The following is a 53,338-nucleotide window of genomic DNA, read 5'->3' as shown; positions in this document are numbered from 1 at the left end:
TCGGCGCGAGAGCGTCGGCCGGTCGCATGGTGCCGAAGGGATTCCCGCGGACCGGGAAATTTGGTTGAAGCTGCTGATCTCCCCCCAAGTGGGGGAGATGGCCGGCAGGCCAGAGGGGGGCGCTGTCCCGCCAGCGCATCAAATGGTCATGGCTCGCCACTCGGTCGCAACTCTTGGGTCTTCAATGTCGGGTGCCAGGCTGGCGATCCTTCGCGACCCCCTCAGGCCTGCCGGACATCTCCCCCACAAGGGGGGAGATTGGCAGCTTCACCAACCATTTGGACTATCGTCACGATTGCGGCACTATAACAGTGCATAAACGCTGTTAGGCCGGGGAGAATTGACCGTTTGAAGGAAGCGAAGATCCAGAAGCCTGAGCGTCAGCAGCGCCTGTTCGGCCTGTCGACTCCGTTGCGATCAGCTGTCATTCCTCCGCTGTCGGCGGCGCGCTGGCTGTTGGTGCTGATCGTCGCCGCCGGCGTTTATTTCTTCCACGGGTTCCTGTTTCCCGTGCTGGCAGCCCTCGTCATTGCTTTTGCCAGCTGGCCGCTCTACCGCCGGCTGCTTGCCGGTGTCGGCGGTAACCGCACCGTCGCCGCGACGCTCGCCATCCTGTTCATCCTCGCCTTCCTGGTGGTGCCGATAGCGCTCGCCGGCACCTACGCCATCAACGAGGTCCGCGAATGGGTCGGCTGGGCGATCGAGACCAACAGGCACGGCGCGGTCACACCGCACTGGATCACCTCGCTGCCTGTCGTCGGCGAGTGGCTGAACGAACAGTGGATCGACAATTTCGGCCATCCCGGCGGCATCGGCGAGCTGATCCAGCTGGTCAGCGGCGCTAATATCGGCAGCATCTATCGCGGCGTGCTGGCTGCCGGCGGCAGCGCCTTCGGCCTGTTGCTGACGCTGCTGTTCATGATGATCGCGCTGTTCTTCGCCTACCGCGACGGCGAACACTTTGCCAGCCAGATCGACCGGCTCGGCGAACGCATCCTGCCGACGCGCTGGGAGCGGATTTCGCGCGTCGTGCCGGCGACCATTTCCTCGACCGTTACCGGCATGACCGTGATCGCCATCGGCGAGGGGCTGGTGCTCGGCATCGCCTACTGGCTGGCCGGGGTGCCGTCGCCGGTGACGCTGGGCGCATTGACCGGCGTGATGGCGCTGATCCCCGGTGGCGCGCCGCTGTCGTTTACGCTTGTGTCGATCTACCTCGCCGCCAGCGGCTCGCCGATGGCGGGTCTGGCGCTGTTCATCTGGGGCGCAGTGGAACTGTTCATCGTCGACAAGACCTTGCGCCCGAAGCTGGTCGGCGGGCCGATCAAGCTGCCCTTCCTGCCGACCTTTTTCGGCCTGATCGGCGGCGTCAAGACGATGGGCTTTCTCGGCCTGTTCATCGGCCCGGTGCTGATGGCGCTGCTCGTCGCGATCTGGCGCGAATGGCTGCGCGAGGTGGAACTGGCCGAAGACACCGTTCCCGACGCGGCGGCCGAGCTCGAAGGCGGGCCGCCGCAGATCGAGATTGTCGCCGGCCCGGCGAAGAAAAGTCAGGCTGGGTAAGCGACGGCGAGCGCTGCCCGGCGCTTGCGCCCTTCATGCAACTGCCACAGGGAATGGGCAACCAGCGTGACGATCAGGATCACGCCGCCGATCAAGCTGTTGCGCGACGGCGTCTCGGCAAAGATCATCCATATCCAGACCGGCGCCAAAACCGTTTCCAGGAGATAGAACATCGCCACTTCCGGGCCTGAAATGTATTTCGGCCCGTTGGCTAGGCAGAAGAAGGCGAACGGCATGATGACGGCGCCGTTGAAAACGATCCACCATGGCGCCTCCACCTGAAAACCGGTCCTGGAGACCATGAGCGCCGCCAGCCCGAACGGCAGCAGGACGCCGGTCAGCGCGGTGAATCCCATATCCCTGCCGCTGGCGCGTGAAACGGTGATGGCGCAGGCAATCGCCAAGGCCGAACACAGCGCCATCACATCGCCGAACAGATTTCCCGTGCCGACGGAATCGCCGACGATGATCGCGATGCCGACGATCATCAGCGCCATTGCCGCAAGCGTCAGCGGCTGCGGTCGCTCCTTCAGGAACAGCCACGACAGCAGCGCCGAGAACATGGTGGAGAAGGCCAGGATGAAAACCAGATTGGCGGTCGAGGTGTTGTAGACGGCAGTGATGAAGGCGATTGCGCCGAGCCCGTAGAGGGTGGCGACGACGAGCCCCGACCAGCCGGGTATCAGCTGCGGAGCATTCTTGCTGAACGAGCGCCAGATGGCCCATACGATCAGCCCTGCCACGAAGGTGCAGCCGGTGCGCAGCAAAAGGATCGTCCAGGCTTCGCCATGGGCGAGCCGGATCAGGGGAATGTCGATGGTCAGCGCCAGCCCGCCAAGCGCGGTGAGCAGAAGTCCTTTGGTGTGGGCATTGTGAGAGGACATGCAACGGCTTTCGCAATGATTTGAGCAGATGCCAGTCGGCGCAATCGCCCCGCCAACGGGCGGAAAGACCAGCATCGTCTCGGCTGAAAATGTTTAGATCAGGATCTGGTAAGAAGAAAAATCAGCGCGTGACCGCTTCGTGGTCGTAGCGTTCCCAGCCCTTCGGGCCGAGATGCTCCTGCGGCATGAAGCGCATCTTATAGTTCATCTTGCGCGAGCCGTTGACCCAGTAGCCGAGATAGACGTGGGGCAAGCCCATGGCCCGGGCGCGGGCGATATGGTCGAGGATCATGAAGGTGCCGAGCGAGCGGTCCTCGAACTCGGGATTGAAGTAGGAATAGACCATCGACAGGCCATCGGCCATCTTGTCGGTCAGCGCCACGGCGATCAGCTCGCCCTGGCCCTTGCCGGTGATGAATGTGTCGGGGCCGCGGCGCCGGTATTCGATCACCTTGGTGTCGACATGGGTATCTTCGACCATCATGGCGTAGTCGAGCACCGTCATGTCGGACATGCCGCCGCGGCGATGGCGAGCGTCGAGATAGCCGCGAAACAGCGAATACTGCTCGGTCGACGGCTGCGCGTCGTGCATGGCGCCGATCAGATCGGAATTGCGCTGGATCACCCGCTTCATGTTGCGGCTGGCGGTGAACTCCTGCGCCAGGATACGCACCGAGACGCAGGCGCGGCAGGTCTCGCAGGCGGGACGGTAAGCGATGTTCTGCGAGCGCCGGAAACCGCCTTGCGTCAACAGGTCGTTCATCTCCGGCGCCTTGTCGCCGACCAGATGCGTGAACACCTTGCGTTCGAACTGGCCCTCGAGATACGGGCACGGCGATGGCGCGGTCAGGAAGAACTGCGGCGACTGGGTCGGATGGTGCGTCATCGAACCTTGGGAACACTCCTGCGAATCGCTCTACCTTTGGCTTGGCTGGCGAAAAATTCAACAGGATTGTGAAGGCGGGGTTGAACGGACCCCTTCACATTTGCGCACAAATGCCTGTTGGCGTCGGTTGGACGCCGGTTCAACGGTCGCTGCGGCTGACGACCGTGCCAAGCAGCAGGTCGTGCAGTGTGCGCTTGCGATCGGAAAACAGCGTCACCAGGAGGACGAGCGGCGTCAGGATGACCGTGCTCGCCCAGAACAGCACCGAATGGACAACGGCGGTGAGGCCGTCGATACGGCTGCCGTCGAGACGATCGAGCCGAATGCCCATCATCTTCATGCCTGATGTGGCCTGGTTGCGACCGCCCAGCGTGTTCCAGATGTAGAGAATGGCGACCGCCGGCACGAGGATGGAATACAGCGCCCAGCCAAGACCGAATGTCAAAAGGCCAAGCACGGCCACCAGGATCGCGAACGGAATGGTGAGCAGCGCCACGATGCAATAGTCGATGATGAAGGCCAGGATCCGCCGCGTGCGCACACCGTCATAGGCCCTGACGTCGTCGAGCCTGCTGGTGATGATTTCGCCGTCAAGTACGCGCGCGTTCATGTCATGTCCTCGCAACAGGCGCCACGCTAGGGTGCGCCGCCACTGAAATGGTGAAGACCGCGGGCGGAATCAAGATCGGTTCGTCCATCGGTCCTGCTCGGCAGTGTGACGCGGTTGAGCCGATTGAATTTGGTGGACGGATGGCGTTAGCTTGCTGCGGCGCAACAAGACGCCGAGGGGACGGGGTTACATGGATTACGACATGCTGGTCATCGGCAGCGGCCCTTCCGGGCGCCGCGCCGCGGTGCAATCGGCCAAGCTCGGCAAATCGGTGCTGGTGGTCGACAGGGGCCGGCGCCTCGGCGGCGTCTCGGTGCACACCGGCACCATCCCGTCGAAGACGCTGCGCGAGACGGTGCTGAACCTGTCCGGCTGGCGCGAGCGGGGCTTTTACGGCCGCGGCTACCGGGTCAAGCAGGACATCTCCATCGCCGACCTGGTCGAGCGGCTGCACAAGACGCTCGACCACGAGGTCGAGGTGCTGCAGCACCAGTTTATGCGCAACGCCGTCAAAAGCGTGCGCGCCATGGCGAAATTCGTCGGCCCAAACAAGGTCAGCCTGACGGCAGACAATGGCGACTACTCGGAGGTTGGTTTCACCAATGCGCTGATCGCGGTCGGCACCAGGCCGCACCGGCCGCGCGACGTGCCTTTCGACAAGATCCGCGTCTTCGACAGCGATGAGATGCTGGAACTCGACCATCTGCCGCGCACGCTGACGGTGATCGGCGCCGGCGTCATCGGCGTTGAATATGCGACGATCTTTTCGGCGCTCGACGTGCCGGTGACGCTGGTGGAGCCGCGCAACACCATCCTCGATTTCGTCGACCGCGAGATCGTCGACGACTTCATCCACCAGATGCGCGACCGCGGCATGACCATTCGCCTCGGCAGTACGGTCAAGGAAATCGTCTCAAAACCCGACTATGCCGAAGTGACGCTCGCCGATGGCCGCACCATCCGCTCCGAGATCGTGCTTTACGCCGCCGGCCGCAGCGGCAATCTCGGCAGCCTCGGCCTCGACGTGGTCGGCATCGAGGCCGATTCCCGGGGCCGCATCAAGGTCGATCCGCAGACCTTCCAGACCAGTGCGCCCAACATCTATGCCACCGGCGACGTCATCGGTTTCCCCAGCCTTGCCTCGACATCGATGGAGCAAGGCAGGGTGGCCGCCTGCCACGCCTTCGGCGTGCAACTGCCACCGCCGCCGGAAACCTTCCCCTATGGCATCTACGCCGTGCCGGAAATCTCCACCGTTGGTCAGTCGGAGGAGCAGGTGCGCGAGAGCGGCGCTGCTTATGAAGTCGGTCTGGCGCGGTTCCGCGAAACCTCGCGCGGCCACATCATGGGCGTCAACTCCGGCTTTCTGAAGCTGCTGTTCTCGGTCGAAACGCGCCGCCTGCTCGGCGCCCACATCGTCGGCGAAGGCGCCACCGAACTGATCCATATCGGCCAGGCGGTGATCAACCTCGGCGGCACGGTTGATTTCTTCGTCAACAACACCTTCAACTATCCGACGCTGGCCGAAGCCTACAAGATCGCCGGGCTCGATGCTTGGAACCGGATGGGACAGGGCTAGGCGACGAGCATCTGCTCAGCCGTTCCGCCGGGCGCCGATGCGGTCTACCAAGGTCTCTTAGCCTGCCTGGCGTGCGACCAATGCTGGTCCCGCCAGCCATTGCCGGACGATGGCGGCATCCGGGTCGCCGATTTCGTGACCTGAAGGCACGATGCGCGCATCGACCTCGGCGCCATGTTTGTTGAGCAGCCTCACCAGTGGCGGCGCAAACGGCCCGTAGGTCTCGTCCGCGGCACCAGCGACAATCAGGACGCGCCTTCCTGTCAGATCGGTTGCCGGCGCATCGTCAAGCACGGGCATTGCTCTCAGCAACGCCGCTTTTCGGACGAGGCCGGAGTTGAGCAGCATCAGGCTGGAAACCAGATTGGCGCCGTTGGAATAGCCGAGGAAAGTCGCCCGGGCGAGGTCGAGCCCGTGGCGCTTTGCGGCCTCGCTTGCGAAGGCGGCAAAGTACGATGTTTCGGCACGGATGCTCGCCTGTTCGAAACTGGTCGGCGTGATCCGCTCGAACCAGCGGAAGCCGTCTTCTTGGCGGATGCGGCCACGCACCGCGACCAGCGTGGCGTTAGGGGCGATCTGCCTCGCAATCGGGACCATCGTCGTTTCGTCGACACCCGATCCGTGCAGTAAAAACAGGCTCTCGCCGCCGGCATTCTCCGGCTTGAGGAGGCGGTAGGGAAAGGCCAGATCCTGGTGCAGAAAGGCGTTCTCGTCGCTATATCGATCCACGCTCATATCTCGTTGTTTTCACGGAGACATTGGTCCTTTGCCAGCTTCAAAACGGAATATTTTCACGCTCCGCCAAATGTGATTGCAACAGGCTCATTTCAGACCGTTTCTGCGCCGATATGCTCCCTGCGGGAGGAATCGAAGCGGTGTGCGCCGATGGTCGCATCCCGGCATGAACAACGCGAGCATCCTTGCTCTCCTTTGAGGCCTTTTGTCGATGACCCTGCCAGTCCCGCCCGATCGCGCCCCGCCTATCGCCGATCGCGCTCCGCGTATCGCCGATCGCGCTCCGCGTATCCCCGATCGCGACACGCGCATTGACGTGTTCCGTGCGCTCGCACTCCTGACCATCTATATCGACCACGTGCCGGGCACCGTCTTCGAAACGCTGACCTACAAGAATTTCGGATTCTCGGACGCGGCGGAAGCCTTCGTGCTGATTTCCGGCATGTCGGTCGCACTCGCATATGGCACCAAGTTCCAGCCGGGCGGCCGGCTGCTGGCGATGTTGAAGATGTGGCGCCGGGCCGGCGTGCTTTACAGCGCCCACATCGTCACCACCATGGTTGTGATGGCGTTGTTCTGCGCCGCGGCGGTGTTCGGCCGGCGGCCGGAACTGCTCAAGCTGATCAACATCGAGCCGCTGATGAAGAACACGCCGGAGGTCATGATCGGCATTGTCACGCTCGGCCACCAGCTTGGCTACAACAACATCCTGCCGGTCTATGCGGCGCTGCTGTTGATGGCGCCGCTCTTCCTGCTCTTCGTCAGCTACCGGCCGCTGCCGGCGCTGGTCTTTTCCGGCGCGCTGTGGCTCGTCGCCGGCCTCTGGCAGATCGCGCCGCCGAACTATCCCGAGCCCGGCTTCTGGTTCCTCAACCCGCTGTCCTGGCAATTCCTGTTCAACATCGGCCTTGCCGGCATGCTGCATGTCAGGCGCGGCGGCACAATTCCCGTCAATCGTTGGCTGGTGGGCGCCGCGGCGACCTATGTCGCGGCAGCGGCGGTCTGGGTGCACAGCCCGCTCTGGGGCGAGATAACGTGGTTTAACCTGCCCGTGGTGATCGGCGGCTTCGACAAGACGTTCCTGTCGCTGCCGCGGCTCCTGCACATATTGGCGGTGAGCTATCTGATCGTCGCCCTGCCGGCTTTCTCGAACCTGTTCCGTCTCAGCCCGGACCATCCGCTTGCCCTGCTCGGCAAGCGCTCCTTGCCGGTGTTCCTCGCCGGCACGCTGATCGCCATGGCGGCGCAGGTGATGAAGCTGATCAATCCGGGCGGCTTTGCCTATGACGTCTTGCTGATTTCGGCCGGCATCGCCATGCAATTCGCGCTCGCCTTCTATCTTGAGTGGCTGTCCGGCATCGGCTTGGGCAAAAAGCCGGTTCGCAAAGAAGCGCCAGCCGTTCACCAGACCTTCGGCATGCCCGCGATGCCAAGGCTAAGCCGATGATCCCACATCAGCCGCCTAGCTAGCAGGCGAGGGGCCGGACGACCCCCGCACCACAAGATCGACCGGCAGCAATTGCCGGTGCTGCGAGCCGTCATTTTCGAGGATCGCCTTGACGGCCAGCCGGCCCATCTCGGCGATCGGCTGGGCGACAGTGGTTAGTGGCGGCTCGGAGTCGGCGCCTTCCGGCACGCCGTCGAAGCCGACGATTGACACATCGCCCGGCACGGCAATGTTACGCTCGCGCAGCCAGTCGAGCGCATGCAGCGCGATCTTGTCCGACATGGCCAGGATTGCCGTCGGCGTCTGCGGCAGCGCGAAAATATGATCGAGGCCGGCCCGAACGCTCGCCTCGTCATTGAGGGTTTCGTAGATTGGCACTTGCGAGACGTCGATGCCGAAGCGGGAGAGCTCGCCGAAATAGCCACGCAGACGGTCGCGTGTGCCCGAGTAGAGGGATGTCGTCTCGACTTGCTCCTGCGTGACGGGACCAAAGCCAGCGTCGGCAGATTCCAGGGCGAGTACGGCAAAGCTGCGATGGCCGAACTCGGCCAGATGGCGCGCCGCCAGACCCGCGCCGGCGACGTTGTCGACGCCGATCGCAGCGACCGCCTCATTTTCCGAATCGAGATCAAGCGCCACGAAAGGCAGTTTGCGTTCGCGCGCCAGTTCGACCAGCCGCGACCCACCCTCGATGCAGAACACGATGAAGCCGTCGACCAGGGCGCTCTGGATGTTCCAGGCGAGCTGCTCGCTGTTGGCGGCCGAGACCAGCGAAATTCCGGCGCCGGTGGCGTCGCAGGCCTGCGAAATGCTGGCCATCATGACGCGGGCAAAGGGATCGTCGAAGAAATAGGACAATGGTTCCGCCGTTGCCACGCCGATGGCGTTGACCTTGCCGGCGCGCAGCAGCCGGCCCTTGGGATCCGGGCCGGCATAGCCCATCGCTTCCGCCGCCGCCTTGACCCGCTCACGGACCTCTTCGCGCACGATTTCCGGGCGAGCGAACACGTTGGACGCGGTACCGTGCGAGACCCCGGCCGCCTTGGCGATGTCGGCAAGCCGCACTGGTCTCGTCTTGCCGGAGGTCAATGCCGTCATTTTCGTCTCCTGAACCGGAGCCTGTTTAGCACTTTCGTTGGATCGGTTCAAATTTTCCCTTGATCGGACGGCGGAGAGGGTCTATATTTGAATCGATCCAAGGGATTCACCAAGTATAACTTGGATCGATTCAAGAGGAGGGTGCCGTGCATCCCGTGAATTATCTGTTCGAAGACATCTACGGCAATGATTGGGGCATAGTCTCCGACGCCGCCACCCGCAGGCGCCGCGACAAGGTCGGGCCGTGGAGGCGTGACCTGCAATACCTTGTGAAACGCAAGCGCAGCTGATCGGCCCCGGCATTTTCGTGCCAGCTGATTGGATCGATTCAAGTTCTTGAAGAGGAGACGAACATGCATCCCGTGAAGCATCTGTTCGAAGACATTTATCGCAATTACTGGGGTATCTCGCCTGCCACGGAGCAGCCGGAAAGGCGGCGGCCGACCAAGTCTGCCAAGCGCAACCGCGACCTGCTGCCGCAAAACCGGCAGGATTAAGCCTCGTGTGATATCTGATGGGACAGGGTTCTTGGCTCGTCAGGACCGTTGCCGCACGAGCGCCGAGGCCGCGATCACCAGCCAGCCCGCGATGAGCAAGGTGCCGCCGATCGGCGCCGACATCGGGAACAGCCGCGATCCCACGAAATCCCGTGCCAGCAGATCGCCGCAGAACAGAACAAGCCCGACGAGCAGCACCAGGCTGCCGATCCGCAAGATCCGGTTTGCGCCGGCGAGGCCGACGGCCAAAAACACCGGCGCATGCATGAGCAGGAAGGATGCGGCCGTGCCGACGAAGGCGCCGCCGAGATGCGCTGATGCCGCCGACAGCGCCACGCCCGCCGCGCCGGCAATGCCGCCGGCGAAAACGAGGATGCGCGCGCTGTTTGCTGGTGCTGACTCGGCGATGCTCATGTCTCGGGCTCCGTGATTGACGATAGGCGGCGCGACCTGTCTGTCAGGATTTTTCCGATATCGCCAGCATGTCGCGCGTGCGGCGCGCCTGGGCCAGCCAATTATACGCGGCACCGCCCGCCATCAGCAACGACGTGCCGAGAAACACCGCGCGCATGCCGAAATGGCCGCCGACGAAGCCGCCCAGCAGCGGCCCCGCAACCTGGCCGACATATTGCGCCGAGATTGCCAGGCCCAGCACATTGCCGCCGACCCCATCGGGAACATTGTGGCGGATGACGCTGGTGATGCAGGGCAACAGCCCGCCCAGCACCAGACCCATAAGGAACCGCAGCCCGACCAACTGCCAGCTCTCGGTGACGAAGGCCTGCGGTATCAACAGCAGCGCCGAGACGGCCAGCGATGCGACGATGACGTTCCAGTGGCCGATGCGGTCGGCGAGTTTGCCCAGCCGTGACGCCGACAGGATGGCGCCCAGCGCCGCCGCCGACATGACGACACCTGAGACCAGGGCCACCCGGCTTGCCTCCGCGACCAGTTGCTGGACGTAAACGGTGATGATCGGCTCGATCGACATGTTGGCGAAGGTGAACAGCATGCCGGTCGCCAGCATGGCCACGACAGGGCGTTTGTCGGGGATCTGCGCCCAACTTCCCTTTGGTTTCTCCTCGCGTTTTGCCTGTACTGGCGGGCGAGGCATCTCCTTTATCAGGAACGTCGTCGCCAGCGCCGCCAGGAAAATGACGCCGCCCGCGATGAGGAAGGTGGCGCGAATACCGATCAATGGCGGCAGCGCGCCGCCAAGCAACGGGCCGACCAGGGAGCCTGCGGTGATGCCGGCCGACAGCACGCCAAGCGCCCAGCCGGAGCGCTCCTTCGGCGTCTGCATGGCGACAAGGATCGTCGAGCCTGAGGAATAACCGCCGGCAAAGCCGATCAACAGGCGCAAAAGCACCAATTGCCAGACGGTCTGCACCATGCCGGTCAGCGACATGCAGATCGCCATGCCGAAACTGGCACGCACCAGCATCACCTTGCGGCCATAACGGTCACCCAGCCGTCCCCACAGTGGCGCGACAAGGGCGGCGGCAAGGAAGGTGGCGCCGAAAGCGATGCCGGACCATTGCACGATCGCCGCGTGGCCCACGGCGCCCAGCTGTTCGACATAGAGCGGCAGGAACGGCAGCAGCAACGTCATCGCCACAAGCGTGCTGAACGATCCGGCAAAGCACACGAACAGGTTGCGCCGCCAATGAATGTTGTAGGTGGAAGGCGCTTCGGCGGCCCGCGCTGCACTGTCCTGCGGCATGTCCTGTCCTGTCCGCTTGCTGCGGATACCATTTTGGGATACCAATTTGGCACCCTCATGGACGCAAAGCCCGGCTGCTGTCAATCAGGCGCCCTCAATGTGATCGGCAAGACCAATGGGCAAGGCCGATCGCCAGCAATGGAAGCAACTATGTCGCAGATGCAGATCGTCGAAAAAGCGCTTCGCGAGATGATCCTTGGCCTCGAGGTCGGTCCTGGCGAGCGGCTGACGGAGCGCTGGATCGAGAGCCGCTTCGGCGCCTCGCGCACGCCGGTCAGGGCAGCCCTGCTGCGGCTGGAGACGGAAGGGCTGATCTGCCGCGACGGGCGCGGTTGGACCGTGTCGCCGATCAACCTTGCCGAACTGGAACAGATCGCGGTGTACCGCGAAGCCGTCGAGGTCGCGGCGGTCAGGCTGACTTCGGCGCTGGCCGACAGGAGCGCAGCCGATGTCATCAAGGCGATGCTGGACTCCTGCGACACTGCCACGCCGCGCGAGGAATGGCACCGCGTCGGCATGGATTTCCATATCGAACTGGCGCGGCTCTCCGGCAACGAGTTCCTGTTCCGGGCCGTGCGCGATGCCATGACGCGCCTGTCGCGGGCGCGCTGGCTGGAGGTGCGCGACGAGGCAGCGCTCGGCCGCGCCTGGAGCGAGCATCACGCCATTCTGGCAGCGGTGCGGGCCGGCGATGCCGATGCGGCGGCGGCGCGACTTTCCGCCCATATCGCCGGCAGCCGCGCCCGCCTGGTGACGTCGTTGCACAATGACCGGCGCGGCCTGCGCGCCAGGGGTTTTGCCGTCGTCGCCGCTTGATACCGGTCACGAAAACGAAAGAACGCCGTCGCGATCCGCTTTCGGCCTCGCTTCGCGGACGCCGATGGCGTAAGAGGCGGCCATGGAAAACAACCGATTTGAAACACCCGTGACCGTTAAGTCGGGCACGGAGGGAAGCACTCAGCTCTTACGTACGGTGCGCGAGGCTTCCGATTACCTGCTCAACAGCTGGCCCGGCAAGCGCAGCCCCAAGCACCGCGAAGCGCTGCAGGCCTGCCATGACGCGCTGGCCGGCGACAAGCCGGCGATGATTGCAAGACGCGCCTTCATCGCCGCCGCGCGCGAGGTCAACGTCTTCGTCAGCGACAAGGCCCCGGCCTGATCACATCGGCCTGATCAGACCGGCATTTTGCCAGGATCCGGCCCGTTTCGCGGGCCGGTGATCCTGTCTTGCCTATTTTTCTGTCTCGGTGTCGGTTTTGGAACTTGCCTCGTTCTCAGGCTCGGCGCGCTCCTTGGCCGCGACCTTGGCGGCGAGCTTCTCCGCCTTCTTGGCGGCCTTCTGCCGGTCGCGCTCTTTGCGTTCCTGACCGTAATTCGGTGGTCGAGCCATATCGTTTCCTTTCGCTGTGCCTGATCCTGCCTAGAAGCATTGGCCGGCAAACACAACAGCGCCGCGAGGGCAGATGCCAGCGGTTGTGGACTTGCGTGATGGCGAACACAATGGTTTAGAAAAGGCTGCGGGACAGTTGCTGGAGCCGCCGCCGACCGATTTCGAATCAAAACGACCGATGGCCACGCTTCAAAGAAACGCACAGAAGCTGATCTACTATGCGCGCAACGCCATGCGCGACATCGCGCCGCCGGTTCTTTTCCGGCGCCGGCTCGGCCGGCTGCTCGATCAGGCCAGGCTTTCCGACGCATCGGTCCGCCAGCGGCTCAATTACTACAACACGCTGCGGGAGCCTTTTAGCCCCAGCCCCGAGGCCGTGCCGGTCAGCCGGCTGCCGTCGGACCGCAGCATGTACTATTACGATCTGAAGGAGTTCACCCGTTATTTCGACCCAGATCTGCGCATCGACCTGGAATTCGGCGACGTCATCGAAGTGCCGAAGATGCCGTCGATCGTCAAGGACCGGCCGATAGCGGGCGACAACGGCAACGGCGTCCTGTTCAAGCTGAACAAGTTCCGTCATTTCTACATGCCGGCCGACGATGTCGCCTTCGCCGACAAGCATCCGCTCGTCGTTTGGCGCGGCGAACTCAACAATCCGATCCGCACCTTGTTGCTGGATGCAGCCCGCAATCTGCCGTTCTGCGATGTCGGCACGCCGAGGGCGACAGCACCTGCGGAATACCGCAAGCCCTATCTCAGCATCGATCAGCAGCGCCGCTACCGCTATATCATCTCGCTCGAAGGCAATGATGTCGCGACCAATCTGAAATGGATCATGAGCTCGAACTCGCTCTGCCTGATGCCGCCGCCGACCTATGAGACCTGGTTCGCGGAAGGGCAGCTCGAGCCCGATGTCCATTATGTGCCGCTGGCGCCCGACTTCAGCGATCTGGCCGAGCGCGTGCACCATCTCGAGAAACATCCGGCCGAGGCCCAGCGCATCGTTGCGGCGGCCAACGCCTATTGCCGCAAATTCGCCGACGAGCGGGCCGAGCAGGCGATCTGCCTGCTCGTGCTCTACAAATATTTCGTGCTCAGCGGCCAGATCGAGCCCGATCCGCAGGTCTGGCGGTTTATCGCGGGCTAGCGGCCTCCGGCGCCCTTAAGTCAGATGACGCTGCGGTCCATAACCAGATCGGCCGGGCCGAAGCGGTCCTTCGCCGTAAACTGCTGGTGCCAGTAGGGATAGAGCACCGGCGGCCGGCTGACGGCATCGAGACGCTGGCGTTCATCAAAGGACAGCGTCAGGCTCGCCGCGGCGAGATTGTCTTTCAACTGGGCTTCGTTGCGCGCCCCGATCACCAGCGAGCTGACGGCCGGCCGGCCAAGCAGCCAGGCCAGCGCCACCTGGGCCGCCGAAACGCCGCGTGCCGCACCGATGTCGACCAGCACATCGACGATCCGCCACAGCCGGTCCTCGTCGCGGATCGGCGGTTCCGACCAGCCGCCGATCTGGCGCGCCGTCGGGCTGTCGCGGCGGTATTTTCCCGACAGCAGGCCGCCGGCGAGCGGGCTCCACACCAGCACGCCAAGGCCCTGGTCGACCGAGATCGGCAAGAGCTCATACTCGGCCTCGCGTGCTTCCAGCGTGTAGTGGATCTGCTGGGTGACGAAGCGCGGCTGGTGCTGGCTGTCGCTGATGCCCAGCGCCTTCATGACCTGCCAGCCGGAATAGTTGGAGCAGCCGACATAGCGGATCTTGCCCTGGGCAACCAGCGTGTCGAGCGCGGCGATGGTTTCCTCGAGCGGCGTCGCGCCGTCCCATTCGTGAAGGAAATAGATGTCGATGACATCGGTCCTGAGGCGCTTCAGGCTCTTCTCGCATTCGCGGATCAGATGATGGCGCGACAGGCCTTCGTCATTGGGGCCCTTGCCGATCCGCATGCGCGCTTTGGAGGCGATCAGCACGTCGTTCTTGCGCTTGCCGCCGAGCGCCTCGCCGATGATCTCTTCCGACAGACCGTTGGAATAGACATTGGCGGTGTCGATGAGATTGATGCCGGCATCGATGCAAGTGTCGATGATGCGCGAGGCCTCCGCGAGATCGGAATTGCCGACGGCAGCGAACGGCCCGCTGCCGCCGAAGGTCATGGTTCCCAAGGTCAGCGCCGAAACTTTCAAGCCGGAACGGCCAAGCGTGCGGTATTCCATCTCAGATCCTCGTAGTTTTTGTGGGGAGGCGGTTTTATCAGGAAGGGGCGGGGAAGCCCGAACCGGTCCGCCATTTGTAGGACAATTTGAGCGGCTTGTCGCCATGCCAGGGCGCTGGATCGGCAATGCTCGCTGCTTTGCAGTGATGACCGGCTGGCCGGCGGCTTGCAATAAAACCGTCATTCCCGGCCTATATCAAGTCGGCTCAGGGTTTCATGTCAGCCGGCAAGCGGAGCAGTGGAAATGACCGAGTTAAAGCAGAATTCTCCGGCCAGGGATTGGCTGGAAGCCGAACTCGCCGACACGCTCGACGAGGACTATGAGCTTGAAATGTCGGAGCCGGCGCTGTCGCTGGAGATCGCCAAGATCTACAAGAACGCGCATCCGCCGTCGATCGACCGCATGCAGTATTTCCGCGACCTGATCGGCTTGCAGTCGGAACTGATCAAGCTGCAGTCCTGGGTTGCCTACCACAAGAAGAAGCTAGTGGTGGTTTTCGAGGGCCGTGATTCCGCCGGCAAGGGCGGCGTCATCAAGCGCATCACCCAGCGCCTCAACCCGCGCATCTGCCGCGTCGTGGCGCTGCCGGCGCCGACCGAGCGCGAAAAATCGCAATGGTATTTCCAGCGCTACGTGCCGCATCTGCCGGCCGGCGGCGAGATCGTGCTGTTCGACCGCTCCTGGTACAACCGCTCCGGCGTCGAGCGGGTGATGGGCTTTGCCGAACCCGATCAGGTCGAAGAGTTCTTCCGCGACGTGCCGGAGTTCGAGCGCATGCTGGTCCGCTCCGGCGTCACGCTGGTCAAATACTGGTTCTCGATCACCGACGAGGAACAGCAGATGCGCTTCATGATGCGCATCCACGATCCGATGAAGCAGTGGAAGCTGTCGCCGATGGACCTGCAGTCGCGCGCGCTGGGAGCAGTACACCAAGGCCAAGGAAGAGACGTTTGCCCGCACCAACATCCCAGAGGCACCGTGGTACATCGTCGAAGGCAACGACAAGAAGCGGGCGCGGCTGAACTGCATCGACCATCTCCTCAAACAGCTGCCCTATGAGGACGTGCCGCACGAAGAAATCACGCTGCCCGAGCGGGTGTTCAACCCGGAGTACGAGCGCCAGGTCCTGCCGCGCGAGCTTTACGTGCCGGAGAAGTATTGAGCACTTTTCCTTCTCCCCGTTTCACGGGAGAAGGTGCCCGAAGGGCGGATGAGGGGCAGCGCCGGCATCGGCGAATTCACAGTCGTCGGACGCTGCTAACCTCCAAAAGCAGCGCTGCCCCTCATTGCCTGCCGGGCATTTCTCCCCGTAGAACGGGGAGAAAGAAGCCTGCGCCTATCACTTCGCCACTACACCCGCTTGATCGTCACATGCGTGGCGAGCGCTGTCGCCACCTGCTCGGTGCACTGGTAACCCAGCTTCAGCATATCCAGCCCGGCAAACAGGCTCTCGCCCCTCCCGAGCAACACCGGCGACACAGCCAGATGCAACTCGTCGATGAGCTTCTCCTTGAGATATTGCCGGATAGTGGAAACGCCGCCGCCGACGCGGACATCCTTGCCGCCGGCCGCAGCCTTTGCTTGTTCGAGCGCGGCGTGGATGCCGCCGGCAACGAAGCGGAAAATGGTGCCGCCTTCCATCACAATGGGGTCGCGCTTGTGATGGGTCAGCACGAAGGTCGGCACGTGATAGGGCGGGTTGTTGCCCCACCAGCCCTTCCAGTTCTCATCCGGCCATGCGCCGCGGATCGGGCCGAACATGTTGCGGCCGAGGATCCAGGCGCCGACATTGTCGAAGCTGCGGACGGTGAACCGGTCGTCCACGTCGGTGCTGCCGCCATCCTTGCCGACCATCTCGTGGAAGGTGCGGGTGCCGGTCATCCATTTGTGCAGATCTTCGCCACCAACGCCGAGCGGATTTTGCAGGTCCTGGTCAGGACCGGCGCCGAAACCGTCGAGCGACAAGGTGAAGGCATTGACGCGCAGTTTGGACATGGAAGACTCCCTTTGGTGACCAGTTGTGATTTGCAATCAGTATTCAAACTGATTGCATTTTGCAACTAGTATTTTTAGAGGCAAGCCGATCTGTGGAATGCGCAGGGACCTCAAGCCGCCACGCGCTTCGGCATCACCGCAAACGGGCTGAGCCCAAGCCAGATCTGCATCTTGCCGGCGACGTCGAGATCGCCGGTCAGGCTGATCTTGTCGCGTTCCTTGTGAACTGTCGTCAGCCCCATCCAGATCGAGGTCATGGTGCACAGATCGGTCGAGACGTAGAGATCGACGTCGAAGCCCGGATCGTACCAGCAAAGATCGACCTCGCCCTGCTTTTCGACGATCAGCCACCACGATCGTTTTGACGCCGGCAGGTCATGGTACAGGAATTGTATCACGGTGCGCCCGTCCGGCAGCGGACTGGGGTTCAGATTGCGCCGCATGTCCCACATCAGCAGCGACGGATCGAGGTTTTTGAGCGACAGCCTGGCCTCGACCCATTTCTGGCCCCAAAACCCCATCGCCTCGACAACCGGGCGCAAATCCCGGCCCGCCTCGGTCAGCCGGTATTCGAACACGCCCTTCTCGGTCGCGATCTCGGTCCGCTCGACGATGCCGCCGGCCTCGAGGTCCTTGAGCCGTTGCGACAGAAGGGTTGGCGACATTTTCGGCACGCCGCGGCGCAAATCGTTGAAGCGGGTCGATCCCGCCACCAGTTCGCGCAGCAGCACCATGGTCCAGCGTGTGCAGAGCAGCTCGGCGGCCATGGAGAGCGGGCAGAATTGCTTGTAACCGGCTTGTGTCATGTGGTGAGCTCCAAAAGATGTTGCCGGACCTTATTCAGAAAACCTGAGTTCAGCCAGTACAGAAGCTGTACTGGCACCCCCGGTACAGTTCTGTGACTGGAGCGGTCCGGCGCTGCCATGCGAGGCAGCGGTACGTCGCCGGGCAGTCCGGTGCCGATCCATGAGGAGTTTTGAAATGACCGCTTACGTGATCGCAGACATCAAGGTGAAGGACGACAAATGGGTGCCGGCCTATGCCGCTTCGGTGCACGACCTCGTGCACAAGCATGGCGGCAAATACCTCGCCCGCAGCGGCAACGTGAAGACGCTCGAGGGCAAGCCGCTCGACACCAGCCTGATCGCCATCATGGCGTTTCCGTCGGCAAAGGCAGCCGAGGCCTTCACCAACGATCCGCAATACGCCCCGTTTGTGGCGGAGCGCCGGAAGGGCAGCGACAGCCGCTTCCAGCTGATCGACGATACCGATCTCGCCGGAACGATTCCTTATTTGCCAAAGGCGTGAGGAAAAGCCGGAACCCGGAGCATCCAGGTTCCGGCTAACCCTTCAGCATCTGCGCCACTTCCGGCGCGAAGTAAGTCAGGATGCCGTCGCAGCCGGCGCGCTTGAAGGCGAGCAGCGATTCCAGCATCGCTTTCTCGCCGTCGATCCAGCCATTGGCGGCCGCCGCCTTGATCATCGAATATTCGCCCGAAACCTGGTAGGCGAAGGTCGGCATCTGGAACTCGTCCTTCAGCCGGCGGATGATGTCGAGATAGGGCATGCCGGGCTTGACCATCAGCATGTCGGCGCCCTCGGCGATATCCTGCTCGGCCTCGCGCACCGCTTCGTCGGAATTGGCGTGGTCGAGATAGTAGGTCTTCTTGTCGCCCTTGAGCAGGCCGGCGGTGCCGACCGCCTCGCGGTAGGGGCCGTAGAAGGCGGAGGCGAATTTCGTCGCATAGGACATGATCGCCACATCCGAAAAACCGTTGGCGTCGAGTGCGTCGCGGATGGCGCCGATGCGGCCGTCCATCATGTCGGACGGCGCGATGATGTCGGCGCCGGCCGCTGCCTGGATGACGGCCGCGGCGGTCACCTGTTCCACTGTCTCATCATTGACGATGATGCCGTCGCGCAAGATGCCGTCATGGCCGTGCGAGGTGAACGGATCGAGCGCGGCATCGGTGATGATGCCGATCTCGGGCACTGCGTCCTTGATGGCGCGGGTGGCGCGGTTGATTATGTTTTCCGGGTCGAGGATGTGCGATCCCGTCTGGTCGCGCAGGCTGAGTTCAACATTGGGGAAGGTGGCGATCGCCGGAATGCCGAGCTTAGCGGCCCGCTCGGCCTCCTTGACGGCGAGGTCCAGCGACAGGCGGAAGACGCCGGGCATGGCGGCGATCGGCTCGCGCGTGTTCTTGCCGTCGATCACGAAGATCGGCCAGATCAGATCGTTCACCGTAAGCCGGTTTTCCTGCACCAGGCGGCGCGACCAGTCGGCCTTGCGCATGCGCCGCAAGCGGCGGCTGCCGGTGATCTCGTCGACGCTGCGCGCACCGGCGGGCTTTGCCGGTGCGAATTTGTTGCTCGTCGCGGGGGTGAATTTGTTCATCGCAAAAACTCCGGGTCGGGGCGGCTTTTACCACGAGGCCTTGCCGCTGACCAATGCGACACGATTGTGCCAGTCGATAACGCGCTGCTTACGGCTTCGGCGGCCACGCCAGTTCTGGGCCGGTTTTGAAGAACGACACATTGTTGGTGAAGGTGCTCTCCGGGGCGAGCCGGATCAGGCGCCCGTCCGGATGGCCGATGTCGGCGACATTGTCGATGAACCAGCGGTTCCAGGTCGCCTCCGGGCCGAGATATTTGTGCAGCAGCCGTTTGAAGCGGTTCGGCGCCATCGCTTCTATGGTGGCGACGCCGCGCAGGCCGAGATGCAGCAGGATGCCGGCCTCATTGTCGAAATGGACGATCTCCACGGCGCAGCGCGGGTCACGTTCGAGGTGTTTGACAGCACTTGCGCCGGTCGAGCCGAGTAGCCAGATCGCAGCGTCCTCCCAGATGAACCACATCGGCGCGTTGCGCGGCGCGCCGTCAGCGGTCACGGTCGCCAGATTGGCCATCAGCGGGCGGCTGAGAACATCATCCGGGTCGAACTTTTTCGGCATCTCCCAGCCATGGCTCGGCGCTGCGGTTTCAAGCGTCATGCGTTTGTCCCTGCATCAGAAGAAAGGCTGTTTTGCCCGGCAATTTTGCGCGCATTTCTGTCGGGGGCAAAGCACGGTCGCGTTGCCTTGCGAAAATCCAAACCGCGCCCGCCGGTTGACGCACCCATGCGCCACCTTTAGCACTTCAGTCCCGCAGGCGCGGGGAGGGATTCTCTGACGATGGACTTTGGCGGCGGCGACGAGATCCGCTTCGAACGGTTGGGCAAGGCAGGCGTCGTCACGCTGACGCGGCCGCAGGCGCTCAATGCGCTGACACATCGCATGATCAAGGCGCTGGACAAGGCGCTCGACGCTTTTGAACGCGATACCGGCGTCGATGTCGTCGTCGTCAAGGCCGAGGGCAGAGCGTTTTGCGCCGGCGGCGACATCATGCACGTCTACGAGGCCCGCGCCGGGAAGCCGCCGGTCGAGTTCTTCGCCGACGAATACCGGCTCAACGCCCGCATCAACAGTTACAAAAAGCCCTATGTCGCGCTGATCGACGGGATCGTGATGGGCGGGGGCGTCGGCATCTCTTTCCACGGCTCGCAGCGCGTGCTGACCGAGAACGCCCAGTTCGCCATGCCCGAAGTCGGCATCGGTTTCTTCCCCGACGTGGGCGGCAGCCATCTGCTGCCCGACCTTGGCGGCAGCTTCGGCATGTATCTGGCGCTGACCGGCAACCGCATTCGCTATGGCGATGCGCTGTGGTCGGGCCTGGCCACCCACACCATCAAGGCCGCCGACCAGGCTGCCTTTCTCGACCGGCTCTGCGCCAATGGCGATCCGGAATCGGTGCTGCGCGGCTTCTTCGTGCCGGCCCGGCGCGAAACCGCCCAGCCGGTGCTGGAAGCCATCGCCCGGCATTTTTCCCAACCGTCGCTCGCCGAAATCCTCGAGAGCCTGGAGCGGGCGGCAGGCGCCGACGAGTTTGCCGCCAAGACGCTGGCCAACATCCGCACCCGCTCGCCGACCAGCCTCAATGTCGCGTGGCGCCAGATCAGCGCCGGGCTGACGCTGTCGATGGAAGCCTGCATGAAGATGGAGTTCCGCATCCTCAACCGCATGCTGGCCGGGCACGACTTCTATGAAGGCATCCGCGCCGTCCTCGTCGACAAGGGTTCGACGCCGCAGTGGCGGCCGGCAAGCCTGGCCGAGGTCGACGCTGCTTCGGTGGACGCCTATTTCGCGCCGCTCGAACGGGAGCTCGAACTGTGAGCGAGGTCACGTCGCGGCGCATCGTGCTGCAGCCCTCGGGCGTCGAGATCATCTTCGCCTGGTTCCAGCGCGTCATAGCGGGCTATTGCCTGCTGTTCGGCATCCTGTACTGGATCCGGCTGATCGGTTTTTATCCCGGCCCGCTGTGGCGCTTCGACCTGATGCCGGTGCACTGGCAGGTCGTGGCGGTGATGCTGGCCGTGTTCTTCCCCTTCGCCGCCGCCGGCCTGTGGATGCTGGCGTCGTGGGGCCCGGTGATCTGGTTCATCTGTGCTGTCACCGAGACCATCATGTATGCCGGCTTCCCCGATCTCTACGGCCACCGGCCGCTGATCGTCTTCTCGCATGCCGCGGTCGCGCTGCTCTACATCGCCTTCCGCGTCGTTATCTGGATGCGCAAGCGCCCCGCGCGCGCCTGAAACGCCGCCCCGCAGCCATTGGTTAAATCTTTAGGTTAATTATCCTTGCTCGGGTGACCGTTCGTTAAGCGTCTTGCGAAACCTATTACCGGTAAGCTCTTGTTAGCCCTAGCGTTTAAGTCGAATTTTATGAGTATTCGATAGTGTCGCAATCAAGGTGAAAAACAAAAAATCACCAGGGCGACAAACGAGAGGCAAAGACAATGATCAATTCGCGTCCGGCGGCGAAGACCGCCAACGTATCCGACGATCGCCGCGAGGCTATCCGTTCGCTTTACATGGAATCGCTGCAGCTGGTGGAGCGTCTGCATCGCCGTCTGCTTGACGTGATCAAGGACGAGTTCGACCGCAACGGCCGTTCCGACATCAATGCCATCCAGGCGCTGCTTCTGTTCAATATCGGCAATTCCGAACTGACCGCCGGCGAGCTGCGCTCGCGTGGCTACTATCTCGGCTCGAACGTCTCCTACAATCTGAAGAAGCTGGTCGATCTCGGCTTCATCAACCACCAGCGCTCGCGCATCGACCGCCGTTCGGTCCGCGTTTCGCTGACGCCGAAGGGCAATGAAGTGGCGGAAGTCGTCGCCGGTCTCTATGAGCGCCATGTCGGCTCGATCGAACAGGTCGGCGGCATCAACAGCGAAGAGTTCAAGCAGATGAACCGCGCGCTGCAGCGCCTCGACCGCTTCTGGAACGACACCATCGCCTACCGGATGTAATCAGCGGGCCATTGAATAGCAGCTGCGCCGGAAGAAGCGCGGCCGGAGGAAAGTCTCAGCCAACAGGCCGGTGCCGAAAAGCACCGGCCTTTTCTTTTCGAGCCGCCGGCGCTTCCAAATTCGGCGTAAGCCACGTTGCCGCCATATTCGCGGTGGAAGCGGGGATGCGGGTGATGCGGCGGCGAAAGCTGTTCGCGCGCCTGTAATGTCGCATCGCGGTCCGCTTTTCACGGCTCAGTGATGCAGGTCATGGTTGGCTAATTGTTAACAGTGCCAACTTTAGAGTGCGGGCGATATCGCCCAAGATCGAGCACGTAGCCGAACGCTGCAACAGCCAAACGCTAGAAGCCAAACACGACAAGAATGTCTGGAACGTCCATGAGAACCAGCCGCCGCCTTTTCCTTTCCGGAGCTTCCGCGCTCGCCGTTGCCATGGTTGCCAATGCCGCCAGCGCGCAGGATGTGATCGACGATATCCTGAAATCGTCGGGCCGCGGCAATTGGGACGACCAGTTCGATGCCCGCGCCTCGGAAGGCGGCAAGGTCGCCTCGACGCTGCCGATCTTCAGCCTGCAGACGGTCGCCTTCACCGAACAGGCGGTGGCGCAGTATCAGAACATCGTCGCCCAGGGCGGCTGGGGCGAGGTGCCGGCGACCAAGAAGCTGCAGCTTGGCGTCGACGATCCGGACGTGGTGCCGCTGCGCAAGCGGCTGATGATTTCGGGCGACCTGGCGCAGAGCGCCGGCATTTCGACGTCGTTCGATTCCTACGTCGACGCCGCGGTCAAGCGCTTCCAGGCGCGCCATGGCCTGCCGGCCGACGGCGCCATGGGCAAATACACTTATGCGGCGATGAACGTTTCGGCGCAGATCCGCCTCGGTCAGCTGCAGACCAACCTGGAGCGCCTGCGCGAAAAGGCCGGCACGCTGGGCAGCCGTTATGTGCTGGTCGATATCCCGGCGGCACAGATCGAGGCGGTCGAGAACGATCGCGTCGTGCTGCGCCACACCGCAATCGTCGGCAAGATCGACCGCCAGACCCCGGTGGTCAATTCCAAGATCAACGAGATCATCGTCAATCCTTACTGGAACGCGCCGGTCTCGATCGTGCGCAAGGACATCATTCCGCTGATGCGGAAGAACCCCGACTATCTCAAGGACAGCCACATCCGGCTGTTTGCGCCTGATGGCAGCGAAGTCGATCCGATGACTGTCGACTGGTCGACGGATGATGCCGCAAAATACCGCTTCCGCCAGGATCCGGGTTCCGGCAACGCCATGGCCTCGGTGAAGATCAACTTCCCCAGCCCCGACGGCGTCTACATGCACGATACGCCGCAGCAAAGCCTGTTCGGCAAGATGATGCGCTTCGATTCCTCGGGCTGCGTGCGTGTCCAGAACGTGCGCGACCTCGTCACATGGGTCCTGCGCGACACACCCGGCTGGGACCGCCAGCATTTCGAGGCGACCATCAAGACCGGCGAGAACACGCCGGTGCAGGTCGTCAACCCGGTTCCGGTCCACTTCCTCTATGTGTCGGCCTGGTCGACGGGTCCGGGCGTCGTGCAGTTCCGCGACGACGTCTACGCGCTCGATGGCGCCAGCGAACTGCAGATCACCTCTTCGCTCTAAGCGGCTGATCTCCTTCAGGAAAGGCCACCGCAAGGTGGCCTTTTCCGTTCGACATCCCAACAGAAGAAGACTGGTGGCCGCCAGCCATGCAGGCCATGAACACTGCCGGACGTTGCGCCGCAGGCCCATCTGGACGGACTAACGGCAATTGCGCATGGTCCTCAAAACAGCCGGAATCGCGCCATGCAGGTCGCAATCTTCATCCTCGCCGTGCTGGTCTTCGTCGCTCTTTCCGGCGCACTGGTGCGGTTGGTTCGGGTGCCGCTGCCGGTGCTGCAGATTGCCATCGGCGCCGCGCTCGCCTGGCCGGTGAAAGGCATCCATGTCGAGATCGACCCCGAACTCTTCCTGCTGGTGTTCATCCCGCCGCTTTTGTTCGGCGATGCCTATGGAGCGCCCAAACGCGAGCTGATCGCGCTGCGCGGACCGATCCTCGATCTGGCCATCGGGCTGGTCTTCTTTACCATTGTCGGCTTCGGTTATGCCTTGCACTGGTTGGTGCCGAGCATCCCGCTTGTCGTCGCCTTCGCGCTCGCTGCCGTGCTGTCCCCGACCGACGCCGTGGCGGTGTCCTCGATCGTCGACAGAAGCCTGGTGCCGGCGCGGCTGATGCATATTCTGGAAGGCGAGGCGCTGCTCAACGACGCCTCGGGCCTGGTCATGTTCCGCTTCGCCGTCGCCGCCGCCGTGACCGGCAGCTTTTCCTTCGCCGATGCATCGCTGAGCTTCTTTTATGCCGTCGCCATCGGCATCCTGGCCGGCATCGCCGCGTTGTTCATCGCCGCCAGGCTCCTGCAGCTTCTGAATCGCATCGGCGGCGTTCCGGCCGAGGCGCAGGTTCTGGTCATGGTCCTGCTGCCCTTCATTGCCTATCTCGTCGCCGAACATCTGCATGCCTCAGGCATTCTGGCGGCGGTCACCGCCGGGCTTTTGACCGGCGGCTCCGGCGTCTTCCGCTTCCTCGGCGTCTCGGCGCGCATGCAGACGATCTCGCTGTGGACAACCTTGTCCTTCGTCTACAATGGCGCGCTGTTCATCGTGCTCGGCATGCAGCTTCCCGAAATCATTCGCCGCGTGCCGCCCGAACTGACTGGCCATTACCCGATCATCCAGCCGGTCGCGACGGTGATTGCGCTGACGCTGTGCCTGATCGCGCTGCGCTTCCTCTGGATCTGGGTCGGCGACATCGCGGCAGGCCTCAAGGCAAAATGGGGAAAGCGCAAGGCCGAGCCGTTCGGGATGCGTGTGCGGCTTGCCGGCTCGGTGGCGGGCGTGCGCGGCGCGATCACGCTGGCCGGCATCCTGTCGCTCCCGCTCGCCATGCCGGACGGCTCGCCTTTTCCCGCGCGCGACCTGGTGATCTTCCTCGCCGCCGGCGTCATCATCTGTTCGCTCGCCATCGCCAGCGTGGCGCTGCCGAAGATAGCGCGCGGGCTGGTCGAGCCGGGCGAGGATGGCAGCGCCATCGAGGAGCGTCTCGCCCGCATCGGCGCCGCCAAGGCGGCCATCGCCCGCGTCGAAAGCATGGCGGGCGCCAGCGACGACGACCAGGGCGAGGTGCCCGGCGCCAGGCTTGCCGCCGCCGAAAACATCGTCGCCGGCTACCGGCGCCGGATCGCCACTTCGGACGAGGCCGACGACGCCCGGGCAGAGGCCCGCGAAGCCGGGCGGCTGGAGCTCGAAATGCGGCTTGCCGGCATCGAGGCCGAGCGCATCGCCGTGCGCGACCTGTTAAGCAGCGGCGCGATCAACGACCATACGGCGCGGGCGCTGTTTACCGAGATCACGCTCACCGAAGCCTTGCTGCAGGGGCGGCAGGAGCGAAAATAGCGGTTCAGGGCCGCTCTGGCGCAATCCGGCCAGCAAATTTCGCGCTGCAAACGTGGCGAGGCGAAAACAACTGTGTTAATGGCGCGGCAATGCATGTCGCCCGGAACCGTGCAGCGGTTTCGGGGCAGCGATATGCATAGATAGATGCCCCGAACCGAAGGATTTCAGGCCATGGCAACTGCAGCGGCAGCGTCGAACAAGTTCGAATCCTTCTTCGAAACCACGCTGGAAGATGCCGATCCGGAGATCTTCGGCTCGATCCGCAACGAGCTTGGCCGCCAGCGTCACGAGATCGAGCTGATCGCCTCGGAAAACATCGTTTCGCGCGCCGTGCTCGAGGCGCAGGGCTCGATCATGACCAACAAATACGCCGAGGGTTATCCGGGCAAGCGCTATTATGGCGGCTGCCAGTTCGTCGACGTCGCCGAGGAACTCGCTATCGAGCGCGCCAAAAAGCTGTTCGGCTGCAACTTCGCCAATGTCCAGCCGAATTCCGGCAGCCAGATGAACCAGGCGGTCTTCCTGGCGCTGCTGCAGCCGGGCGATACCTTCATGGGCCTCGACCTGAACTCCGGCGGCCACCTGACGCACGGCTCGCCCGTCAATATGAGCGGCAAATGGTTCAAGGTCGTTTCCTATGGCGTGCGCAAGGACGACCATCTGCTCGACATGGACGCGATCGAAAAGACCGCGCATGAGACCAAGCCGAAGCTGATCCTGGCCGGCGGCACCGCCTATTCGCGCATCTGGGACTGGAAGCGCTTTCGCGAGATCGCCGATGCGGTCGGCGCCTATCTGATGGTCGACATGGCCCATATCGCCGGCCTGGTTGCCGGCGGCGTGCATCCGTCACCGCTGCCGCACGCCCATGTCGTGACCACGACCACGCACAAATCGTTGCGAGGCCCGCGCGGCGGCATGATCCTGTGCAATGACGAGGACATCGCCAAGAAGATGAACTCAGCGGTTTTCCCCGGCCTGCAGGGCGGCCCGCTGATGCATGTCATCGCCGCCAAGGCCGTCGCCTTCGGCGAGGCGCTGAAGCCGAGCTTCAAGCTCTATGCCGAGAGTGTCGCCGCCAACGCGAAGGCGCTGGCGTCGAGCCTCAAGGAAACCGGCCTCGACATCGTCTCCGGCGGCACCGACAACCATCTGATGCTGGTCGATCTCAGGCCCAAGAACGCCACCGGCAAGCGCGCCGAGGCAGCGCTCGGCCGCGCCAACATCACCTGCAACAAGAACGGCATCCCGTTCGATCCGGAAAAGCCTTTCGTCACCTCTGGCGTGCGTCTGGGCACGCCGGCCGGCACCACGCGCGGCTTCGGCCAGGCCGAGTTCCGCGAGATCGGCAAGCTGATCGCCGAAGTGCTGGACGGGCTGAAGGTCGCCAATTCCGACGAAGGCAATGCGGCTGTGGAAGCAGCCGTGAAGGCCAAGGTCGTGGCGCTGACCGATCGTTTCCCGCTCTATCCCTATCTCGGTTGACCGCCAGCGGCGCTTCGTCTTTTATCCCGCGCTCTGCGCCGCTTGCTGTCCGGGCGGCGCGGCCTGTGGAGATCTGACGATGCGCATGTTCCATCCTGCCGTTCTGGCCTTCCTCGGCTTGCTTGCCGCTTTCACCGCGTCAGGCGCGATCGCCCAGGAGCAGACGCAGCCGGGCACGGATATCCCGGCCACCAACACCTTTGGCAGGTGGACCACGATCATCGATGCGCTCGACACCGGCCAGGATTCGCACAAGACCTGTGCGGCCTCGACAGCCTTTGTCGACGGCAACGGCAATGCCGGCACGCTGACGCTTTCGATCTCGACTGGCGACGCCCTGCCGCCCGATGCCTATCCGGCGATCATGTTCACCATCGCCAACAAGGAGCTGCCGACCGGCAAGAAGATCGCCGCGACCTTTGGCGACCCCGGCGTCAAGGTTTCCGCGACCGTCTATTCCAATGATGCCGGCCGCCCGAGCTGGACCGTCGACAACCAGGCCAAGACCAGTCTCGCTTTGTTGCGGGCCATGCGCCAGGTCATCTCGCTCGATGTGACGTTCGGCAAGCAGGCTGTCGCCAGCATCCCGATGGATGGCTTCACCAAGGCCTACCGCAACCTCGGAACGTCCTGCGGCTTCCCGACCAAGGACGTCGCCCCCTGACATATCTGGCGCGGCTGGCAATTTTCCTCCCGCCTCGCTATCTCTGAGGGCGCGAGCGGCCGTTGCCGAACCTTTGCCGTCCCGGCAAAAACCTCTAAGCCTATCGTTCCGCCAGAATCGCCAACCCGAAGGCTCTCCATGCGCTGTCCCTATTGCCAGTCCGAAGATACGCAGGTGAAGGATTCGCGCCCCGCCGAGGATGGCGCCGCGATCCGCCGGCGGCGCGTTTGCCCCGATTGCGGTGGCCGTTTCACCACCTTCGAGCGCGTCCAGTTGCGGGACCTCGTGGTGGTCAAGAAGTCCGGCAGAAAGGTGCCGTTCGACCGCGACAAGCTCTTGCGTTCGGTGGAGATCGCGGTACGCAAGCGCAATGTCGATCCCGAGCGCATCGACCGCGCCGTCACCGGCATCGTGCGCCAGCTCGAAAGCTCCGGCGAGACGGAAATCGCCTCGGGCGAGGTCGGCCGGCTCGTGATGGAAGCGCTGAAGTCGCTCGACGACGTCGCCTATGTCCGCTTCGCCTCTGTCTATCGCAATTTCCGCGAGGCCAAGGATTTCCACGATGTGCTGGGTGAGCTCAAAGGTGACGAACTCAAAGGCGACGAGCTGAAGAGCGAAGAGGACGCCGGCTGAGCATGGCAAGCCAAACGTCAGGGAAGGCCGATCAGCAGGCCCTCGATCGCCGCTTCATGGCCGCGGCGCTACGGCTGTCGCGGAAAAATGCCGGCCGCACCTCCACCAACCCTTCCGTCGGCACCATAATCGTTCGCGACGATGGCGCCGGCCCGATGATCGTCGGCACCGGCGTCACCGCTGTTGGCGGCCGGCCGCATGCCGAGACCGAAGCGCTGGCTGAAGCCGGCGAGTTGGCGCGCGGTGCCACCGCCTATGTCACGCTGGAGCCCTGCGCCCACCATGGCCGCACGCCGCCTTGCGCCAACGCGCTGGTCAATGCCGGAGTGGCGCGGGTGGTAGGCGCTGCCAGCGATCCCGATCCGCGCGTCTCCGGCAAAGGCTACGCCATCCTGCGCGCCGCCGGCATCGAAGTGGTCGAAAAGGTGCTGGTCGAGGAAGCCGCCGAGCAGATGGCCGGCTATTTGATTCGATCCCTGAAAAAGCGCCCGGAAGTGACTCTGAAGCTTGCGCTTTCCAGCGACGGCAAGATCGGCAGGCATGGCGCCGGCCAGGTTGCGATCACCGGCGATGTCGCCCGCCGCGAAGTCTATCTGATGCGCGCCGAAGCCGATGGCATACTGGTCGGCATCGGCACGGCGCTGGAGGATGATCCCGCGCTCACCGTGCGGCTGCCGGGGCTGGAGAACCGCTCGCCGGCGCGCATCGTGCTCGACCGCCAGATCAGGCTGCCCGAAGCCTCGAAGCTGGTCTCCGGCATCGACCGCGTGCCGCTCTATATCGCCGCGAGCCTGGAGGCCGACCCGCTGCGGCGGTCGGTGCTGGAGCGTGCCGGTGTGCGCTTCATCGGCACCGAAACCCATGAAGGCGGCATTGCCTTGCCGGAACTGCTCGAGGATCTCGGCGCGCTCGGCATGGCCAGCGTTCTGGTCGAAGGCGGCGCCAAGGTGGCCAGCGCCTTCCTCGCCGAGGGATTGGTCGACCGCATCGTGCTGTTCCAGGGACCGGAAGCGATCGGCGAGGGCGGCATTGCATCGCCCATCGACGCCAACCATATCCCGGCAGGCTTCCGCAAATTGCGCGAGATGCGCTTCGGGGAAGACAGCTATGCCGAATGGGTGAGAGATATCTGAAATGTTCACTGGAATTGTCACCGATATCGGCACTGTCGCGGCCATCAAGCCGCTGAGCGAAGGCGTCGGCCTGCGCATCGACACTGCCTATGATCCCGCGACCATCGCTATTGGCGCCTCGATTTCCTGCGGCGGCGTCTGCCTGACGGTGACGGCGCTGCCAGATGGCGGCTCGAATGCCCGCTGGTTCGAGGTCGAAGCCTGGGAAGAGGCACTGAGGCTGACCACGGCGTCGGGCTGGAAATCAGGCACCAAGGTCAATCTCGAGCGGGCACTGAAGATCGGCGACGAACTCGGCGGCCACATCGTGTCGGGCCATGTCGATGGCATGGCCGAAATCGTCGAGCGCAAGGACGAGGGCGATGCCGTGCGCTTCACGCTGGAGGCGCCGCGCGAACTGGCGAAATTCATCGCGCCCAAGGGTTCCGTCGCACTCGACGGCACCTCGCTCACCGTCAACAAGGTCGAAGGCGCCCGTTTCGACGTGCTGTTGATCCACCATTCGCTGACCGTGACGACCTGGGGCGAGCGCAAGGTGGGCGACAAGGTCAACCTCGAGATCGACACCATGGCCCGCTACGCCGCGCGACTGGTCGAGGCAGTGAAAGAGGGGCTTTGAGCCCCCCTGGGAAATTAGACCGGGCCTGAGCGTCGGACAAAGCTTGCGAATGTGACCGCTTCAGCCTAAGTCACCGGTACCCCCGGAGACATTCATGGCAGGCACATCCCAACACGGCAAAGCGTTCATTCGCCCGAAGAAGAAGGCCCACCTTCTGATTATCGAGGCGCGCTTTCATGACGATCTTGCCGACGCGCTGCTCGACGGCGCGACGAGCGCGCTCGACGAAGCCGGCGCGACCTATGACGTCATCACCGTTCCCGGTTCGCTGGAAATTCCAGCAGTGATCACTTTTGCGCTCGACGGCATGGGCGAGGGCGGCAAGGACTATGATGGTTTTGTCGCGCTCGGCACCATCATTCGTGGCGACACTTATCATTTCGACATCGTCGCCAATGAATCGAGCCGCGCGCTGATGGATCTCTCGGTGCAGGAAGCGATTGCGATCGGCAACGGCATCCTGACCACCGAGAACGACGCGCAGGCCTGGACGCGCGCCAAGCGCTCGGAGGGCGACAAGGGCGGCTTTGCCGCGCGCGCGGCGCTGACCATGATCGCGCTCAAGGAGAAGCTGGGAGCGCAATCGTGAGCGAACCCGCTTCGCCCGGCCAGCCCGCGACACGCCATGCCAATAAGCGTGGCGCCGCCCGTCTGGCCGCCGTGCAGGCGCTTTACCAGATGGACGTGGCCGGCAGCGGCGTCTTCGAGATCACCGCCGAATACGAGGCGTTCCGGCTCGGCAAGGAAGTCGACGGCGCGCTTTATCGGGAGGCCGACGCGCAGTGGTTCCGCGCCATCCTGGCCGGCGTCGTCGAGAACCAGACGACCATCGATCCGATCATACGCCAGGCGCTGACGGAAGACTGGCCGCTGTCCAGACTCGATTCGACGTTGCGCGCCATCCTGCGCGCTGGCGTCTACGAACTGATGAAGCGCGACGACGTGCCGGTGGCCGTCATCGTTTCGGAATATGTCGACATCGCCAAGGCCTTCTACGAGGAAGACGAGCCGAAGCTGACCAACGCCGTGCTCGACCGTGTGTCGCGCCGGGTGCGGGGCGAGGGGCGCGGCAAGGACGCATTGTGACCGGCACCGTCGCCGGCGCAGCAAGGGAAGCGCGCCGCACGGCGATCATCCTGGCGACGTCGCAGGCGATTATCGGTTCGGCCGCGCCGATTGCCATTTCCATGGGCGGGCTGGCCGGGCAATATCTGCTTGGCCCCGATAAGTCGCTGGCAACGGCGCCAATCACCGGCTTCAACATCGGCGTGGCGCTCGGCGCGTTGCCGGCCGCGGCCATCATCCGTTGGCTCGGCCAGCGCGGCGGCTTCATGACCGGCACCATCGTCACCGCGCTTGGCGGCGTCATCTCCACGTTGGCTCTGTTCCACGCCAGCTTCTGGCTGTTCGCTTTCGCGCTGCTGGTGATCGGCGTCGGCGGCGCCTTCGTCCAGCAGTTCCGCTTCGCCGCCGCCGATAATGCTCCGCCCGAATTCAAGGCGCGCGCCATTTCCTTCGTGCTGGCCGGCGGCGTCATCACCGCGATTCTCGGGCCGCAGATCGTCATCTTCACCCGCGAATTGCTGGCGCCGGTGATGTTTGCCGGCTCGTTCGTGGCCATTCCGGTTCTGGCGGCGGCCGGCGCCATCATCCTGTCATTCCTGCGCATCCCGGCCAGGGCTCCCGGCCACGCGCAAGTCGCGTCAAGCGACGCCCGGCCGCTGTCCGAGATCGTCACCCGGCCGCGTTTCGTCGCGGCACTGTTTTGCGCCGTCGGCAGCTATGCGCTGATGAGTTTCGTCATGACCGGCGCGCCGCTGGCCATGGTCGGCTGCGGCCTGTCGACGGACGACGCCACGCTCGGCATTTCCTGGCATGTGATGGCGATGTTTGCGCCGAGCTTCTTCACCGGATCGCTGATCCATCGCTTCGGCGCCGAACGCATCGTCGCCACCGGCCTGGTCCTGCTCATCGGCTGCGCCGCGGTGGCATTGTCCGGCCTGCATTTGTGGCAGTTCTGGACGGCGCTGATCCTGCTTGGCCTCGGCTGGAATTTTGCCTTCATCGGCGCCACCTCCATGGTCGCCGACAGCTACCATCCGTCCGAAAAGAGCAAGGTGCAGGGCTTCCACGACTTCGTCCTGTTCGGCTCCGTCGCCTTCGCCTCGCTAATGTCGGGCGCCATCTACAATGCGTGGGGCTGGGAGATGCTGAACTGGCTGGTTTTCCCGGTCGTCGCCCTCTGCTTCGTCGCCCTTGGCGCGCTCAAACTGACCGGATCGCGCAAAGCGCGCGCCTGATCCGGTTCTATCTTTGGCTTGGCACGACGTGTCAGCATGGCGCCGACCGAATCGCGGCGACCGCACAAAATTATTGCGTCTGTACCCATTGTTATGAAACCGTGTGCCCCGACGGGGCGTTGAAGCCATGCTCATATGCGGCCACCGCATTTCGGTCCAAAGCAAGGGGTTTTCACAATGTTTTCAGTCAAGATTCTGGCCGGCGCGGCGTTGGCGCTCGGCATCACGGCCGCCTCCGCCAATGCCCAGGTGGTCGTCTCCTCGAAGATCGACACCGAGGGCGGCGTGCTCGGCAACATCATCCAGCTTGTGCTCAACGCCAACAACATCAAGACCACCGACCGCATCCAGCTCGGCGGCACGCCGGTGGTACGCAAGGCGATCACTGCCGGCGAGATCGACATCTATCCCGAGTACACCGGCAATGCCGCTTTCTTCTTCGAGAAGGCCGACGATCCGGTCTGGAAGGATGCCGCCAAGGCCTATGAGACCGCCAAGAAGCTCGACTATGATGCCAACAAGATCGTCTGGCTGTCGCCGTCACCGGCCAACAACACCTGGGCGATCGCGCTGCGCAAGGAGGTTGCCGAGACCAACAAGCTGGCGACCCTGACCGACTTCGGCAAATATGTCGCCGGTGGCGGCACGGTGGTTTTGGCGGCCTCAGCCGAGTTCGTCAATTCGGCGGCAGCCCTGCCGGCGTTCCAGACCACTTACGGCTTCACGCTGAAGCCCGAGCAGTTGATCACGCTTTCGGGCGGCGACACCGCCGCGACGATCGGTGCTGCCGCCAACCAGACCAACGGCGCCAACGCCGCCATGGTCTACGGCACCGACGGCGGCATCGCGCCGTCCGGCCTGGTCGTGCTCGCCGACGACAAGGGCGTGCAGCCGGTCTACCAGCCGGCGCCGATCATCCGCGAAGCGGTGCTGAAAGAGCATCCGGAGATCGAGACGCTGTTGAAGCCGGTGTTCGCCAAGCTCGACCTCGTCACGCTGCAGGAACTCAACGGCCGCGTCCAGGTCGGCGGCGAGCCGGTCAAGGGTGTCGCCGAGGACTTTTTGAAGAAGAACGGGTTTTTGAAGTAGTCAGCGCATAGCTGATCGTGACGCTGGTGCGAGACACCTCTCTCTGGAAGCTGCTGATCTCCCCCCTTGCGGGGGAGATGTCCGGCAGGACAGAGGGGGGTGCTGTCCCGCCGACCTCACAACCGGTAGCAGGTGCGTGCCTCGACAGGGTTGCTTCTGAACAAGCCGACGCTCGAAAGCTGGCGATCCTTCACACCCCCCTCTGGCCTGCCGGCCATCTCCCCCGCAAGGGGGGAGATCGGATTTCGCGTCGGCTTTCGCCGATCACCGGCGTAGTCTGCGCAACGTGGAAAATCGCTCCTCATGAGGGGCATCCATGACCCTGCGTTTCGACAAGCTCGGCGTGGTTATCGCGGCGATCGTTGCCTATGCGGCGTTTCTGGCCCCGTTCGCCACCTTCCGCGCCAATCGTATCGTTCCCGGTCAGGCGCGCTCGATCCTCGAGGCGCTGCCGGCCACAGTCGGGCCGCTGCTGCTGGCGGTCGTCGTCGTGGCCGCAATTGTTGCGTTGCTGAAAACCCCGCTTGTCCTGCGCCTGGCTGCAAGCGTCGTGGCGCTCGCCGCCCTTGCCATCCTGATCGGTGTCGCCGGCACCTTCCTGACGCCGGCCGGCAACACCTTCGCCCGCATCTCGCCGGCTTCCGGCTTCTGGCTGTTGATCTTTGCCTTCACATTGTTGCTCGCCGACGTGCTGACCAGGCTCAACCTGTCGCCACCGGCCCGCATCGGCGTGCTCGTCCTCGCGGCGCTGGCCATCGGCTTGTTGCTGATATCGGGGCAGTGGGACAGCCTGTCGATCCTCAAGGAATATGCAAACCGCGCCGATAGTTTCTGGGCGGAAGGCTCCAAGCACATCACACTGGCGCTGGGGTCGCTGGCGGCGGCGGTGATCGTCGGCCTGCCGCTCGGCATCCTGTGCCACCGCGTCGAACGGTTGCGGGCCGGCGTGCTCAATGTGCTCAACATCGTCCAGACCATACCCTCGATCGCGCTGTTCGGCCTGCTGATCGCGCCGCTCGGCTGGGTTGCCGCGCATGTTCCGGGTGCCGCAGCGCTCGGTATCAGAGGCATCGGCACCGCGCCCGCCTTCGTGGCTTTGTTCCTCTATTCGCTGCTGCCGGTGGTGGCCAACACCGTGGTCGGGCTTGCCGGCGTACCCCGCGCGGCCAATGATGCAGCGCGCGGCATGGGCATGACCGATGGCCAGCGCCTGTTCGGCGTCGAGTTTCCGTTGGCCTTTCCGGTGATCCTCACCGGCATCCGCATCGTGCTGGTGCAGAACATCGGCCTGGCCACCATCGCAGCACTAATCGGCGGCGGCGGCTTTGGCGTCTTCGTGTTCCAGGGAGTTGGCCAGACGGCGATGGACCTGGTGCTGCTTGGCGCCGTGCCGACGGTGGCGTTGGCCTTCGCCGCGGCCATCATCCTCGACGCAGTAATCGAAATGACCGCCACCAGGCGCAGGGTTGAAACGGCATGATCGAGATCGAAGGCATTACCAAGCGCTATGACGCAACGACCGTGGTCGACGACGTGTCGATGGTCATTGAGCCGCGCACGGTTTGCGTCATCGTCGGCACCTCCGGTTCCGGCAAGACAACGCTTCTGCGGATGATCAACCGGCTGGTCGAGCCGACCGCCGGCGTCATCAAGCTCGACGGCAACGACAACCGCACGCTGCCCGGCTACGAGCTGCGCCGCAGCATCGGCTACGCTATCCAGGGCCACGGCCTGTTCCCGCACCGCACCGTTGCGCAGAACATCGCCACCGTGCCGGTCCTGCTGGGCTGGGACAAGGACCGCATCAACGGCCGCGTCGATGAGTTGATGACACTCTACCAGCTCGACCCCGAGGCCTATGGCCCGCGCTACCCGCACGAATTGTCCGGCGGCCAGCAGCAGCGCGTCGGCGTTGCCCGCGCGCTCGCCGCCGAACCCAACGTGCTGTTGATGGACGAGCCGTTCGGCGCGCTCGACCCGATCATCCGCACCAAGGCGCAGGAGGACCTGCTGGCGATCCAGAAGCGCTTCGGCACCACCATCATCCTCGTTACCCACGACATGGAGGAGGCGGTCCACATGGGCGACAAGATCGCCGTCATGGATGCCGGAAAGCTGGTGCAATACGCCAAGCCGGAAGAGATCCTGGCGCGGCCGGCGAACGCCTTCGTCGAAACCCTGGTCGGCGCCAGCGAAAAGCCGTTCCGGCTCTTGTCGCTCGGCCGCGTGCGCGACGCCGTGGAAAAGGGGTCTGCCGAAGGCGAGGCGATCCCAGGCGACGCCAGCCAGCGCGACGCGCTGGCCGAGCTTCTGTGGTCGGGCCGGCCGGCGCTGCCGGTCAAGGGCGAAGACGGCAAGCCTCTCGGCCGCGTCACCGTCGACGGGCTGGTGAAGCGCGCGGCGAGACCGGCATGAAACGGGCCGGTCTAAAAGCCTGGCTGCCTTCGCTGCTCAGGCTTGCCCTGGTGGTGCTTCTCATAGCCTTCGTTACCAATCCCGGCTGGTTCGAGCCGCTGTTGAAGCCGCTGACCGAAAACAATGCGCCGGCGATCTACAATCAGGGCAGCCTGCTGACGCTGACCCTGCTGCATCTCAGGACCGTGCTGATCGCTACCGTCGCCGCAACCATCGTTGCCGTGGCGCTTGCCATCCTGGTGACCAGGCCGGCGGGCGCCGAATTCCTGCCGCTGTCGCGCAGTCTGGTGAACATCGGCCAGACCTTTCCGCCGGTGGCGGTGCTGGCGCTGGCGGTGCCCGCCGTCGGTTTCGGCGAGAAGCCGACGCTGATTGCGCTGTTTCTCTACGGCCTGCTGCCGATCTTCGAGAACGCGCTGACCGGCCTCACGACGCTGCCGGGCAACATCATGGAGGCCGCGCGCGGCGCCGGCATGACCGGCTGGCAAAGGCTGATCAAGGTCGAATTGCCGCTGAGCGCGCCGATCATTCTGGGCGGCATAAGGCTGTCGGTGGTGATCAGCCTGGCCACGGCGACGATCGGTTCGACGGTTGCCGCCAAGACGCTGGGCGAGGTGATCATCGCCGGCCTGCTGTCCAACAATCTCGCCTTCGTCCTGCAAGGCGGCCTGATCGTCGCGGCGCTGGCGGTGCTGATCTATGACGGACTGTCCGCCATCGAGCGCTACACCGCGCGCAAGATGGGGCAGGAGACTGGCGACTGACCGTCGCTGGACTGCGGGCAAAGCATTGACTGACGCGGCGTCATTTCAATCGATCTAATAGCAGGGCATCGGCAATGGGAATGTTGTGGCCTAAACCTTTTGGCTGAAAGCGGGGCAAAAACCGAACAATATCTTGACGTTCCGAGCCCTGTTTCGCATACACCGCTGCGAAGGACGGATTCCGCCTAGGCTTATCCGCTCCCCGCACCAACGGCCCAGGGAGGGGTTCTTTTGGGCCATCAATCGAGGAAAATTCGGCAATGACCATCATTTCTGCCGTCATCGCCTGCGGCTTGCTTTCAATCCTTTACGCCATCTGGGCGACACGATCGGTTCTTGCAGCCGATCAGGGCAATGCACGCATGCAGGAAATCTCCGCCGCCATCCGCGAAGGCGCGCAGGCCTATCTGGCGCGCCAGTACACCACCATCGCCATCGTCGGCGTGGTCGTGCTCGTGCTCGCCTGGTGGCTGCTCTCGATCACCGCCGCGGTCGGCTTCCTGATCGGCGCCGTGCTTTCGGGCGCCGCCGGTTTCATCGGCATGCACGTCTCGGTGCGCGCCAATGTGCGCACCGCGCAGGCGGCGTCCAACAGCCTCGCCGCCGGTCTCGACATCGCCTTCAAGTCGGGCGCCATCACCGGTATGCTGGTGGCTGGCCTGGCGCTGCTCGGCGTGTCGATTTACTACTATATTCTGACCGGCCCGATGGGCCTGCAGCCCAATGACCGCATCGTCATCGATGCGCTGGTTTCGCTCGGCTTCGGCGCTTCGCTGATCTCGATCTTCGCCCGTCTGGGCGGCGGCATCTTCACCAAGGGCGCCGACGTCGGCGGCGATCTCGTGGGCAAGGTCGAAGCCGGTATTCCCGAAGACGATCCGCGCAACCCGGCCACCATCGCCGACAATGTCGGCGATAATGTCGGTGATTGCGCCGGCATGGCCGCCGACCTCTTCGAGACCTATGCGGTGACCGTCGTTGCCACCATGGTGCTGGCTGCCATCTTCTTCGGCGGAACCGCCGCTCTGGGTGCGGCGATGCTCTATCCGCTCGCCATCTGCGGCGCCTGTATCCTGACCTCGATCGTCGGCACCTTCTTCGTCAAGCTCGGTTCCAACGGCTCGATCATGGGCGCCCTCTACAAAGGCCTGATCGTCACCGGCCTGCTGTCGATCGTCGGTCTCGGTGTCGCTACCTCGGCAACCGTCGGCTGGGGCGAGGTCGGCACCGTCGCCGGCATGACCATCATCGGCAAGAACCTGTTCATCTGCGGCCTGATCGGTCTCGTTGTGACCGGTCTTATCGTGGTGATCACCGAATACTATACCGGCACCAACAAGCGCCCGGTGAACTCCATCGCCCAGGCCTCGGTGACCGGTCACGGCACCAACGTCATCCAGGGACTTGCGGTGTCGCTCGAATCGACCGCACTGCCGGCAATCGTCATCGTCGGCGGCATCATCTCGACCTACCAGCTCGCCGGCCTGTTCGGCACGGCGATCGCGGTCACCACCATGCTCGGCCTTGCCGGCATGATCGTCGCCCTCGACGCCTTCGGCCCGGTCACCGACAATGCCGGCGGCATTGCCGAAATGGCCGGCCTGCCCAAGGAAGTGCGCCACTCCACCGACGCGCTCGACGCGGTCGGCAACACCACCAAGGCGGTGACCAAGGGCTATGCCATCGGTTCGGCCGGCCTCGGCGCGCTGGTGCTGTTTGCGGCCTATTCGAACGATTTGAAGTTCTTTGCCGCCAATGGCGACAAATATCCGTACTTCCAGGGCATGGGCGATGTCTCCTTCGACCTCTCCAATCCCTACGTCGTCGCCGGCCTGATCTTCGGCGGTCTGATCCCGTATCTGTTCGGCGGCATCGCCATGACGGCCGTCGGCCGTGCGGCCGGCGCCATCGTCGAGGAAGTGCGCAAGCAGTTCCGCGAGGATCCGGGCATCATGGCCGGCACCTCCAAGCCGAACTATGCGCGCGCCGTCGACCTTCTGACCAAGGCGGCGATCCGGGAAATGATCATCCCCTCGCTGCTGCCGGTGCTGGCGCCGCTCGTCGTCTATTTCGGCGTGCAGCTGATCTCGGGCTCCAAGGCGTCCGCCTTTGCGGCACTCGGCGCCTCGTTGCTCGGCGTCATCGTCAACGGCCTGTTCGTCGCCATCTCGATGACTTCGGGCGGCGGCGCCTGGGACAATGCCAAGAAGTCGTTCGAGGACGGTTTTGTCGACAAGGACGGCGTCAAGCACCTCAAGGGCTCCGAAGCGCACAAGGCTTCGGTCACCGGCGACACGGTTGGCGATCCCTACAAGGACACCGCCGGCCCGGCGGTCAACCCGGCAATCAAGATTACCAACATCGTGGCGCTTCTGCTGCTGGCCGTGCTCGCGCACGGCTAAGGCAACGCCACTGCTTCAGGAACAAACCCGCGGGAGCGATCCCGCGGGTTTTGGTTTGAGATTTACGCTGGTGGCAGTCAACCCTCATCCGGCTCGGTGCCGGCATCGCCGCGCTTGCTGTAGCGATCGAGCAATTCGCTCACGCCAGGTTCGCGCTCAGGCATCGGCGCCAGGCCACGCAGGCGCCGCAGCTTGGCAAGGAAGGCGCCACGCTTATACTTGCGGCGGAAGGCGCGGGCGCGGGGATGGATGCCAAGAGCCGCCATCAGCCTGCGCCTGAGATAACTCGATGCCGCCAGGCGAATGGGTTCGCCCGCGCAGCCAAGGATTTTCACGCGCAAGGCGTCTGGCGTCTGCATGGCATCCAGAAGATCCTTCTGTTCCTGCGCATTGTCGCCGAGATAGGAACCCTTGCGTATGCCGGAATGCAACTTGATCACCGTGAGGTGCGGCATCGTCGCGATCACCGCGCCCTTTCGCCATGCCCGAAACAGCCAGTCCTGCGAGCTTTCGCAAAAGCACTGGCTGGCGGGTCGCCAAGGTCCGAGCAGGCTGAACGAAGCGCGGCGAAACATGTGTGCCGAGCCAAATCCTTCCGTCGTGACGGGGTCGTAAAAACCATCCTTGCCGATCCCGAAGATCGAATTGACAGGATTGCCGGCCGCCGACGGCGGCTGGATGACGGCACCGCGCGCCAGCACCACGTCGGCGCCCGAGGCGTCGATCCAGCCGGTCATCGCCGCCAAATGGTCGGGAAACCACAGATCGTCGTGGTTGAGCAAGGCGACGAAGCGGCCACGCGCCCTGGCAAAGCCGATATTGTTGGGACCGGACTGTTCGCCGAAATTGACAGGAAGATCGATGTAGACGATGCGGGCATCGTCAAATTCAGCGACAACGGCCGCCGTATCCGGCCTGCAATCGTCGCCGATGACCAAGGCTTCCCAGCCTTGCAACGTCTGGCGCATGACGCTGGTCAATGCCTGCCGCAGTGCTGCCGGCCGGTTGTGCGTCGCGATCACGATCGAGACCAGCGGTTCGCCGCCGGCCTGATCGCGCTGCGCCGATGCTTCCACGCTACACCAGTCTGTAGGGAATGTGGTCAGTGTCTGGCGGCAGGCGCCAATGGTCGGGCTGATCGTAGGCATAGGCCTTGTCGACGAGGTTGAGCAGCACCGCCGTCTCCGCTCCGAGCGAAACAACACCGTGCCATATTCCGGGTGGAATGATGACGACCGCCGGGCGCAACGGGCCGATAATCTTGTGCCAGACGGCGCCGAAGGTCGGCGAGGCCTTGCGTCCGTCAAACAGCGAAATGCGAACGCTGCCGACGCAGCAGAACAGCCGGTCGGTGGTCACCGCGTGTGCATGCCAGCCAGTCACCGCGCCGGCATACAAGGTCCGTTGGAAGACCTGGCCGACCGGCTCCGAATCGAGCTCCCACTCCTCGCGAAAGATCTCGGTCAGATAGCCGGTGGAGGTTGCGACCGGCCTGATCTCCTTGACCCTCACGCCATCGATCGCCACCGGCTCGATGGGTATCCAGTCAGGCGTGACCACCTGGCCGTCAGCCGTTCCGGTCGCCATCCAGCCTGTCGGTTTTGTCCGGGTTTTTTCCGGCACGGATGCTCCTCCCAATTCAGCGTGATGCGCCATTGGCCAGCACGGTCTGATACGAATTTGACCGGTCGCTGGCAAGTACGCGTCAAGGTTTGCTGATAGGCTTCGATCTCACGGCACTTGATGTTTCCGACGCAATCGGAGGGCCGCATTGCCCAAAACATCGTTCCATCCTACCCAAGCCCGGACCGTTCGCCTGCTTTAATACCCCGGCCATTGGCCAGGACATTGCGATCGACGCGGTGTCGGGCTCGCCTCTGCGGCGATTTTGGCCAGGGAAACGACATTCGGGCAGGGAAAAGACATGGACATTTTCTTGATGGCGGCTTCGCTTGCGCTGGCTGGAATTATTGCCGGCATCTACGTCTCGGGTGTAATCCACGATTTTCGCATCGATGATCTTACCGCCGGCCAGTACATGGCCATGCATCAGATGCGCGACCGGACGTTTACCCGGGTGATGCCGTTAGTCAGGCTGACGACGCTGGTGCTGATCGCGGCGATGGCGATGTTTGCGGTCGATGCCGGCCTGCCGCGCATCCTGACCATCGTCGCCGCGGCGCTGGTGGTGATCGACATTGGCTTCACCGTCAGCCGTCAGGTGCCGCTCAACAAACAGGTGCAGAGCTGGACGCCGGTGACCATCCCCGATGATTGGGCGCAGACGCGCGACAGCTGGGCGGCCAACCACAATTTGCGCCTTGTGCTTGGACTGGCCGAATACGCCTGCCTGTTTGCCGCGGTCATCCTGACGCTCAGCCGGTGATTCAGTTTTTGCGGAACGCCGCGGCATGGGTCGGCACTTCTGCCGGCCGCCGCCGTTGAAAACAGGAGTATTGCCATGCTGCATCACGCTTCATTCAACGCCCGCGATCCGCAGGCCGTCGCCAGCGTCCTTGCCGAAATGCTTGTCGCCACCGCGGTTCGTGCGCCGTCGCCGCCATTTCCTGAGGGCGCATGGTTTGTCTGCCTCGGCGACGATTTCGGCTCGCTGATCGAAATCCTACCGTGCGGCACGGTTCTGGACCAGCAAGCGCCGCTCGGCATCGGCTTCGACCCGAACATGCGCCTGCGCTCCGGCTCGCATGTGCTGCTCAGCACGCCCAATTCGACCGAAACCATCCAGGGCATTGCCGCCCGCATGGGCTGGCATAGCGAGCTGATCGATGCGCGCCTGTTCAAGGTGCTCAAGGTCTGGGTCGAGGACGAAACCCTCGTCGAATTCCTGACGCCCGAGGTCGCACCGCTGTACCGCGCGAGATTCGGCTGGGGCGGCATGGCGACACTCGACGCCAAGCTGCGCGAGCTGGAGAGCCAGATGGCGGCAGCGCTTGCCGCCAAGGCCGCGAACCAGTCGGGCCGCAAGGATGAGCAACCGGCCGGTGCAATGAGTCCGTGAGCACCGGGGGGCACCTTCTGCTGACCTCCCGAGGAGAGTTCCCAAACGGCCGCCGAGGTCAACCGGCGCCGGCGCTGTCGCCGGCTTCCGCCTTCAGCCAGTTGATGAACGATCTGGCAGGCTCCCAGGCGGAGATGGACGGGTGGACGACGACGTAGTGGTTCCAGTTCGTCGGTATGTCCGTTGTCAGGAGGCGCACGAGCCTGCCGGTGCGCAAATCGCTCTCGACCAGCGACTTCCTCGCGATAGCGACGCCCAGACCGCTGGCCGCCGCTTCGACCGCCAGCAAGGTGCCGTTCAGATTCATGCCGTCGCCAACCGTATCCAGCGGCAGATTGTTTCTCTCGAACCAGTGGCGCCAATTGGCGCCGCTCTCGTCATTTTCGGCCGTCGTGTCGAGGATGCGAAACAGTCGCAGCACATCGTGCTGGTCTCTGACCGGGCCGTTGGCGGCGAGATAGTCGGGACTGACGACAGGAAAGATCGCATCAGCCATCAGCCATTCGGTCTCGACGGCCGGATAGTGTCCGCCGCCGAAGCGCAATGCGATGTCGACTGTTCGCTGCGAAAGGTCGACGACTGCAAGATCCGCATTGATGTCGATCTCTGTTTCGGGATGCTTTTTGCGAAACCTGTGCAGACGCGGGGCCAGCCAGCGCACGGCATGCGAAGGAATGGCGGTGACCCTCAGCCTCGTGCGCTCGTTGCGCGCGACACTCGCGATCGTGCTCTGGATTTCCAGCAGTGCGCGTCTCACGCCCGCGGACAATCTTTCGCCTTCAAGCGTTAGTTCGACGCGGCGGACATGGCGGGTGAACAGAAGCACGCCGAGATCGGCTTCGAGATCGGCGATGCGGTGGCTGAGCGCGCTTGGCGTAACATTCAGCTCATCGCCAGCGCGCTTGAAGCTGCCCAGCCGGGCAATGACCTCGAAAGCCCGAATGGATTCCAGTTGTGGAAGCCGTCTTGTCATCTGCCGTTACCCTATCTTGCCCCTGGGTTTCTTAGCATGAATGAACTAATCTCATCCATAGCTTCGTAAATAGTCTTTTGTCCAAGTGCGCAAATCATTGTAGCCATCCACTGCCCCCCGATTGCCGCCGTCGGAATGAGAGGCCGTTCATGGAACGAGCCTCGACTACGAACGACAGTGAAATGAAGACAATCGCTTGGGAGTACCCCATGACTATTCGACCCCCCGAGTTTGCGCGTGCGCGCTTTTCGACCTCCATGTGGCCGCGAGCGGAATGGCGAAACGTCTATTGCGACCTGTTGCGCCGGATGGTGACCGACATGGATTTTAACGTCACGGAGGAAAAGCTCTCCGTCGACGCGACCATCCTGCGGCTGCCGGGCGTCGGCATTGCCGATTCGAGGACCACCGCCTTCCGCACCATCCGTTCCCGCGCCATGGCCAAGGGGACCGATGATTACATTTTCTTCATGTGTCTGGAGGGCGCTGCCACCTTCTCGCATCTCGGCCGCGAGGCCAGCATCGAGGCCGGCCAGGCAATCCTTCTGTCCTCCTCTGATCCGCATGTGATCGAGCGGGCGATGTCGCATCATCTCTTCATCACCATCCCCAAGGCAGCGCTCGGGCCCATGGCTGCGAATGCGGACGCCGCCCTGATGACGCCGATGTCATGCGTGGGCGAAAAGTTCTTGCTGCTGACCAGCTATGTCCGTCTGCTGATGCAGGAGCCGAACCTGGCCGCGTCCGAATTGCGCTGGCTTGCCGCCAAGCACATACAGGACCTTGTCGCGGTCGTGGTCGGGGCAACGCAGGACGCCACCGAGGTCGCCGCAGGCCGCGGCATACGCGCCGCGCGGCTGCGCGCCATCAAAGCCGATATCGAAAGCAATCTGGCTTCCGGCGATGTCGGGTCGGACGCCCTGGCCGGGCGCCACCGCGTCAGCGCGCGCTATATCAGAAAGCTGTTCGAGGGTGAGGGTACCTCGCTGTCGCAGTTCGTGCTTGGCCGGCGGCTGGCGCTGGTTTGCAGCAAGCTAGCCGACCTGCGCCTGGCACACCGCACCATCGGCGCCATCGCCTTCGACGCCGGCTTCGGCGATCTCTCGACCTTCAACCACGCCTTCCGCCGGCATTTCGGCATGACGCCTTCGGAAGCGCGGCAGAGTGCGGCTGTGCACCGCGCCTCGCTGGAGCCCGGCGGCCGAACAGGCCACGCGCGGCAAAGCGCGACGGGTGTTGCGGCCGCATGACCTCAAAACAAAAGCCCGCAGGATCGCTCCCGCGGGCTTTTGGTCGCCTGAGATGGTGTCGCTTCGGGGGAAGCAAAAATCTAAGGAAGGCGGTCGCTTCTTAGGCGCCGCCGCCAGGAATGGGGGGCGCCAGCTTGCTGGCGCCTTTGATGATCTGGCTGAGGAAGTTCTGGTCCTTGCCGCCGGTCGGCGTGGTGCGCGAGATGAAGTCGAAAATCTTGCCGTCCTTCAGACCGTAATTGGCAATCTGGGTGACGCGCCCGTCCTCGCCAAAATAGACCGCGAGCACTTTCTGGTCGACCAGGCGCGGCTTGTCGAAAGCGACATAGCGCTTGCGCGTCTGCGAAATGTAATAGAACGCCTCATTGTCGAAGGTGGCTTTCGTCGATGGCGTGCCGAGCGCCAGAAGCACCTGTTCGCGGCTGGAGCCCACCGGCACCGAATCGACCGCCTGCTGGTCGATAACATAGCCCTGCGTCAGCGTCTCGCTAGGGTTAAGGTCGCCGAACATCTTGGACGAATTGCAGCCCGACAGCGCGGAAGCCACCAGCACCAGCGAAACCGCGGCGGTGGCCCCAGGCAGAAAAGTCGACTTGAATTTCAGCGCGCGCAACAACAACTCCATTAGCTGACCGCAACTTGCGCTGGGCGGCAAAACCGGTAAACCAGCTTGCTTGCCGATGCAACAAGGCCCATTCAAACAATCGGTCCCCAGGAGACCACCCTCAATGTTCCAGCGCCTTTTTGGCCGCGAACGCAACGCCAACGGCGCTATCACCGAGGCGCTTTACGCACAAATCGTGGCGGCGGCGCGGCAGACCGTGTTTTATTCCCACTGGAATGTGCCGGATACGCCGCTCGGCCGTTTCGAGATGCTGTCGCTGCACATGTTCCTGTTTCAGCACCGGCTCCGCGGCGAAGAGGGCGTCGCGCATGAGGTCGCGCAGGTGCTGATCGACGAGTTCTTTCTCGATGTGGAGCATTCGCTGCGGGAACTGGGCGTTGGCGATGTCGGCGTGCCCAAGCGCATGAAGAGGCTGGCCAAAATGTTCTACGGCCGTACCGCCGCCTATGACGACGCGCTGGAACGCAGCGATCGCGACGCGCTTGCTGCCGCCCTGGCGCGCAATGTCAGACCCGATGCCGGCGCCTGGCCGCAAGCCTTGCCGCTGGCGTCCTATGTAATCGATGCCGCAAGGCAGCTTGAAGCACAGCCGTCCGAATCGATCGTTTCCGGTGCCGTGGCGTTTCCCGTCGCGAAAGCGGAGTGAGGAGGGGAGACCAAGATGAAACATGTGGACACGCCTAGCCCGGTCTCATTCGCGGCCAATGTCGGCCGCCTGCCCCACAAAGGTTTGCAGGTGGTGATCGACGCCGACGCCGCGCAGCGCGCAATGCTTGCGCGCGAGCACGAGCTGCTTTCTGTCGAAAACTACCGTGCTGAGCTTTTGGTGGCGCCGTGGAAGCGCAATGGCGTCAAGGTCAGCGGCCGCGTCGAGGCTGATATCACCCAGGCCTGCATCGTCACCGTTGAGCCGGTCGCGGCCCATATCGACGAAGAGGTCGAGGCGCTGTTCCTGCCGGAGCAATCCAAGCTCGGACGGCAAGGGTTCGAAGGCGGCGGCGAGATCCTGCTCGACGCCGACGGGCCAGACGGCCCGGAAACATTCTCCGGCGACACGATCGACGTCGGCGCGCTCGCCGAACAGTTCTTCGGGCTGGCGATCGATCCTTATCCGCGCAAGGCAGGCGCCTCGCTCGATGCCGCCGGCCCGAACGAGCCCGTCGAGAATGAATTCCAGCAAAAGCTGCGATCCTTGCTTGGAAAATCCTAAAACACGAAGCGATCGGAGAAAAGCCGGTTGTGCGGCAGCCCAAAACCGCTATTTTCGCCGAACCTTCGCGAGCCCCCGAATTTCGCGAGTTTAGTATTTCTTTCGCGGGCCATGTGCCCTGGCCCAAGCTAGTGAGATAAAGACCGCGTGATCAGGATTTCCATCGATGCCATGGGTGGCGATCACGGGCCAAACGTGGTCATCCCGGCACTCATGACGGTCGCCGTCAGGCGTCCCGACATCCGCTTCGTCATATATGGGCGCGAGGAATTGGTGCGCCCCGAACTCGCCAAATTCCCCAAACTGGCCGAGGTCAGCGAGTTCCACCATTGCGAAGTCGCGGTCAGGATGGACGACAAGCCGAGCCAGGCGCTGCGCCACGGCCGCTGGAAGTCGTCGATGTGGAAGGCTGTCGAAGCAGTCAAGAGTGGCAGCGCGCAGGCCTGCATTTCGGCCGGCAATACCGGCGCGCTGATGGCGATGTCGAAATTCTGCCTGCGCACGATGGCGACCATCGACCGTCCGGCGATCGCGGCGATCTGGCCCACGATGCGCGGCGAGAGCGTGGTGCTGGATGTCGGCGCCACCATCGGCGCCGATGCGCACCAGCTGATCGACTTTGCCATTCTCGGCACCGGCATGGCGCGCTCGGTGTTCGGCATCGACCGGCCGAAAGTCGGCCTGCTCAATGTCGGCGTCGAGGAGATCAAGGGACAGGAAGAGGTCAAGGAAGCCGGGCGCATGCTGCGCGAGGCCAACATGGCCTCGATGAATTATCATGGCTTCGTCGAGGGTGACGACATCGGCAAGGGCACGGTCGACGTGGTCGTCACCGAAGGATTTGCCGGCAACATCGCGCTCAAGACGGCAGAAGGCACTGTGCGCCAGATCTCAGGCTATCTGCGCGCCGCGATGAACCGCACGCTGATGGCCAGGATCGGCTATGTCTTCGCCAAGGGCGCTTTTGACCGCCTGCGCGAAAAGCTCGATCCGGGCCGCTCCAATGGCGGCGTTTTCCTGGGTCTGAACGGCATCGTGGTAAAGAGCCATGGCGGCGCCGATTCGGACGGTTTCGCGGCAGCGATCGAGCTTGGCTACGATATGGTGCGCAACAATCTGATCGACCGCATCGAGGCCGATCTCGACCTGTTCCATGCGCGCAACCCGCATGCCCAGGCAAGCAGAAAATCCGACGCCACCGTCGACGAAAAGGAATAGGAAAGAGCTTTGATCAGATCAGTCGTGCGCGGCACCGGTGCTGCGCTGCCCCGCCGCATCATGAAGAATGCCGATTTCGAAGGCATGGTCGAGACCTCGGACGAGTGGATCGCCCAGCGCACCGGCATCCGCCAGCGCCATATCGCCGCCGATGACGAGACGACGGCATCCCTGGGCGAGGCGGCGGCGCGCGCAGCACTCGACAATGCTGGTCTTACGCCTGCCGACATCGACCTGATCGTGCTGGCGACCTCGACGCCCAACAACACCTTTCCGGCGACCGCCGTCGAGATCCAGAACCGGCTCGGCATGCATCACGGCTTTGCCTTCGACCTGCAGGCGGTGTGCTCGGGCTTCGTCTATGCGGTGACCACCGCCGACCTCTACATCAGAGGCGGCCTCGCCAAGCGCGTGCTGGTGATCGGCGCGGAGACCTTTTCGCGCATCCTCGACTGGAGCGACCGCTCGACCTGCGTGTTGTTCGGCGACGGCGCCGGCGCGCTGGTGCTGGAAGCGGATGAGGGCACCGGCGGCATTGCCGACCGTGGCGTGCTGGCGATGAGCCTGCGCTCCGACGGCGCCCACAAGGACAAGCTTTTCGTCGATGGCGGTCCCTCGACCACCGGCACGGTCGGCCATCTCAGGATGGAAGGCCGCGAGGTGTTCAAGCACGCCGTCGGCATGATCACCGACGTTATCGAGGCGACGTTTTCGCAGGCCGGCATAACCGCCGACGACCTCGACTGGTTCGTGCCGCATCAGGCCAATAAACGCATTATTGACGCTTCGGCCAAGAAGCTCGGGATTGCTGAGCAAAAGGTGGTGGTCACCGTCGATTTGCACGGTAACACCTCGGCTGCTTCCGTGCCGCTGGCGCTTTCGGTGGCTGTCGCCGACGGTCGCATCAAGAAGGGTGATCTCGTGCTCCTGGAAGCGATGGGCGGCGGCTTCACCTGGGGCGCGGTTCTCGTTCGCTGGTAAGTGCCGAACGGTCCGGTTTCGGTCCTTGACCTTGCCGGATCAATTACTTAGGCTCTGCCTTTACCTGTATCGATTTATGGTTTTTGAACTGATGGGACGGTCGCATGGGGGGAAAGACACTTACGCGCGCCGACCTTGCCGAAGCTGTTTACCGTAAGGTCGGCTTGTCACGCACTGAATCGGCAGAACTCGTCGAAGCGGTGCTGGACGAAATCTGTGAAGCCATCGTACGCGGCGAGACGGTGAAGCTGTCGTCCTTCGCCACCTTCCACGTCCGTTCCAAGAACGAACGCATCGGCCGCAATCCCAAGACCGGCGAGGAAGTGCCGATCCTGCCGCGCCGGGTGATGACCTTCAAGTCGTCGAACGTGCTGAAAAGCCGTATCCTGCGCTCGCACCAGAACAGCAAGGCCAAGGGCGGCAAATAGGTTCTGCCGCAGGCTTCGGTTGAAAACGCCGGGCCGTTTTGACGCCGGGCTTGAATATTGTTTCATAAACCGCTGAAATGATACCCGATTCGGCAGACTGGGCCGGATCGCCGTCCAGCGTGAGGATTTCGCCCATGGACAAGAGCCCCGACGCTTTCCGCACCATCAGCGAGGTCGCGGAGGATCTCGATCTGCCGCAGCACGTGCTGCGCTTCTGGGAAACCCGTTTCAACCAGATCAAGCCGATGAAGCGCGGCGGCGGCCGCCGCTACTACCGGCCGCAGGATGTCGAACTGATCAAGGGCATCCGCCACATGCTCTACGACCAGGGTTACACGATCAAGGGCGTGCAGAAACTGCTGCGCGAGAACGGCAACCATTTCCTGGTCGCCATCGGCAATGGCGACATGGCTGCCGTCGAAGCGATCTCGCAGCGCAGGCAGGCCGATCAGGTGCCGCTGACGCCAGCCGCCCAGCCGCGCGGCATGGATGACGAGATGCTGGTCGGTCAGCCCAAGGTAAAACCCAGCCGCCGCTTTTTCGGCCTGGGCAAGACCGAGGAGGAAGGTCCGGTCCAGCCCGGCGCATCGAAACTGTCGCGCGACAACCGGGCCTTGCTGCAGGAGGCGCTGTTTGACCTCCTGGAGTGCAAGCGCCTGCTCGACCAGGTGCGCTAACCTTTCCGCTGTCTCGGGCAAGCAGACCGGAACCGGTTCTGCGGCCATGCGTTTGGCCTTCTCTCAAAAAGAAGGAAAACAATCATGGTATCGCTTTCGACCCTCTCCGATCTCGATCTCGAAAAGCAGGTCGCGACCCTTTCCAAAGAGCTCGCCGCGTTGCGCAAAGTCGTGGCCAAACGCGGCGGTGCTTACTACGAGGACGGGCGCGATGCCGCTTCGGACTATTATGGGCAGCTTGCCGACCTTGTCAGCGATGCGTTGCCGGCGATCAGGAAGCAGGGCAGGGCGATCGAAAAGACGGCGCGCGATCGTCCGGCAACAGCCGCTGCTGTTGGGTTGGTCGTGGTCGGCCTTCTCGCCAGCCTGTTGCTCAGCCGGCGCTAAAACAATTCACGAAAACAAAAAGAAAATGGCGGCCGTCCCGCGGACGACCGCCATTTCCCTGATCTGCGGCCGATTACTTGGCGAGCTTGATCTTGGCCTGCGGCGAAACCTGCGCGGTCTGGCTGCACTTGCCATAGACAGTGCCATTCTTGTCCGTGGCGTCGGTATAGGTGCCTTTGCACTCGATCGAGAGCACCAGGCAATGACCGGAGCCCTTGCAAACCGCGCCGCCGTCGCCCGTGGGATGCGTGCCGTTGGCGAAAGCCGAGGTCGGAACGGAAGCCGAACCGAAGGCCGAGACCATGAGGGCCGCGGCGAGCGTGATGCGCTTGAAGTTGGTCATTTGAGCATTTCCTTCTCTGGATCGAGGATCGCCACCATGGCGTCCTTCTGTGTTGGGATCGCCTTCTCGGCGTCCATGCCGGTTAGTGCGGCCTCCAAAGCAAAGGTTCATGCGTGGTTCGAATTTTCTTCGCCTTTTTTTGCGACGTCGATTTTTAGCCTTCGCCAACGGACGGCGCCTGGCGGGGCGGGCATCGATCATGCATTTCGCGTGAAGGGCGCTGACGTAGCAGCGCGGCATCCCATGCGAAGGTCACACGGTGGCGTGCCCAAATGGCCAGCCAAGACCGAGTCCGCCCCCGGCTCTTGTCAGGTGGCGGCAGCAGTCATTGCCGCCACTTGGCACCGCGCTTTCTGCCACTCCCGGCTGCGACTATAACGCCAGTCCAAAGGTACCGGCGGAGGAGACGGGCGTGGTCGCAAATTACATCGACGAGTTCATCATGTTCTGCGCTGGGTTGTGGATGACAGGCGTTGGTTTTGGGCTGCTCCAAAGTCCTTTTCAGGCCCAGCAAGGTCAGCAGCCATGGTGGCTGCAGGTCGCGAAGCATTTCAAATGGATGGGGCCGCTTTTGATTTTGATCGCAATAGTGCTCGCGTTCGCGGCGCCGTCCTAGCGGGTTCCGACGGCATTGAGAGACCCGGGGTGTCCTGCAGCTGGCTACCGCTGTGTTGTCGGCCTTGCGCCTGATACGTTCGTTGGGTGCGCTGTGGTTGCTCGCATTCTGGCGCATGGGCGCCATCGAATCCTGCCTTCAGCTTTTCCACGTGTCGCCTGGCAAAAACCAACGGGAAGGCGGCCTTGACGAGGACTCCAGGGCCAGCCTTCCCGTTGGGCAAGTCGGCCGTGTCAGGCCTTCTTGGCCTCCACCTTGTGGTGGTGGCGGTGGTGATGGTGATGGCGGTGATGCTTGTTGTGATGATGATGATGGTGGTGATGCTTCTTGTGCAGCGGTGCTGCGTCGGCGCTGCTGGCGCCGATGAGGGGCAGAGAGACAGCCAGGGCAAAAGCCAGCCCGAGAGCCGACAGGAGGGACTTCTTCATGACTTCGTTTCCTTTTCTGCGCGGGCTGAATTTGGCCGTCACCGAGCAAGATCGGTGCCGGTGAACCCCGCAGTCATGACTATCGCCTCCGAACTTTTCGACAGTTTTTCCGGACTGTAGAATTTTGTTTCTGGATTGTGTCTGGCGGCTTCGTCGGCAACTTACATCGGCGGAATGACGCCGTTTGTGCCGACAACGACCCGGCCCGCGGTCAGCTTGCCGTCACTGCCGCGCTCGGCGTTGACGAACACCACAGCGCCAGGCTTGAGGTCGGCGGGCGTCGCCGGCGCAAAGGTCACCACCGGCGTCGTCTGCGGGATCGCGATCTGCTTTTTCTGGCCATTGTCGTAGGTCAGCGTCACCGTGCGACCTGCAATCTCGGTGACATCGGCGACCGTGCCGTTGGTCATCCGGCTGTTGGGCTCGAGATCCCACGGGCGGTCGCCTTCGCCGGCGCCCTTCAGCGCGGCCGGGAAGATCACCACCTCGAGCGCGCCGCTGCCGCCATCGGCCTTCGAAACAGAGGCAATGCCGAGGAAATCGCCTTGCTTGATATCCCCGGCATCCGCCTTGGCGACGCCGGAAATCTTCCACCCTTCAGCCAGCGCGATGGCGTCGGTAGCGCCTTCGCGGGTCTTCACCGTCAGCGTCGCTCCGGCAAAGGCGGTCACCGTGCCGCGAATGCGCACGGCCTCGGCGGCTTGCGCCGCGACCATGCTCGCGCCGGCGAGGCCTGAAATCGTGGCGAGCACGATGGCTGATGTCTTGAATGTCATGGATCTGATCCTCTTGGGAAAAGCTGGCCCGATGCGACTGCCAGCAACATCAGGCTAACGCGCGAGCGGCGCAAAACCGCTGAACACTTCGGCGTGCGGCCCTTCAAAAGAACTTGATTGGGAGATCGGGGCGGAGATCCTATATGTGCCCTGGCGCCTGCGGTTTTGACGCCGGTTCACGATGCTGTGACGGTCGGTTTGGGCCTTGGCAAATCGCCGTCAAGCGGGCATTGTCCCGGCTCTCAGGCAACACCCTATCATTTGATCCAAAACTCTTTAGCCCCATGGAGTTGCCAATGCCCCAAACTGCAAAACACGAACCCTTCTCCAGGCTGGCGGCCGACGTTGCGCTCGAGCACCCCGGCCTCAAAGCCATCCGGGAGACAAAGGGATACAGTATTGAAGAGCTTTCCCTGACCTGCGGTCTGTCGACCAGCGAGATTGCCGACATAGAGAGCGGCAAGGACACCGATCCGACGAAACTTCGCCGGATCGCCGCAGCATTGCAATTGCCGGAAACGGCCCTGATCGATGCCCCGGCGCCCACGGCGCCTGTGGAAAACCGGTCCGTTTCATAAACAACGGCCAAGCGTCGTTCAACAAGCCCGCCATGGTTTGCCCTGGCGGGCTTGTTGCATTCGCCAACGGCGAATGTCACTTCTTGCTCGGATCGTCCGCCGGGTTGACGTAGGTGATCGCGAACGGCCCCTCGCCATGAACCTGGACGATCGTAGCGCTTGTCGTCCAGGCGTAATGGTTCATTCCCTGTGGGGCTACGCCGAAGCCGCCGGCGGTCAGTTCGATGCCCTTGGTCTCGTCGAGCTTGTCGCCCATGCCGATATGAAAATTGCCGGAAATCACCGTCACATATTCCGAGGTGGGATGGTTGTGCGCGGCAATCCTGTAGCCGGCCGGCAGCTTCAACCGCAGCACGTAGATGCCATCCTTCGAGGGGTCCCCGGCGATGACAGCCATGTCCGCGCCGGCGGGCAGCACAGCAGGAGCAGGGCCCCATTTGATGGCGTCCGCGTTTATCGGCATGTCGTCGGCAAGCAGCGGCGCCGTCCCGACAAGCAGCAGCGCCAGAGCCGAGGCGAGCTTGAGCATGATGATCTCTCCGGTTGGTCGTGGGAGCACAGCATCAGCGCCGGCCCTGATCCATTGCGACCTACCAAGGCAGCAGCCCGAACACATCTCCCGCACGGGGGATGCGCCTTGCGTTGCCGACATGCGGCGCGACCCGCCTGGCCTGGTATCGCTGCAGCCGTCGAGGGGCGGGGAGGTTGCCGCCGACCGAGCGTGAAGCTATCCAGTGTGAACGCTAACCGTTTTCGAATGGGACAATGCCGAGATGAGCCTTGAATCCGTGCGCGCCTTCCTGGCTGCCCATGCGCCCGATGTCGAAGTGCTCGTCACCGAAGCGAGTTCCGCGACGGTGGCGCTGGCGGCTGAGGCGCATGGCGTGGAGCCG

The 53,338-nt window shown here is 63.4% G+C and carries 61 protein-coding genes and 1 pseudogene (1 of these 62 running past the window's edge); 41 read left to right on the top strand and 21 right to left on the bottom strand.

What is annotated here, in order from left to right:
• Positions 1-348 precede the first annotated feature (348 nt).
• A complete protein-coding gene (locus NKJ88_RS19960; protein ID WP_023682419.1) occupies positions 349-1,563 on the top strand; it encodes an AI-2E family transporter in 1,215 nt (404 codons plus the stop codon).
• On the opposite strand, the gene NKJ88_RS19955 is transcribed toward NKJ88_RS19960, so the two are convergent.
• From NKJ88_RS19955 to NKJ88_RS19945, 3 genes are all read right to left on the bottom strand, one after another.
• Positions 1,551-2,447 carry a DMT family transporter gene (locus tag NKJ88_RS19955; RefSeq protein WP_023689526.1) on the bottom strand — a complete coding sequence of 299 codons (897 nt, stop codon included), beginning with the start codon at positions 2,445-2,447 and terminating at the stop codon, positions 1,551-1,553. The genes NKJ88_RS19960 and NKJ88_RS19955 overlap by 13 nt on opposite strands.
• A gap of 121 nt (positions 2,448-2,568) precedes the next feature.
• Positions 2,569-3,333: an arginyltransferase gene (locus tag NKJ88_RS19950; protein WP_023682417.1), complete on the bottom strand. Its 765-nt coding sequence runs from the start codon at positions 3,331-3,333 to the stop codon at positions 2,569-2,571.
• 139 nt (positions 3,334-3,472) lie between these two features.
• The gene (locus NKJ88_RS19945; RefSeq protein WP_023673020.1) at positions 3,473-3,943 is read right to left on the bottom strand and encodes an RDD family protein; all 471 of its coding nucleotides are present in this window, start codon (positions 3,941-3,943) and stop codon (positions 3,473-3,475) included.
• A gap of 190 nt (positions 3,944-4,133) precedes the next feature.
• Here NKJ88_RS19945 and sthA point away from each other — a divergent pair, with 190 nt between their 5' ends.
• Entirely contained in the window at positions 4,134-5,522 is a 1,389-nt protein-coding gene (sthA, locus tag NKJ88_RS19940; protein ID WP_023682415.1) for a Si-specific NAD(P)(+) transhydrogenase, read from the top strand.
• 57 nt (positions 5,523-5,579) lie between these two features.
• Here sthA and NKJ88_RS19935 read toward each other — a convergent pair whose 3' ends face one another.
• The gene (locus tag NKJ88_RS19935) at positions 5,580-6,251 is read right to left on the bottom strand and encodes an alpha/beta hydrolase (RefSeq protein WP_023682414.1); all 672 of its coding nucleotides are present in this window, start codon (positions 6,249-6,251) and stop codon (positions 5,580-5,582) included.
• Positions 6,252-6,468: 217 nt separating this feature from the next.
• Here NKJ88_RS19935 and NKJ88_RS19930 point away from each other — a divergent pair, with 217 nt between their 5' ends.
• Positions 6,469-7,704 (top strand): OpgC family protein, encoded by a 1,236-nt coding sequence (locus NKJ88_RS19930; protein ID WP_023682413.1) that lies wholly within the window; start codon positions 6,469-6,471, stop codon positions 7,702-7,704.
• 15 nt (positions 7,705-7,719) lie between these two features.
• Here NKJ88_RS19930 and NKJ88_RS19925 read toward each other — a convergent pair whose 3' ends face one another.
• Positions 7,720-8,802, bottom strand: coding sequence for a LacI family DNA-binding transcriptional regulator (locus tag NKJ88_RS19925; protein ID WP_023682412.1), 1,083 nt, complete (start codon positions 8,800-8,802; stop codon positions 7,720-7,722).
• Positions 8,803-8,948: 146 nt separating this feature from the next.
• Here NKJ88_RS19925 and NKJ88_RS19920 point away from each other — a divergent pair, with 146 nt between their 5' ends.
• The gene (locus NKJ88_RS19920) at positions 8,949-9,092 is read left to right on the top strand and encodes a hypothetical protein (protein WP_023673015.1); all 144 of its coding nucleotides are present in this window, start codon (positions 8,949-8,951) and stop codon (positions 9,090-9,092) included.
• A gap of 63 nt (positions 9,093-9,155) precedes the next feature.
• Entirely contained in the window at positions 9,156-9,299 is a 144-nt protein-coding gene (locus tag NKJ88_RS19915; RefSeq protein ID WP_023673014.1) for a hypothetical protein, read from the top strand.
• 39 nt (positions 9,300-9,338) lie between these two features.
• Here NKJ88_RS19915 and NKJ88_RS19910 read toward each other — a convergent pair whose 3' ends face one another.
• Entirely contained in the window at positions 9,339-9,713 is a 375-nt protein-coding gene (locus NKJ88_RS19910) for a DUF423 domain-containing protein (protein WP_023673013.1), read from the bottom strand.
• Between the two features lie 43 nt (positions 9,714-9,756).
• A complete protein-coding gene (locus NKJ88_RS19905; protein WP_352445136.1) occupies positions 9,757-11,022 on the bottom strand; it encodes a multidrug efflux MFS transporter in 1,266 nt (421 codons plus the stop codon).
• A gap of 150 nt (positions 11,023-11,172) precedes the next feature.
• Between NKJ88_RS19905 and NKJ88_RS19900 the strand changes: the two genes are divergently transcribed.
• On the top strand, positions 11,173-11,838 hold the full coding sequence (locus NKJ88_RS19900) for a GntR family transcriptional regulator (RefSeq protein ID WP_023693245.1): 666 nt from the start codon (positions 11,173-11,175) through the stop codon (positions 11,836-11,838).
• An 82-nt stretch (positions 11,839-11,920) separates the two neighbouring features.
• Positions 11,921-12,181 (top strand): DUF982 domain-containing protein, encoded by a 261-nt coding sequence (locus NKJ88_RS19895; RefSeq protein WP_023682408.1) that lies wholly within the window; start codon positions 11,921-11,923, stop codon positions 12,179-12,181.
• 72 nt (positions 12,182-12,253) lie between these two features.
• Here NKJ88_RS19895 and NKJ88_RS19890 read toward each other — a convergent pair whose 3' ends face one another.
• The gene (locus NKJ88_RS19890; RefSeq protein WP_023673009.1) at positions 12,254-12,412 is read right to left on the bottom strand and encodes a hypothetical protein; all 159 of its coding nucleotides are present in this window, start codon (positions 12,410-12,412) and stop codon (positions 12,254-12,256) included.
• Positions 12,413-12,590: 178 nt separating this feature from the next.
• Here NKJ88_RS19890 and NKJ88_RS19885 point away from each other — a divergent pair, with 178 nt between their 5' ends.
• Positions 12,591-13,562, top strand: a complete 972-nt coding sequence (locus NKJ88_RS19885) for a glycosyl transferase family 90 (RefSeq protein WP_023697459.1) — start codon at positions 12,591-12,593, stop codon at positions 13,560-13,562.
• Between the two features lie 20 nt (positions 13,563-13,582).
• Here the strand turns inward: NKJ88_RS19885 and NKJ88_RS19880 are convergent, their stop codons facing one another.
• Positions 13,583-14,626 carry an aldo/keto reductase gene (locus NKJ88_RS19880; RefSeq protein WP_023730846.1) on the bottom strand — a complete coding sequence of 348 codons (1,044 nt, stop codon included), beginning with the start codon at positions 14,624-14,626 and terminating at the stop codon, positions 13,583-13,585.
• Positions 14,627-14,869: 243 nt separating this feature from the next.
• Between NKJ88_RS19880 and ppk2 the strand changes: the two are divergent.
• A pseudogene (gene ppk2 / locus NKJ88_RS19875) lies at positions 14,870-15,788 on the top strand (polyphosphate kinase 2).
• Positions 15,789-15,976: 188 nt separating this feature from the next.
• On the opposite strand, the gene NKJ88_RS19870 reads toward ppk2, so the two are convergent.
• Both NKJ88_RS19870 and NKJ88_RS19865 read right to left on the bottom strand, forming a co-directional pair.
• A complete protein-coding gene (locus NKJ88_RS19870; RefSeq protein ID WP_352445133.1) occupies positions 15,977-16,621 on the bottom strand; it encodes a dihydrofolate reductase family protein in 645 nt (214 codons plus the stop codon).
• 110 nt (positions 16,622-16,731) lie between these two features.
• The gene (locus NKJ88_RS19865; RefSeq protein ID WP_023682403.1) at positions 16,732-17,427 is read right to left on the bottom strand and encodes a winged helix-turn-helix transcriptional regulator; all 696 of its coding nucleotides are present in this window, start codon (positions 17,425-17,427) and stop codon (positions 16,732-16,734) included.
• 175 nt (positions 17,428-17,602) lie between these two features.
• Between NKJ88_RS19865 and NKJ88_RS19860 the strand changes: the two genes are divergently transcribed.
• Complete coding sequence (locus tag NKJ88_RS19860; RefSeq protein WP_023673003.1) at positions 17,603-17,929, top strand: DUF1330 domain-containing protein; 327 nt, start codon at positions 17,603-17,605, stop codon at positions 17,927-17,929.
• A 34-nt stretch (positions 17,930-17,963) separates the two neighbouring features.
• On the opposite strand, the gene hemB is transcribed toward NKJ88_RS19860, so the two are convergent.
• Both hemB and NKJ88_RS19850 read right to left on the bottom strand, forming a co-directional pair.
• Positions 17,964-19,019: a porphobilinogen synthase gene (gene hemB / locus NKJ88_RS19855; RefSeq protein WP_023743621.1), complete on the bottom strand. Its 1,056-nt coding sequence runs from the start codon at positions 19,017-19,019 to the stop codon at positions 17,964-17,966.
• An 88-nt stretch (positions 19,020-19,107) separates the two neighbouring features.
• Positions 19,108-19,614, bottom strand: a complete 507-nt coding sequence (locus tag NKJ88_RS19850) for a pyridoxamine 5'-phosphate oxidase family protein (RefSeq protein ID WP_023750458.1) — start codon at positions 19,612-19,614, stop codon at positions 19,108-19,110.
• 180 nt (positions 19,615-19,794) lie between these two features.
• Between NKJ88_RS19850 and NKJ88_RS19845 the strand changes: the two genes are divergently transcribed.
• The 18 genes from NKJ88_RS19845 (at position 19,795) to NKJ88_RS19760 (ending at position 38,936) form a co-directional block, all read left to right on the top strand.
• The gene (locus NKJ88_RS19845; protein ID WP_023730849.1) at positions 19,795-20,832 is read left to right on the top strand and encodes an enoyl-CoA hydratase/isomerase family protein; all 1,038 of its coding nucleotides are present in this window, start codon (positions 19,795-19,797) and stop codon (positions 20,830-20,832) included.
• On the top strand, positions 20,829-21,251 hold the full coding sequence (locus NKJ88_RS19840; protein WP_023682398.1) for a DUF6163 family protein: 423 nt from the start codon (positions 20,829-20,831) through the stop codon (positions 21,249-21,251). The genes NKJ88_RS19845 and NKJ88_RS19840 overlap by 4 nt, the downstream gene beginning before the upstream one ends.
• A 203-nt stretch (positions 21,252-21,454) precedes the next feature.
• Complete coding sequence (ldtR, locus tag NKJ88_RS19835; protein WP_023672997.1) at positions 21,455-21,970, top strand: transcriptional regulator LdtR; 516 nt, start codon at positions 21,455-21,457, stop codon at positions 21,968-21,970.
• Between the two features lie 378 nt (positions 21,971-22,348).
• Complete coding sequence (locus NKJ88_RS19830) at positions 22,349-23,602, top strand: L,D-transpeptidase family protein (protein ID WP_352445130.1); 1,254 nt, start codon at positions 22,349-22,351, stop codon at positions 23,600-23,602.
• Between the two features lie 183 nt (positions 23,603-23,785).
• Positions 23,786-25,432 (top strand): Na+/H+ antiporter, encoded by a 1,647-nt coding sequence (locus tag NKJ88_RS19825; protein ID WP_023823269.1) that lies wholly within the window; start codon positions 23,786-23,788, stop codon positions 25,430-25,432.
• A 171-nt stretch (positions 25,433-25,603) separates the two neighbouring features.
• On the top strand, positions 25,604-26,917 hold the full coding sequence (gene glyA / locus NKJ88_RS19820) for a serine hydroxymethyltransferase (protein ID WP_023669349.1): 1,314 nt from the start codon (positions 25,604-25,606) through the stop codon (positions 26,915-26,917).
• A gap of 79 nt (positions 26,918-26,996) precedes the next feature.
• The gene (locus tag NKJ88_RS19815) at positions 26,997-27,581 is read left to right on the top strand and encodes an invasion associated locus B family protein (protein WP_023821122.1); all 585 of its coding nucleotides are present in this window, start codon (positions 26,997-26,999) and stop codon (positions 27,579-27,581) included.
• A 138-nt stretch (positions 27,582-27,719) separates the two neighbouring features.
• Positions 27,720-28,214 (top strand): transcriptional regulator NrdR, encoded by a 495-nt coding sequence (gene nrdR, locus NKJ88_RS19810; RefSeq protein WP_023669351.1) that lies wholly within the window; start codon positions 27,720-27,722, stop codon positions 28,212-28,214.
• Between the two features lie 2 nt (positions 28,215-28,216).
• The gene (gene ribD, locus NKJ88_RS19805) at positions 28,217-29,347 is read left to right on the top strand and encodes a bifunctional diaminohydroxyphosphoribosylaminopyrimidine deaminase/5-amino-6-(5-phosphoribosylamino)uracil reductase RibD (RefSeq protein ID WP_352445127.1); all 1,131 of its coding nucleotides are present in this window, start codon (positions 28,217-28,219) and stop codon (positions 29,345-29,347) included.
• Position 29,348: 1 nt separating this feature from the next.
• A complete protein-coding gene (locus tag NKJ88_RS19800) occupies positions 29,349-29,966 on the top strand; it encodes a riboflavin synthase (RefSeq protein WP_023669353.1) in 618 nt (205 codons plus the stop codon).
• Positions 29,967-30,060: 94 nt separating this feature from the next.
• Complete coding sequence (gene ribH / locus NKJ88_RS19795) at positions 30,061-30,555, top strand: 6,7-dimethyl-8-ribityllumazine synthase (protein ID WP_023669354.1); 495 nt, start codon at positions 30,061-30,063, stop codon at positions 30,553-30,555.
• Complete coding sequence (nusB, locus tag NKJ88_RS19790) at positions 30,552-31,052, top strand: transcription antitermination factor NusB (RefSeq protein WP_023669355.1); 501 nt, start codon at positions 30,552-30,554, stop codon at positions 31,050-31,052. Before ribH ends, nusB begins: the two co-directional genes overlap by 4 nt.
• Positions 31,049-32,266: an MFS transporter gene (locus NKJ88_RS19785; RefSeq protein ID WP_023669356.1), complete on the top strand. Its 1,218-nt coding sequence runs from the start codon at positions 31,049-31,051 to the stop codon at positions 32,264-32,266. The genes nusB and NKJ88_RS19785 overlap by 4 nt, the downstream gene beginning before the upstream one ends.
• Positions 32,267-32,443: 177 nt before the next feature.
• Positions 32,444-33,355 carry a glycine betaine ABC transporter substrate-binding protein OsmF gene (osmF, locus tag NKJ88_RS19780; RefSeq protein ID WP_023689505.1) on the top strand — a complete coding sequence of 304 codons (912 nt, stop codon included), beginning with the start codon at positions 32,444-32,446 and terminating at the stop codon, positions 33,353-33,355.
• 316 nt (positions 33,356-33,671) lie between these two features.
• On the top strand, positions 33,672-34,835 hold the full coding sequence (locus NKJ88_RS19775) for an ABC transporter permease (RefSeq protein ID WP_352445125.1): 1,164 nt from the start codon (positions 33,672-33,674) through the stop codon (positions 34,833-34,835).
• Positions 34,832-35,770 (top strand): ABC transporter ATP-binding protein, encoded by a 939-nt coding sequence (locus NKJ88_RS19770; protein WP_352445123.1) that lies wholly within the window; start codon positions 34,832-34,834, stop codon positions 35,768-35,770. The genes NKJ88_RS19775 and NKJ88_RS19770 overlap by 4 nt, the downstream gene beginning before the upstream one ends.
• Positions 35,767-36,534 carry an ABC transporter permease gene (locus NKJ88_RS19765; protein WP_352445121.1) on the top strand — a complete coding sequence of 256 codons (768 nt, stop codon included), beginning with the start codon at positions 35,767-35,769 and terminating at the stop codon, positions 36,532-36,534. The genes NKJ88_RS19770 and NKJ88_RS19765 overlap by 4 nt, the downstream gene beginning before the upstream one ends.
• 260 nt (positions 36,535-36,794) lie before the next feature.
• On the top strand, positions 36,795-38,936 hold the full coding sequence (locus NKJ88_RS19760; protein WP_023689501.1) for a sodium-translocating pyrophosphatase: 2,142 nt from the start codon (positions 36,795-36,797) through the stop codon (positions 38,934-38,936).
• A 77-nt stretch (positions 38,937-39,013) separates the two neighbouring features.
• Here the strand turns inward: NKJ88_RS19760 and NKJ88_RS19755 are convergent, their stop codons facing one another.
• Positions 39,014-40,084, bottom strand: coding sequence for a glycosyltransferase family 2 protein (locus tag NKJ88_RS19755; RefSeq protein WP_352445119.1), 1,071 nt, complete (start codon positions 40,082-40,084; stop codon positions 39,014-39,016).
• Positions 40,014-40,559, bottom strand: a complete 546-nt coding sequence (locus tag NKJ88_RS19750; RefSeq protein ID WP_245259899.1) for a dTDP-4-dehydrorhamnose 3,5-epimerase family protein — start codon at positions 40,557-40,559, stop codon at positions 40,014-40,016. Before NKJ88_RS19750 ends, NKJ88_RS19755 begins: the two co-directional genes overlap by 71 nt.
• Positions 40,560-40,860: 301 nt before the next feature.
• Here NKJ88_RS19750 and NKJ88_RS19745 point away from each other — a divergent pair, with 301 nt between their 5' ends.
• Both NKJ88_RS19745 and NKJ88_RS19740 read left to right on the top strand, forming a co-directional pair.
• Positions 40,861-41,322 (top strand): anthrone oxygenase family protein, encoded by a 462-nt coding sequence (locus NKJ88_RS19745; RefSeq protein WP_023739315.1) that lies wholly within the window; start codon positions 40,861-40,863, stop codon positions 41,320-41,322.
• Between the two features lie 75 nt (positions 41,323-41,397).
• The gene (locus NKJ88_RS19740) at positions 41,398-41,955 is read left to right on the top strand and encodes a hypothetical protein (protein ID WP_352445117.1); all 558 of its coding nucleotides are present in this window, start codon (positions 41,398-41,400) and stop codon (positions 41,953-41,955) included.
• A gap of 58 nt (positions 41,956-42,013) precedes the next feature.
• Here the strand turns inward: NKJ88_RS19740 and NKJ88_RS19735 are convergent, their stop codons facing one another.
• Positions 42,014-42,928 carry a LysR substrate-binding domain-containing protein gene (locus NKJ88_RS19735; protein ID WP_023669366.1) on the bottom strand — a complete coding sequence of 305 codons (915 nt, stop codon included), beginning with the start codon at positions 42,926-42,928 and terminating at the stop codon, positions 42,014-42,016.
• Between the two features lie 209 nt (positions 42,929-43,137).
• Here NKJ88_RS19735 and NKJ88_RS19730 point away from each other — a divergent pair, with 209 nt between their 5' ends.
• Positions 43,138-44,178: a helix-turn-helix domain-containing protein gene (locus tag NKJ88_RS19730; RefSeq protein ID WP_352445115.1), complete on the top strand. Its 1,041-nt coding sequence runs from the start codon at positions 43,138-43,140 to the stop codon at positions 44,176-44,178.
• A 100-nt stretch (positions 44,179-44,278) separates the two neighbouring features.
• Here the strand turns inward: NKJ88_RS19730 and NKJ88_RS19725 are convergent, their stop codons facing one another.
• Positions 44,279-44,791, bottom strand: coding sequence for an outer membrane protein assembly factor BamE (locus NKJ88_RS19725; protein ID WP_023669368.1), 513 nt, complete (start codon positions 44,789-44,791; stop codon positions 44,279-44,281).
• Between the two features lie 115 nt (positions 44,792-44,906).
• On the opposite strand from NKJ88_RS19725, the gene NKJ88_RS19720 reads away from it, so the two are divergent.
• The 7 genes from NKJ88_RS19720 (at position 44,907) to NKJ88_RS19690 (ending at position 49,704) form a co-directional block, all read left to right on the top strand.
• Entirely contained in the window at positions 44,907-45,449 is a 543-nt protein-coding gene (locus NKJ88_RS19720) for a ubiquinol-cytochrome C chaperone family protein (protein WP_352445113.1), read from the top strand.
• Between the two features lie 15 nt (positions 45,450-45,464).
• Complete coding sequence (locus tag NKJ88_RS19715; RefSeq protein ID WP_352445112.1) at positions 45,465-46,013, top strand: YceD family protein; 549 nt, start codon at positions 45,465-45,467, stop codon at positions 46,011-46,013.
• Positions 46,014-46,160: 147 nt separating this feature from the next.
• The gene (plsX, locus tag NKJ88_RS19710) at positions 46,161-47,231 is read left to right on the top strand and encodes a phosphate acyltransferase PlsX (RefSeq protein WP_023700539.1); all 1,071 of its coding nucleotides are present in this window, start codon (positions 46,161-46,163) and stop codon (positions 47,229-47,231) included.
• A 9-nt stretch (positions 47,232-47,240) separates the two neighbouring features.
• Positions 47,241-48,212 (top strand): beta-ketoacyl-ACP synthase III, encoded by a 972-nt coding sequence (locus NKJ88_RS19705; RefSeq protein WP_023689495.1) that lies wholly within the window; start codon positions 47,241-47,243, stop codon positions 48,210-48,212.
• 104 nt (positions 48,213-48,316) lie between these two features.
• Positions 48,317-48,640 carry an integration host factor subunit alpha gene (locus tag NKJ88_RS19700; protein ID WP_006201891.1) on the top strand — a complete coding sequence of 108 codons (324 nt, stop codon included), beginning with the start codon at positions 48,317-48,319 and terminating at the stop codon, positions 48,638-48,640.
• A 134-nt stretch (positions 48,641-48,774) separates the two neighbouring features.
• Positions 48,775-49,317: a MerR family transcriptional regulator gene (locus tag NKJ88_RS19695; RefSeq protein WP_023669374.1), complete on the top strand. Its 543-nt coding sequence runs from the start codon at positions 48,775-48,777 to the stop codon at positions 49,315-49,317.
• Between the two features lie 84 nt (positions 49,318-49,401).
• Positions 49,402-49,704: a hypothetical protein gene (locus tag NKJ88_RS19690; RefSeq protein WP_023669375.1), complete on the top strand. Its 303-nt coding sequence runs from the start codon at positions 49,402-49,404 to the stop codon at positions 49,702-49,704.
• A gap of 73 nt (positions 49,705-49,777) precedes the next feature.
• On the opposite strand, the gene NKJ88_RS19685 is transcribed toward NKJ88_RS19690, so the two are convergent.
• The gene (locus NKJ88_RS19685) at positions 49,778-50,047 is read right to left on the bottom strand and encodes a hypothetical protein (protein WP_023700538.1); all 270 of its coding nucleotides are present in this window, start codon (positions 50,045-50,047) and stop codon (positions 49,778-49,780) included.
• 412 nt (positions 50,048-50,459) lie between these two features.
• Here NKJ88_RS19685 and NKJ88_RS19680 point away from each other — a divergent pair, with 412 nt between their 5' ends.
• The gene (locus NKJ88_RS19680; protein WP_023697438.1) at positions 50,460-50,663 is read left to right on the top strand and encodes a hypothetical protein; all 204 of its coding nucleotides are present in this window, start codon (positions 50,460-50,462) and stop codon (positions 50,661-50,663) included.
• 233 nt (positions 50,664-50,896) lie between these two features.
• Here NKJ88_RS19680 and NKJ88_RS19675 read toward each other — a convergent pair whose 3' ends face one another.
• Together NKJ88_RS19675 and NKJ88_RS19670 are read right to left on the bottom strand one after the other, a co-directional pair.
• A complete protein-coding gene (locus tag NKJ88_RS19675; protein ID WP_032996888.1) occupies positions 50,897-51,091 on the bottom strand; it encodes a hypothetical protein in 195 nt (64 codons plus the stop codon).
• Positions 51,092-51,252: 161 nt separating this feature from the next.
• Positions 51,253-51,867, bottom strand: a complete 615-nt coding sequence (locus tag NKJ88_RS19670; RefSeq protein WP_023669379.1) for a hypothetical protein — start codon at positions 51,865-51,867, stop codon at positions 51,253-51,255.
• Between the two features lie 296 nt (positions 51,868-52,163).
• Between NKJ88_RS19670 and NKJ88_RS19665 the strand changes: the two genes are divergently transcribed.
• Complete coding sequence (locus NKJ88_RS19665) at positions 52,164-52,445, top strand: helix-turn-helix domain-containing protein (protein ID WP_023689492.1); 282 nt, start codon at positions 52,164-52,166, stop codon at positions 52,443-52,445.
• 76 nt (positions 52,446-52,521) lie between these two features.
• On the opposite strand, the gene NKJ88_RS19660 is transcribed toward NKJ88_RS19665, so the two are convergent.
• Complete coding sequence (locus NKJ88_RS19660) at positions 52,522-52,974, bottom strand: cupin domain-containing protein (RefSeq protein WP_023715404.1); 453 nt, start codon at positions 52,972-52,974, stop codon at positions 52,522-52,524.
• 244 nt (positions 52,975-53,218) lie between these two features.
• Here NKJ88_RS19660 and NKJ88_RS19655 point away from each other — a divergent pair, with 244 nt between their 5' ends.
• On the top strand, positions 53,219-53,338 hold the start of the coding sequence (locus NKJ88_RS19655) for a YbaK/EbsC family protein (RefSeq protein ID WP_023823260.1). The gene runs 342 nt beyond the window's last position; 120 of the gene's 462 nt are visible here — the first part of the coding sequence; it begins with the start codon at positions 53,219-53,221; its stop codon lies off the right edge, out of view.

It is taken from the genome of Mesorhizobium sp. M0016 (genome assembly GCF_040324035.1).
Taxonomy (GTDB): Bacteria; Pseudomonadota; Alphaproteobacteria; order Rhizobiales; family Rhizobiaceae; genus Mesorhizobium.
This window is presented reverse-complemented; position numbering and strand designations above follow the sequence as displayed.

Excerpts from the sequence above, each read along its gene's own strand:
- NKJ88_RS19955 (WP_023689526.1), bottom strand. The coding sequence starts at position 2,447 with ATGTCCTCTCACAATGCCCACACCAAAGGACTTCTGCTCACCGCGCTT.
- NKJ88_RS19950 (WP_023682417.1), bottom strand. The coding sequence starts at position 3,333 with ATGACGCACCATCCGACCCAGTCGCCGCAGTTCTTCCTGACCGCGCCA.
- NKJ88_RS19945 (WP_023673020.1), bottom strand. The coding sequence starts at position 3,943 with ATGAACGCGCGCGTACTTGACGGCGAAATCATCACCAGCAGGCTCGAC.
- sthA (WP_023682415.1), top strand. The coding sequence starts at position 4,134 with ATGGATTACGACATGCTGGTCATCGGCAGCGGCCCTTCCGGGCGCCGC.
- NKJ88_RS19930 (WP_023682413.1), top strand. The coding sequence starts at position 6,469 with ATGACCCTGCCAGTCCCGCCCGATCGCGCCCCGCCTATCGCCGATCGC.
- NKJ88_RS19925 (WP_023682412.1), bottom strand. The coding sequence starts at position 8,802 with ATGACGGCATTGACCTCCGGCAAGACGAGACCAGTGCGGCTTGCCGAC.
- NKJ88_RS19915 (WP_023673014.1), top strand. The coding sequence starts at position 9,156 with ATGCATCCCGTGAAGCATCTGTTCGAAGACATTTATCGCAATTACTGG.
- NKJ88_RS19910 (WP_023673013.1), bottom strand. The coding sequence starts at position 9,713 with ATGAGCATCGCCGAGTCAGCACCAGCAAACAGCGCGCGCATCCTCGTT.
- NKJ88_RS19905 (WP_352445136.1), bottom strand. The coding sequence starts at position 11,022 with ATGCCGCAGGACAGTGCAGCGCGGGCCGCCGAAGCGCCTTCCACCTAC.
- NKJ88_RS19900 (WP_023693245.1), top strand. The coding sequence starts at position 11,173 with ATGTCGCAGATGCAGATCGTCGAAAAAGCGCTTCGCGAGATGATCCTT.
- NKJ88_RS19895 (WP_023682408.1), top strand. The coding sequence starts at position 11,921 with ATGGAAAACAACCGATTTGAAACACCCGTGACCGTTAAGTCGGGCACG.
- NKJ88_RS19890 (WP_023673009.1), bottom strand. The coding sequence starts at position 12,412 with ATGGCTCGACCACCGAATTACGGTCAGGAACGCAAAGAGCGCGACCGG.
- NKJ88_RS19885 (WP_023697459.1), top strand. The coding sequence starts at position 12,591 with ATGGCCACGCTTCAAAGAAACGCACAGAAGCTGATCTACTATGCGCGC.
- NKJ88_RS19880 (WP_023730846.1), bottom strand. The coding sequence starts at position 14,626 with ATGGAATACCGCACGCTTGGCCGTTCCGGCTTGAAAGTTTCGGCGCTG.
- NKJ88_RS19870 (WP_352445133.1), bottom strand. The coding sequence starts at position 16,621 with ATGTCCAAACTGCGCGTCAATGCCTTCACCTTGTCGCTCGACGGTTTC.
- NKJ88_RS19865 (WP_023682403.1), bottom strand. The coding sequence starts at position 17,427 with ATGACACAAGCCGGTTACAAGCAATTCTGCCCGCTCTCCATGGCCGCC.
- NKJ88_RS19860 (WP_023673003.1), top strand. The coding sequence starts at position 17,603 with ATGACCGCTTACGTGATCGCAGACATCAAGGTGAAGGACGACAAATGG.
- hemB (WP_023743621.1), bottom strand. The coding sequence starts at position 19,019 with ATGAACAAATTCACCCCCGCGACGAGCAACAAATTCGCACCGGCAAAG.
- NKJ88_RS19850 (WP_023750458.1), bottom strand. The coding sequence starts at position 19,614 with ATGACGCTTGAAACCGCAGCGCCGAGCCATGGCTGGGAGATGCCGAAA.
- NKJ88_RS19845 (WP_023730849.1), top strand. The coding sequence starts at position 19,795 with ATGGACTTTGGCGGCGGCGACGAGATCCGCTTCGAACGGTTGGGCAAG.
- ldtR (WP_023672997.1), top strand. The coding sequence starts at position 21,455 with ATGATCAATTCGCGTCCGGCGGCGAAGACCGCCAACGTATCCGACGAT.
- NKJ88_RS19830 (WP_352445130.1), top strand. The coding sequence starts at position 22,349 with ATGAGAACCAGCCGCCGCCTTTTCCTTTCCGGAGCTTCCGCGCTCGCC.
- NKJ88_RS19825 (WP_023823269.1), top strand. The coding sequence starts at position 23,786 with ATGCAGGTCGCAATCTTCATCCTCGCCGTGCTGGTCTTCGTCGCTCTT.
- glyA (WP_023669349.1), top strand. The coding sequence starts at position 25,604 with ATGGCAACTGCAGCGGCAGCGTCGAACAAGTTCGAATCCTTCTTCGAA.
- NKJ88_RS19815 (WP_023821122.1), top strand. The coding sequence starts at position 26,997 with ATGCGCATGTTCCATCCTGCCGTTCTGGCCTTCCTCGGCTTGCTTGCC.
- nrdR (WP_023669351.1), top strand. The coding sequence starts at position 27,720 with ATGCGCTGTCCCTATTGCCAGTCCGAAGATACGCAGGTGAAGGATTCG.
- ribD (WP_352445127.1), top strand. The coding sequence starts at position 28,217 with ATGGCAAGCCAAACGTCAGGGAAGGCCGATCAGCAGGCCCTCGATCGC.
- NKJ88_RS19800 (WP_023669353.1), top strand. The coding sequence starts at position 29,349 with ATGTTCACTGGAATTGTCACCGATATCGGCACTGTCGCGGCCATCAAG.
- ribH (WP_023669354.1), top strand. The coding sequence starts at position 30,061 with ATGGCAGGCACATCCCAACACGGCAAAGCGTTCATTCGCCCGAAGAAG.
- osmF (WP_023689505.1), top strand. The coding sequence starts at position 32,444 with ATGTTTTCAGTCAAGATTCTGGCCGGCGCGGCGTTGGCGCTCGGCATC.
- NKJ88_RS19775 (WP_352445125.1), top strand. The coding sequence starts at position 33,672 with ATGACCCTGCGTTTCGACAAGCTCGGCGTGGTTATCGCGGCGATCGTT.
- NKJ88_RS19770 (WP_352445123.1), top strand. The coding sequence starts at position 34,832 with ATGATCGAGATCGAAGGCATTACCAAGCGCTATGACGCAACGACCGTG.
- NKJ88_RS19765 (WP_352445121.1), top strand. The coding sequence starts at position 35,767 with ATGAAACGGGCCGGTCTAAAAGCCTGGCTGCCTTCGCTGCTCAGGCTT.
- NKJ88_RS19760 (WP_023689501.1), top strand. The coding sequence starts at position 36,795 with ATGACCATCATTTCTGCCGTCATCGCCTGCGGCTTGCTTTCAATCCTT.
- NKJ88_RS19755 (WP_352445119.1), bottom strand. The coding sequence starts at position 40,084 with ATGCCTACGATCAGCCCGACCATTGGCGCCTGCCGCCAGACACTGACC.
- NKJ88_RS19745 (WP_023739315.1), top strand. The coding sequence starts at position 40,861 with ATGGACATTTTCTTGATGGCGGCTTCGCTTGCGCTGGCTGGAATTATT.
- NKJ88_RS19740 (WP_352445117.1), top strand. The coding sequence starts at position 41,398 with ATGCTGCATCACGCTTCATTCAACGCCCGCGATCCGCAGGCCGTCGCC.
- NKJ88_RS19735 (WP_023669366.1), bottom strand. The coding sequence starts at position 42,928 with ATGACAAGACGGCTTCCACAACTGGAATCCATTCGGGCTTTCGAGGTC.
- NKJ88_RS19730 (WP_352445115.1), top strand. The coding sequence starts at position 43,138 with ATGACTATTCGACCCCCCGAGTTTGCGCGTGCGCGCTTTTCGACCTCC.
- NKJ88_RS19720 (WP_352445113.1), top strand. The coding sequence starts at position 44,907 with ATGTTCCAGCGCCTTTTTGGCCGCGAACGCAACGCCAACGGCGCTATC.
- NKJ88_RS19715 (WP_352445112.1), top strand. The coding sequence starts at position 45,465 with ATGAAACATGTGGACACGCCTAGCCCGGTCTCATTCGCGGCCAATGTC.
- NKJ88_RS19700 (WP_006201891.1), top strand. The coding sequence starts at position 48,317 with ATGGGGGGAAAGACACTTACGCGCGCCGACCTTGCCGAAGCTGTTTAC.
- NKJ88_RS19695 (WP_023669374.1), top strand. The coding sequence starts at position 48,775 with ATGGACAAGAGCCCCGACGCTTTCCGCACCATCAGCGAGGTCGCGGAG.
- NKJ88_RS19690 (WP_023669375.1), top strand. The coding sequence starts at position 49,402 with ATGGTATCGCTTTCGACCCTCTCCGATCTCGATCTCGAAAAGCAGGTC.
- NKJ88_RS19685 (WP_023700538.1), bottom strand. The coding sequence starts at position 50,047 with ATGACCAACTTCAAGCGCATCACGCTCGCCGCGGCCCTCATGGTCTCG.
- NKJ88_RS19675 (WP_032996888.1), bottom strand. The coding sequence starts at position 51,091 with ATGAAGAAGTCCCTCCTGTCGGCTCTCGGGCTGGCTTTTGCCCTGGCT.
- NKJ88_RS19670 (WP_023669379.1), bottom strand. The coding sequence starts at position 51,867 with ATGACATTCAAGACATCAGCCATCGTGCTCGCCACGATTTCAGGCCTC.
- NKJ88_RS19665 (WP_023689492.1), top strand. The coding sequence starts at position 52,164 with ATGCCCCAAACTGCAAAACACGAACCCTTCTCCAGGCTGGCGGCCGAC.
- NKJ88_RS19660 (WP_023715404.1), bottom strand. The coding sequence starts at position 52,974 with ATGCTCAAGCTCGCCTCGGCTCTGGCGCTGCTGCTTGTCGGGACGGCG.